The 53,781-nt window shown below is 64.6% G+C and carries 61 protein-coding genes and 1 other RNA gene (1 of these 62 running past the window's edge); 41 read left to right on the top strand and 21 right to left on the bottom strand.

Going from position 1 to position 53,781, the window contains the following annotated elements; all coding sequences use genetic code 11:
• The 7 genes from AC1RRT_RS04675 to AC1RRT_RS04645 all read left to right on the top strand — a co-directional run.
• On the top strand, positions 1 to 640 hold the 3' portion of the coding sequence (locus tag AC1RRT_RS04675) for a 3-deoxy-manno-octulosonate cytidylyltransferase (RefSeq protein WP_493012617.1). It extends 131 nt beyond the left edge of the window; the window shows 640 of its 771 coding nt (coding positions 132–771); its start codon lies off the left edge, out of view; it ends in the stop codon at positions 638 to 640.
• A 14-nt stretch (positions 641 to 654) separates the two neighbouring features.
• Positions 655 to 1,530, top strand: a complete 876-nt coding sequence (locus tag AC1RRT_RS04670; protein WP_493012615.1) for a prephenate dehydratase — start codon at positions 655 to 657, stop codon at positions 1,528 to 1,530.
• Positions 1,531 to 1,581: 51 nt separating this feature from the next.
• Entirely contained in the window at positions 1,582 to 2,181 is a 600-nt protein-coding gene (locus tag AC1RRT_RS04665) for a LysE family translocator (protein ID WP_493012613.1), read from the top strand.
• 128 nt (positions 2,182 to 2,309) lie between these two features.
• On the top strand, positions 2,310 to 3,650 hold the full coding sequence (locus AC1RRT_RS04660; RefSeq protein WP_493012611.1) for a flavin monoamine oxidase family protein: 1,341 nt from the start codon (positions 2,310 to 2,312) through the stop codon (positions 3,648 to 3,650).
• An 8-nt stretch (positions 3,651 to 3,658) separates the two neighbouring features.
• On the top strand, positions 3,659 to 4,174 hold the full coding sequence (locus AC1RRT_RS04655) for a hypothetical protein (protein ID WP_493012609.1): 516 nt from the start codon (positions 3,659 to 3,661) through the stop codon (positions 4,172 to 4,174).
• A gap of 120 nt (positions 4,175 to 4,294) precedes the next feature.
• Entirely contained in the window at positions 4,295 to 5,233 is a 939-nt protein-coding gene (locus AC1RRT_RS04650; protein WP_493012607.1) for an aldo/keto reductase, read from the top strand.
• 14 nt (positions 5,234 to 5,247) lie between these two features.
• Entirely contained in the window at positions 5,248 to 5,757 is a 510-nt protein-coding gene (locus AC1RRT_RS04645) for a hypothetical protein (RefSeq protein ID WP_493012605.1), read from the top strand.
• Here AC1RRT_RS04645 and AC1RRT_RS04640 read toward each other — a convergent pair.
• From AC1RRT_RS04640 to AC1RRT_RS04620, 5 genes are all read right to left on the bottom strand, one after another.
• Positions 5,754 to 7,061 (bottom strand): flavin-containing monooxygenase, encoded by a 1,308-nt coding sequence (locus tag AC1RRT_RS04640; RefSeq protein WP_493012603.1) that lies wholly within the window; start codon positions 7,059 to 7,061, stop codon positions 5,754 to 5,756. The genes AC1RRT_RS04645 and AC1RRT_RS04640 overlap by 4 nt on opposite strands.
• A 2-nt stretch (positions 7,062 to 7,063) precedes the next feature.
• Complete coding sequence (locus AC1RRT_RS04635; protein WP_493012601.1) at positions 7,064 to 8,065, bottom strand: NAD-dependent epimerase/dehydratase family protein; 1,002 nt, start codon at positions 8,063 to 8,065, stop codon at positions 7,064 to 7,066.
• 162 nt (positions 8,066 to 8,227) lie between these two features.
• The gene (locus AC1RRT_RS04630; RefSeq protein ID WP_493012599.1) at positions 8,228 to 9,187 is read right to left on the bottom strand and encodes a Bug family tripartite tricarboxylate transporter substrate binding protein; all 960 of its coding nucleotides are present in this window, start codon (positions 9,185 to 9,187) and stop codon (positions 8,228 to 8,230) included.
• 21 nt (positions 9,188 to 9,208) lie between these two features.
• Positions 9,209 to 9,580: an AtuA-related protein gene (locus AC1RRT_RS04625; RefSeq protein ID WP_493012598.1), complete on the bottom strand. Its 372-nt coding sequence runs from the start codon at positions 9,578 to 9,580 to the stop codon at positions 9,209 to 9,211.
• Positions 9,577 to 10,941: an acyclic terpene utilization AtuA family protein gene (locus AC1RRT_RS04620; protein ID WP_493012596.1), complete on the bottom strand. Its 1,365-nt coding sequence runs from the start codon at positions 10,939 to 10,941 to the stop codon at positions 9,577 to 9,579. The genes AC1RRT_RS04625 and AC1RRT_RS04620 overlap by 4 nt, the downstream gene beginning before the upstream one ends.
• 82 nt (positions 10,942 to 11,023) lie before the next feature.
• Between AC1RRT_RS04620 and AC1RRT_RS04615 the strand changes: the two genes are divergently transcribed.
• Entirely contained in the window at positions 11,024 to 11,935 is a 912-nt protein-coding gene (locus tag AC1RRT_RS04615) for a LysR family transcriptional regulator (protein ID WP_493012594.1), read from the top strand.
• Here the strand turns inward: AC1RRT_RS04615 and AC1RRT_RS04610 are convergent.
• The gene (locus AC1RRT_RS04610; protein WP_492982255.1) at positions 11,925 to 12,140 is read right to left on the bottom strand and encodes a YdcH family protein; all 216 of its coding nucleotides are present in this window, start codon (positions 12,138 to 12,140) and stop codon (positions 11,925 to 11,927) included. The genes AC1RRT_RS04615 and AC1RRT_RS04610 overlap by 11 nt on opposite strands.
• A gap of 52 nt (positions 12,141 to 12,192) precedes the next feature.
• Between AC1RRT_RS04610 and AC1RRT_RS04605 the strand changes: the two genes are divergently transcribed.
• On the top strand, positions 12,193 to 12,750 hold the full coding sequence (locus AC1RRT_RS04605) for a TIGR02444 family protein (protein WP_493012592.1): 558 nt from the start codon (positions 12,193 to 12,195) through the stop codon (positions 12,748 to 12,750).
• Here the strand turns inward: AC1RRT_RS04605 and AC1RRT_RS04600 are convergent.
• Positions 12,747 to 13,466, bottom strand: coding sequence for a UbiX family flavin prenyltransferase (locus AC1RRT_RS04600; RefSeq protein ID WP_493012590.1), 720 nt, complete (start codon positions 13,464 to 13,466; stop codon positions 12,747 to 12,749). The genes AC1RRT_RS04605 and AC1RRT_RS04600 overlap by 4 nt on opposite strands.
• 160 nt (positions 13,467 to 13,626) lie before the next feature.
• On the opposite strand from AC1RRT_RS04600, the gene AC1RRT_RS04595 reads away from it, so the two are divergent.
• Positions 13,627 to 13,791, top strand: a complete 165-nt coding sequence (locus tag AC1RRT_RS04595) for a YdcH family protein (protein WP_493012588.1) — start codon at positions 13,627 to 13,629, stop codon at positions 13,789 to 13,791.
• Between the two features lie 42 nt (positions 13,792 to 13,833).
• Here AC1RRT_RS04595 and AC1RRT_RS04590 read toward each other — a convergent pair whose 3' ends face one another.
• Together AC1RRT_RS04590 and AC1RRT_RS04585 are read right to left on the bottom strand one after the other, a co-directional pair.
• The gene (locus AC1RRT_RS04590) at positions 13,834 to 15,474 is read right to left on the bottom strand and encodes an acyl-CoA synthetase (protein ID WP_493012586.1); all 1,641 of its coding nucleotides are present in this window, start codon (positions 15,472 to 15,474) and stop codon (positions 13,834 to 13,836) included.
• Between the two features lie 94 nt (positions 15,475 to 15,568).
• On the bottom strand, positions 15,569 to 16,324 hold the full coding sequence (locus AC1RRT_RS04585) for a sulfite exporter TauE/SafE family protein (protein WP_493012584.1): 756 nt from the start codon (positions 16,322 to 16,324) through the stop codon (positions 15,569 to 15,571).
• A gap of 133 nt (positions 16,325 to 16,457) precedes the next feature.
• Between AC1RRT_RS04585 and AC1RRT_RS04580 the strand changes: the two genes are divergently transcribed.
• The 5 genes from AC1RRT_RS04580 (at position 16,458) to AC1RRT_RS04560 (ending at position 19,155) form a co-directional block, all read left to right on the top strand.
• Positions 16,458 to 17,138, top strand: coding sequence for a hypothetical protein (locus tag AC1RRT_RS04580; RefSeq protein ID WP_493012582.1), 681 nt, complete (start codon positions 16,458 to 16,460; stop codon positions 17,136 to 17,138).
• A gap of 10 nt (positions 17,139 to 17,148) precedes the next feature.
• Positions 17,149 to 17,484, top strand: a complete 336-nt coding sequence (locus AC1RRT_RS04575) for a cell division protein ZapA (RefSeq protein WP_493012580.1) — start codon at positions 17,149 to 17,151, stop codon at positions 17,482 to 17,484.
• A gap of 13 nt (positions 17,485 to 17,497) precedes the next feature.
• Positions 17,498 to 17,654: non-coding RNA, 6S RNA (ssrS, locus tag AC1RRT_RS04570), on the top strand.
• 33 nt (positions 17,655 to 17,687) lie between these two features.
• Positions 17,688 to 18,323 (top strand): 5-formyltetrahydrofolate cyclo-ligase, encoded by a 636-nt coding sequence (locus tag AC1RRT_RS04565; protein ID WP_493012578.1) that lies wholly within the window; start codon positions 17,688 to 17,690, stop codon positions 18,321 to 18,323.
• 16 nt (positions 18,324 to 18,339) lie between these two features.
• Positions 18,340 to 19,155: a TIGR00282 family metallophosphoesterase gene (locus AC1RRT_RS04560; protein ID WP_493012576.1), complete on the top strand. Its 816-nt coding sequence runs from the start codon at positions 18,340 to 18,342 to the stop codon at positions 19,153 to 19,155.
• Here AC1RRT_RS04560 and AC1RRT_RS04555 read toward each other — a convergent pair.
• The 3 genes from AC1RRT_RS04555 to AC1RRT_RS04545 all read right to left on the bottom strand — a co-directional run bounded on the left by AC1RRT_RS04555 (position 19,152) and on the right by AC1RRT_RS04545 (position 20,778).
• The gene (locus AC1RRT_RS04555; protein ID WP_493012574.1) at positions 19,152 to 19,649 is read right to left on the bottom strand and encodes a PAS domain-containing protein; all 498 of its coding nucleotides are present in this window, start codon (positions 19,647 to 19,649) and stop codon (positions 19,152 to 19,154) included. The two genes, AC1RRT_RS04560 and AC1RRT_RS04555, sit on opposite strands and share 4 nt — an antisense overlap.
• A gap of 78 nt (positions 19,650 to 19,727) precedes the next feature.
• Positions 19,728 to 20,195 (bottom strand): PAS domain-containing protein, encoded by a 468-nt coding sequence (locus AC1RRT_RS04550; protein WP_493012572.1) that lies wholly within the window; start codon positions 20,193 to 20,195, stop codon positions 19,728 to 19,730.
• Between the two features lie 31 nt (positions 20,196 to 20,226).
• Positions 20,227 to 20,778, bottom strand: a complete 552-nt coding sequence (locus tag AC1RRT_RS04545) for a PAS domain-containing protein (RefSeq protein WP_493012571.1) — start codon at positions 20,776 to 20,778, stop codon at positions 20,227 to 20,229.
• Between the two features lie 275 nt (positions 20,779 to 21,053).
• On the opposite strand from AC1RRT_RS04545, the gene AC1RRT_RS04540 reads away from it, so the two are divergent.
• The 14 genes from AC1RRT_RS04540 (at position 21,054) to ftsH (ending at position 34,408) form a co-directional block, all read left to right on the top strand.
• Positions 21,054 to 21,803: a YebC/PmpR family DNA-binding transcriptional regulator gene (locus AC1RRT_RS04540; RefSeq protein WP_493012569.1), complete on the top strand. Its 750-nt coding sequence runs from the start codon at positions 21,054 to 21,056 to the stop codon at positions 21,801 to 21,803.
• 21 nt (positions 21,804 to 21,824) lie between these two features.
• Positions 21,825 to 22,334 carry a crossover junction endodeoxyribonuclease RuvC gene (gene ruvC / locus AC1RRT_RS04535; RefSeq protein WP_493012567.1) on the top strand — a complete coding sequence of 170 codons (510 nt, stop codon included), beginning with the start codon at positions 21,825 to 21,827 and terminating at the stop codon, positions 22,332 to 22,334.
• Positions 22,331 to 22,969: a Holliday junction branch migration protein RuvA gene (gene ruvA, locus AC1RRT_RS04530; protein ID WP_493012565.1), complete on the top strand. Its 639-nt coding sequence runs from the start codon at positions 22,331 to 22,333 to the stop codon at positions 22,967 to 22,969. The genes ruvC and ruvA overlap by 4 nt, the downstream gene beginning before the upstream one ends.
• Positions 22,966 to 24,015 carry a Holliday junction branch migration DNA helicase RuvB gene (ruvB, locus tag AC1RRT_RS04525; protein ID WP_493012563.1) on the top strand — a complete coding sequence of 350 codons (1,050 nt, stop codon included), beginning with the start codon at positions 22,966 to 22,968 and terminating at the stop codon, positions 24,013 to 24,015. Before ruvA ends, ruvB begins: the two co-directional genes overlap by 4 nt.
• On the top strand, positions 24,008 to 24,451 hold the full coding sequence (locus AC1RRT_RS04520) for a YbgC/FadM family acyl-CoA thioesterase (protein WP_493012561.1): 444 nt from the start codon (positions 24,008 to 24,010) through the stop codon (positions 24,449 to 24,451). The genes ruvB and AC1RRT_RS04520 overlap by 8 nt, the downstream gene beginning before the upstream one ends.
• A 33-nt stretch (positions 24,452 to 24,484) precedes the next feature.
• Complete coding sequence (gene tolQ / locus AC1RRT_RS04515; protein ID WP_492982217.1) at positions 24,485 to 25,219, top strand: protein TolQ; 735 nt, start codon at positions 24,485 to 24,487, stop codon at positions 25,217 to 25,219.
• 1 nt (position 25,220) lies between these two features.
• Entirely contained in the window at positions 25,221 to 25,670 is a 450-nt protein-coding gene (gene tolR / locus AC1RRT_RS04510) for a protein TolR (RefSeq protein WP_493012559.1), read from the top strand.
• A 42-nt stretch (positions 25,671 to 25,712) separates the two neighbouring features.
• Positions 25,713 to 26,678: a TonB C-terminal domain-containing protein gene (locus AC1RRT_RS04505; RefSeq protein ID WP_493012557.1), complete on the top strand. Its 966-nt coding sequence runs from the start codon at positions 25,713 to 25,715 to the stop codon at positions 26,676 to 26,678.
• Positions 26,679 to 26,695: 17 nt separating this feature from the next.
• Positions 26,696 to 28,051 (top strand): Tol-Pal system beta propeller repeat protein TolB, encoded by a 1,356-nt coding sequence (gene tolB / locus AC1RRT_RS04500; RefSeq protein WP_493012555.1) that lies wholly within the window; start codon positions 26,696 to 26,698, stop codon positions 28,049 to 28,051.
• A 371-nt stretch (positions 28,052 to 28,422) separates the two neighbouring features.
• The gene (gene pal / locus AC1RRT_RS04495; protein WP_493012553.1) at positions 28,423 to 28,923 is read left to right on the top strand and encodes a peptidoglycan-associated lipoprotein Pal; all 501 of its coding nucleotides are present in this window, start codon (positions 28,423 to 28,425) and stop codon (positions 28,921 to 28,923) included.
• A gap of 288 nt (positions 28,924 to 29,211) precedes the next feature.
• Complete coding sequence (gene pal / locus AC1RRT_RS04490; protein WP_493012551.1) at positions 29,212 to 29,745, top strand: peptidoglycan-associated lipoprotein Pal; 534 nt, start codon at positions 29,212 to 29,214, stop codon at positions 29,743 to 29,745.
• Between the two features lie 222 nt (positions 29,746 to 29,967).
• Positions 29,968 to 30,984: a tol-pal system protein YbgF gene (ybgF, locus tag AC1RRT_RS04485; RefSeq protein ID WP_493012549.1), complete on the top strand. Its 1,017-nt coding sequence runs from the start codon at positions 29,968 to 29,970 to the stop codon at positions 30,982 to 30,984.
• A gap of 1 nt (position 30,985) precedes the next feature.
• Positions 30,986 to 32,326 carry a tRNA lysidine(34) synthetase TilS gene (gene tilS, locus AC1RRT_RS04480; protein ID WP_493012547.1) on the top strand — a complete coding sequence of 447 codons (1,341 nt, stop codon included), beginning with the start codon at positions 30,986 to 30,988 and terminating at the stop codon, positions 32,324 to 32,326.
• A 144-nt stretch (positions 32,327 to 32,470) separates the two neighbouring features.
• Positions 32,471 to 34,408: an ATP-dependent zinc metalloprotease FtsH gene (gene ftsH, locus AC1RRT_RS04475; protein WP_493012545.1), complete on the top strand. Its 1,938-nt coding sequence runs from the start codon at positions 32,471 to 32,473 to the stop codon at positions 34,406 to 34,408.
• Between the two features lie 265 nt (positions 34,409 to 34,673).
• Here ftsH and AC1RRT_RS04470 read toward each other — a convergent pair whose 3' ends face one another.
• From AC1RRT_RS04470 to AC1RRT_RS04455, 4 genes are all read right to left on the bottom strand, one after another.
• Entirely contained in the window at positions 34,674 to 35,351 is a 678-nt protein-coding gene (locus AC1RRT_RS04470; RefSeq protein ID WP_493015133.1) for a type 1 glutamine amidotransferase, read from the bottom strand.
• Positions 35,352 to 35,486: 135 nt separating this feature from the next.
• Complete coding sequence (locus AC1RRT_RS04465) at positions 35,487 to 36,074, bottom strand: Swt1 family HEPN domain-containing protein (RefSeq protein WP_493012543.1); 588 nt, start codon at positions 36,072 to 36,074, stop codon at positions 35,487 to 35,489.
• Between the two features lie 2 nt (positions 36,075 to 36,076).
• Positions 36,077 to 36,706: a DUF5343 domain-containing protein gene (locus tag AC1RRT_RS04460; protein WP_493012541.1), complete on the bottom strand. Its 630-nt coding sequence runs from the start codon at positions 36,704 to 36,706 to the stop codon at positions 36,077 to 36,079.
• A 125-nt stretch (positions 36,707 to 36,831) separates the two neighbouring features.
• Positions 36,832 to 37,446 (bottom strand): LysE family translocator, encoded by a 615-nt coding sequence (locus tag AC1RRT_RS04455; RefSeq protein ID WP_493012539.1) that lies wholly within the window; start codon positions 37,444 to 37,446, stop codon positions 36,832 to 36,834.
• 465 nt (positions 37,447 to 37,911) lie between these two features.
• Between AC1RRT_RS04455 and folP the strand changes: the two genes are divergently transcribed.
• The 3 genes from folP (at position 37,912) to thiD (ending at position 41,062) form a co-directional block, all read left to right on the top strand.
• Complete coding sequence (gene folP, locus AC1RRT_RS04450) at positions 37,912 to 38,751, top strand: dihydropteroate synthase (RefSeq protein WP_493012537.1); 840 nt, start codon at positions 37,912 to 37,914, stop codon at positions 38,749 to 38,751.
• Positions 38,752 to 38,882: 131 nt separating this feature from the next.
• On the top strand, positions 38,883 to 40,226 hold the full coding sequence (glmM, locus tag AC1RRT_RS04445; RefSeq protein ID WP_493012535.1) for a phosphoglucosamine mutase: 1,344 nt from the start codon (positions 38,883 to 38,885) through the stop codon (positions 40,224 to 40,226).
• Positions 40,223 to 41,062, top strand: coding sequence for a bifunctional hydroxymethylpyrimidine kinase/phosphomethylpyrimidine kinase (gene thiD / locus AC1RRT_RS04440; RefSeq protein WP_493012533.1), 840 nt, complete (start codon positions 40,223 to 40,225; stop codon positions 41,060 to 41,062). Before glmM ends, thiD begins: the two co-directional genes overlap by 4 nt.
• On the opposite strand, the gene AC1RRT_RS04435 is transcribed toward thiD, so the two are convergent.
• Together AC1RRT_RS04435 and AC1RRT_RS04430 are read right to left on the bottom strand one after the other, a co-directional pair.
• Complete coding sequence (locus tag AC1RRT_RS04435; protein WP_493012531.1) at positions 41,040 to 42,476, bottom strand: L-lactate permease; 1,437 nt, start codon at positions 42,474 to 42,476, stop codon at positions 41,040 to 41,042. The two genes, thiD and AC1RRT_RS04435, sit on opposite strands and share 23 nt — an antisense overlap.
• Positions 42,477 to 42,489: 13 nt before the next feature.
• Entirely contained in the window at positions 42,490 to 43,914 is a 1,425-nt protein-coding gene (locus AC1RRT_RS04430; protein WP_493012529.1) for an aminotransferase-like domain-containing protein, read from the bottom strand.
• Between the two features lie 105 nt (positions 43,915 to 44,019).
• Between AC1RRT_RS04430 and AC1RRT_RS04425 the strand changes: the two genes are divergently transcribed.
• From AC1RRT_RS04425 to AC1RRT_RS04390, 8 genes are all read left to right on the top strand, one after another.
• Complete coding sequence (locus tag AC1RRT_RS04425) at positions 44,020 to 44,286, top strand: DUF1127 domain-containing protein (protein WP_493012527.1); 267 nt, start codon at positions 44,020 to 44,022, stop codon at positions 44,284 to 44,286.
• 105 nt (positions 44,287 to 44,391) lie between these two features.
• Entirely contained in the window at positions 44,392 to 45,003 is a 612-nt protein-coding gene (locus AC1RRT_RS04420; RefSeq protein WP_493012525.1) for a LysE family translocator, read from the top strand.
• A 13-nt stretch (positions 45,004 to 45,016) separates the two neighbouring features.
• Complete coding sequence (locus tag AC1RRT_RS04415) at positions 45,017 to 45,826, top strand: PhzF family phenazine biosynthesis protein (RefSeq protein ID WP_493012523.1); 810 nt, start codon at positions 45,017 to 45,019, stop codon at positions 45,824 to 45,826.
• 121 nt (positions 45,827 to 45,947) lie between these two features.
• Positions 45,948 to 46,427, top strand: coding sequence for a GNAT family N-acetyltransferase (locus AC1RRT_RS04410; protein WP_493012521.1), 480 nt, complete (start codon positions 45,948 to 45,950; stop codon positions 46,425 to 46,427).
• Between the two features lie 58 nt (positions 46,428 to 46,485).
• A complete protein-coding gene (locus tag AC1RRT_RS04405; RefSeq protein WP_493012519.1) occupies positions 46,486 to 47,334 on the top strand; it encodes a crotonase/enoyl-CoA hydratase family protein in 849 nt (282 codons plus the stop codon).
• Positions 47,324 to 47,968 (top strand): TetR/AcrR family transcriptional regulator, encoded by a 645-nt coding sequence (locus AC1RRT_RS04400; protein WP_493012517.1) that lies wholly within the window; start codon positions 47,324 to 47,326, stop codon positions 47,966 to 47,968. Before AC1RRT_RS04405 ends, AC1RRT_RS04400 begins: the two co-directional genes overlap by 11 nt.
• Before the next feature lie 51 nt (positions 47,969 to 48,019).
• A complete protein-coding gene (locus AC1RRT_RS04395) occupies positions 48,020 to 49,384 on the top strand; it encodes an acyl-CoA thioesterase (RefSeq protein WP_493012515.1) in 1,365 nt (454 codons plus the stop codon).
• A gap of 13 nt (positions 49,385 to 49,397) precedes the next feature.
• Positions 49,398 to 50,336 (top strand): AEC family transporter, encoded by a 939-nt coding sequence (locus AC1RRT_RS04390; RefSeq protein ID WP_493012513.1) that lies wholly within the window; start codon positions 49,398 to 49,400, stop codon positions 50,334 to 50,336.
• Positions 50,337 to 50,344: 8 nt separating this feature from the next.
• Here AC1RRT_RS04390 and AC1RRT_RS04385 read toward each other — a convergent pair whose 3' ends face one another.
• Positions 50,345 to 50,746, bottom strand: coding sequence for a VOC family protein (locus tag AC1RRT_RS04385; RefSeq protein WP_493012511.1), 402 nt, complete (start codon positions 50,744 to 50,746; stop codon positions 50,345 to 50,347).
• A gap of 10 nt (positions 50,747 to 50,756) precedes the next feature.
• Positions 50,757 to 51,575, bottom strand: coding sequence for a tryptophan 2,3-dioxygenase (gene kynA / locus AC1RRT_RS04380; RefSeq protein ID WP_493012510.1), 819 nt, complete (start codon positions 51,573 to 51,575; stop codon positions 50,757 to 50,759).
• A 64-nt stretch (positions 51,576 to 51,639) separates the two neighbouring features.
• Here kynA and AC1RRT_RS04375 point away from each other — a divergent pair, with 64 nt between their 5' ends.
• Positions 51,640 to 52,785 (top strand): aminotransferase class V-fold PLP-dependent enzyme, encoded by a 1,146-nt coding sequence (locus tag AC1RRT_RS04375; protein ID WP_493012508.1) that lies wholly within the window; start codon positions 51,640 to 51,642, stop codon positions 52,783 to 52,785.
• A gap of 3 nt (positions 52,786 to 52,788) precedes the next feature.
• Here the strand turns inward: AC1RRT_RS04375 and AC1RRT_RS04370 are convergent, their stop codons facing one another.
• A complete protein-coding gene (locus AC1RRT_RS04370) occupies positions 52,789 to 53,574 on the bottom strand; it encodes a class II aldolase/adducin family protein (RefSeq protein WP_493012506.1) in 786 nt (261 codons plus the stop codon).
• Positions 53,575 to 53,781 lie beyond the last annotated feature (207 nt).

Here is a 53,781-nt window from a genome sequence, read left to right as displayed (position 1 = left end):
GCACCGGGCCCGGGAGGCTGGCTTCGGCCGGGTGGCTGTGGCCTGCGGCGACCAGGCCATCGCCGACGCCATCCAGGCCCATGGCGGCGAGGCCGTGATGACCGACCCGAACCACCCGTCGGGATCGGACCGGATTTTCGAGGCCCTGCGCCGGCTCGACCCCGAGGGGCGGCACGATGCGGTGGTGAATTTCCAGGGCGACCTGCCGGCCATCGACCCGAAGGTGGTGGCCGCCGCGCTCACGCCCCTGAACGACGCCGCCATCGACATCGCCACGCTCGCCACACCGATCACCGACGCGCATGAGGTCGACGATCCCAATGTGGTGAAGGCGGTGCTCAGCCTCGCACCCGGCCAGGCCGTCGGCCGTGCGCTGTATTTCAGCCGTCGCCCGGTGCCGTCGGGTGAGGGGCCGCTGTGGCATCATATCGGCATCTACGCCTATCGCCGCGCGGCGCTCGAACGCTTCGTCACGCTGAAGCCGTCGCCGCTGGAACTGCGCGAGAAGCTGGAGCAGCTGCGTGCGCTGGAAAACGGCATGGCCATTGCGGCGGCTGTCGTTGACACGCTTCCGCTCGGTGTCGATACTCCCGCCGATCTCGCGCGCATCCGCGCGGTGATGCAGCCCAAATCATCATAGAAACCGAGCCCGCCATGTCGCCTGTCGCCACCATTGCCACGGACGCCACCGATCCTGCCAAGGTCGTGGCTTTTCAGGGTGCGCCGGGCGCCTATTCGCATCTGGCCTGCCGCGAGGCGCTGCCCGATCTGGTGCCGCTGCCGTGCCCCAGCTTCGAGGATGCTTTCGCCGCCGTGCGCGAGGGCCGGGCGGCCTGTGGCCTGATCCCGATCGAGAATTCCACCGCCGGCCGCGTGGCCGATATCCACCAGCTGCTGCCCGAGGGCAACCTCTACATCACGGCCGAGCATTTCCTGCGCGTACGGCACCAGCTGCTGGCGCCCAAGGCCGCGTCGCTCAAGACCGTGAAGCGCGTCTACAGCCATGTGCAGGGCCTGTCACAGTGCCGCAAGGTGATCAAGGAGCTCGGCCTCGAGGCCGTGGTCGCCAGTGACACCGCCGGTTCGGCCAAGGATGTGTCGGAACGCAACAGTGTCGAGGAAGCTGCCATCGCCTCGACGATTGCCGGCGAACTCTATGGCCTGCAGGTGCTGCGTCCCGATATCGAGGACAACGCGACCAACACCACGCGCTTCATCAAGCTGGAGCGCCAGCGCCGCGATCCCGCCCCGAAGGCGGCCAACAGCCTGACCGCGATCATGTTCCGCGTGCGCAGCGTGCCGGCCGCGCTCTACAAGGCGCTGGGTGGGTTCGCCACCAACGGCGTCAACGTGGTGAAGCTGGAAAGCTACTTGTCCGACGGCTTCAAGGTGGCGGAATTCTATGCCGAGATCGAAGGCCATCCGGCGCAGAGGAGCGTCGATCTGGCCTTGCAGGAGCTCGAATATTTCAGCTCCTTCCTCAAGGTGATCGGCGTCTTCACCGCGCATCCCTTCCGGTCCCAGGACTGAAGCTGCACAAACCTTCCAGACCGGGCTGGGATTCGGTGTCCTCATGGCGGCATGAGCCTTGAGCAATCCGCTGCCTTTTTCCTGTTTTCCCTGATCGCCGCGATCACGCCCGGCCCCAGCAACGTGTTGCTGGTCGCGGCCGGTGCGCAGGCCGGCTTCTGGCGCGGGCTGCCCTGTCTGACCGGCGTCTCGGCCGGCATGGGGTCGATGATGTTTATCGCGGCCTACGGTCTGGGCAGCATCCTGCTGGCGCATCCGCAGGTTCTGCTGGCGGCGCGCATCGCCGGCGCGGCCTTCCTGCTCTGGCTCGCCTGGAAGATCGCCAGCGCGCCGCCCTCGCGCGACGATGCGGCAGCGCCGCGACCGGTGGGGTTCTTCGGCGCGGCGGCACTGCAATGGATCAATCCGAAAGCCTGGATGGTCAGCCTGGGTGCGGTTGCCACCTATCTGCCGGCAGAGGCGGGCGATGCCATGCTGCGCTCGCTCGGCTTCGCGCTGGTCTTCGTGGCAGCGGCGCTGCCCAGCGGCCTGGTCTGGCTGCTCTTCGGCGTGGCGGCCCAGCGCCTGCTGCGCGATGCGCGGCGGCAACGTATCTTCAACATCGCTATGGGTCTGGCGCTGGCCGCCTCGGTGACCATGATCCTGCGCTGATGTCACACCATCCCGCTTGCGAAAGCCCGAGGTCATGCAACCGCATCGCCCGCGCGGGCTGACATTTTTGTGTAGGGCGGCCCCTAAAATTTCATCCGGACTGCCGCGCTTCGCTGCATAATGTGGCCATGACGACGCTGACGCGACGACAGGCGCTTATGACGGCTGGCGCGGCCCTGCTGCTGCCGGCCGTTGCGCGTGCTGCTGTCATGCCGACGGAGGCCGATGTGGTGATCGTCGGCGCCGGCCTCGCCGGCCTGAGCGCCGCGCGGCTGCTGAAGGAGCGCAATCGCAGCGCCGTGGTGCTGGAGGCGCGTGAGCGCATCGGTGGCCGCATCCGTGCCGAGATGCTGGGCGCCGGCATCCAGGCCGATCTCGGTGCATCCATGCTGCGCTCTGCCGATATCAATCCGCTGGTCGCCGAGATGCGGCGCAACGATGCGCGCCTGCAGGCCGATGACGGCGACTTCTGGCTGTTTGACGGCAACAAGGATGCCGACGGCCATGACTATGACGCCCTCGGCTTCGTCTATGACAAGCTGGATGACGCGCTGCTGGATGCGCGCACGTTGCGCAGCGACGTCACGCTGGCGAGCCGCGTCAAGCTTGATGGAAAATGGGCCGATACGGCGCGCGCGCTGGCCGGGCCTTTGCATGTCGGCATCGAATATGGTGCCGTCTCGGCGCTGGATGCGCCACGGCTGTCGGGCACCGGCAACGACGCCTGGCTGAATGGCAGCTTCGGCGCCTGGGTGCAGCAGTATGGCCAGGGCCTGCCGGTTTTCACCGGCCGGCCGGTGGTGCGGATCGACTGGGGTGGCGACCATGTCACTGTCGCCACAGCCGATGGCGAGCTGCGCGCCGAGGCCTGCATCGTCACCGTGCCGCTCGGCCTGCTGGCGCGCGAGGGCATCGTCTTCCAGCCTGGGCTGCCGCAACCGCAGCGCGACGCGCTCGGCCGCACCGGCATGGGGCTGATCGACCGCATCGCGCTGCATTACGAACCCGGTAGCTTCGAGGCGCCGGCCAATACCCAGGCGCTGCCGCGCATCAGCGGCACGCGCGGCATGAGCTTCCGCATCAATGCACAGGGTCTGCCGCTGGCGGTCGCCACCGTAGGCGGCGACTATGCCCGCGAACTGGAGGCGCAGGGCGAGGCGGCAATGATCAGCGCGGCGCGCCTGCAGCTGAAAGCCATGTTCGGCGAGGCGCTGGATCGCCGTTTCCTCAAGGGCGCGGCCTCTGCCTGGGGGCGCGATGATTTCAGTCGCGGCGCCATCGCCACCGTGCGGCCGGGCTTCGCCACCGCACGTCGCAATGCCGGCCGCGCGCTCACCAGCGCCACCGGCCGGTCGAGGGTGCTGTTCGCTGGCGAGGCTTTTGCGCCGGTCGACTGGATCGGCACGGCCACCGGCGCCTGGCTCTCGGGCCGGCAGGCGGCCGCGGAAGCGCTCCGGTTGTTCGGCTGACGGGTCCGATGATCGAGAATTATCAGGGCTTCACCATCTATCAGGATGTGAATGGCGGCGCGTATATCGCCACCGGCCTTTGCATCATCCTGCTGGGAATATTCCTGGCGAACCGGCGTGCCATGATCGAACGCATGGGGGCCCGCAAATTCAACATCCTGATCGCGAGCATGACCGCGGCGATGCTCGGCTGTTTTGCACTGTCGGTGTGGGTATACCGTAATGGCCAGCCGACAGTGCTGGCCGTGGCCACGCCGCAGTATTTCTACTGTGCCGGAGCAGGCCAGAGCATCCGATGGTCCGATATTGAACATCTGACGCTCGATACGACGCGGAGTGGCCGGCGCAACACTCTGAACGGATATGTCATCAATGCGGTGCTGAGAAATGGCGGAACGGCAGCCGGCAGTGCTGGGGTTGAGCGCCGGGTTCAGTGCCGTCTGAGCAGTATGGGCGTTTCGGTCGATGATGTCGCTCGGGTGCATGCCTACTGGCTGCATTACCGGCAGGGAAGGCAGCCGTGACTCTATTGTAAAAACCCCGGACCAATTTGGTTCGGCTTGCCTGTCCGTGGTGCGCGGCCCGATACTGCACGCAATCCTTTCCCACTCAGAAACTCTCCCCGTCAGCAGAAAGTCCCGCCCGTGAAATTCCGCAATCTCGGTACCTCCGGCCTTCTGGTTTCCGAAGTCGGCCTCGGCTGCAACAATTTCGAGATGCGCCTTGACCTCGAAGCCTCGCGCAAGGTGATCCACAAGGCGCTCGACCTGGGCATCACGCTGTTCGATACCGCTGATATCTACGGTAACAAGGGCGGCTCCGAGACCCAGATGGGCAAGATCCTCGGCGCCCGCCGCAAGGACATCGTGCTGGCCACCAAGTTCGCCATGCCGATGGATGACGAGGGCAAGAAGGTCGGCGCTTCGCGCCGCTACATCATGAAGGCGGTGGAAGACAGCCTGACCCGCCTGCAGACCGATTACATCGATCTCTACCAGCAGCACCAGCCTGATCCGCGCACGCCCATCGACGAGACGCTGCGCGCACTGGATGACCTGATCCGCCAGGGCAAGGTGCGCTATATCGGCAATTCCAATTTCGCCAGCTGGCAGCTCGCCGATGCCGACTGGACCGCGAAGCAGCTCGGCACCCATCGCTTCGTTTCGGCCCAGGATGAACTCAGTCTGGTCTTCCGCAAGGCCGAAGCCGAGCAGCTGCCGGCCTGCGAACGCTTTGGGCTGGGGTTCCTGCCATTCTTCCCGCTCGCCAGCGGGTTGCTCACCGGCAAGCACAAGGCTGGCGCCGCCGCCGAAGGCTCGCGCCTGGCCAACACCCAGCGCCTGGCCGACCGCTACATGACGCCGGCCAATCTGGCTACCGTGGAGCGCCTGCGCGGCTGGTGCGACAAGCGCGGCATCGGCATGACCGAGCTGGCTTTTGCCTGGCTGCTGGCCAAGCCGCAGGTGTCCAGCGTGATCGCTGGCGCCACCAAGCCCGAACAGCTGGAGCAGAATGTGAAGGCGGGTGAGACGGTGCTGTCGGCTGACGATCTGGCCGAGATCACCAAGCTGCTGGAAGGCTGACACGACTCCGCGTCATGCTGCCATTACCTCCTGAGCCGTTTGTTTTTACCGACGACTATGGTTTTTCCACGACTGCGATTTTCCTCGTAGTGCTGGTCATCGGCGCAGTCGTTTGGGGCAAAGGACATCAGGTCATTGCCAAGCACGGGCCTTTCAAAGGAGGCCTGATCGTCAATGGTGGCAGGCTTGTTGCAGTTTTCTCGGTCGCTGCGGTGATCTGGAACCTCTTCATCGCAGAACCCTATCCGGTCCTTACTCTGGATGGAGACGGTCTGCGGTGCTCAAGCCACAAAAATTATACACTTTCATGGAGCGATGTGACGGCCGTCCAGGTCGAGTACGAAACCAGGAGACGCAGCGGCGTATATGAGGTGGGTATCACGTATATTGATCGTGCGGAGCGTGTGCCGCGTGAGTGGCAGACAACGTGCCAAATAAGGGCGGCGGGCATTCCGACCGAGGTGGCCGCTCACATCACAACGTACTGGCGAAACGCTGCGGCGCGCCTGAAATCTCCAACCTAATAGCCGGCCTTGCCGCTTTCCATGTCGGCGCGCATCTGCATGGCGTAGTCGCGGTAATCCACTTCCAGCGTATAGCGTGCGCTATCGACATAGCGCCGCTTCACGCCGCGCCAGTGTTCGTTCACTTCCGCCTGCATGGCATTGCGCGGCGGCAGGGCGATCTGACCTGCCAGCACGCCGGCCAGCCAACGCGACTGGATTTCGACCAGCGGAATGGTGGCGCCGATCGGCTGCACCAGCCCGGCGAAATACAGCCCTGGTTGCGTCACGGCCAGCATGCGGCGATATAGCTGCGGCGCCTCGTTGTCTTTCACGCTGAACAGCGCCGGATCGAGGAAGGGGAAGCTGGTCTTGTAGCCGGTGGCATAGATGATGGCATCGAAGTCGTCTTCGCTGCCATCGGCGAAGCGGATGCGTGCGCCCTTCAGTTCGGCCACATTCGGCTTCACCCTGATCCAACCATGGCCGATATACGGTAAAAGTTCCTGGCTGATGGTGGCGTGCTCGCGCCACATCGGATGCTTCGGCGTCGGCATGCCATAGCGGCGCTGGTCGCCCACGGTGAGGTACATCAGCTTGTTGACGATCATGCGGGCCAGCACGGTCGGCAGCTTAAGCTTGCGCGAGAAGAAAGCGCCCCAGCGGTCGGTCGGAATGCCCATGATGTATTTGGGCATGATCCAGGCGCCGCGTCGCGTCGACAGCGTCACGCTGCGGGCGCGGCGGCAGAGATCGACCGCGATATCGACGGCGGAGTTGCCGATGCCGACCACCAGCACACGTTTGTCGTCGAAAGGCTCGGCCGTCTTATAGGCATGCGAGTGGATCGCCATGCCATCGAACTGCCCGGGGAAATCCGGCAGGCGCGTATCCCACAGATGGCCGTTGGCGACGATCACGGCGGCAAAGCGCTTGGTTTCGCCGCTGTCGAGCGTCACATCCCAGGCGCCGTCACCGGCCGGCGTCACCGATGTTACGCTGGTGCGGAAGCGGATATGCGGCCGGATGCCGAAACGCTCGGCGTAATCGTCGAGGTATTTCATCACCTGCCAGTGCGAGGGGAAATCCGGCAGGTCGTCGGGCGTTGGGAAATCGGGGTATTGCAGGTTCTTGCGGCTAGTGTCGATATGCAGACTGCGATAGGCGGCTGAGACGCCGTTGTCGTTGTTGTAACGCCAGTTGCCGCCGATATCCGAGCCCTTCTCGAAACATTCGAAATCCAGGCCCTTGTCCTTCAGCGCCTTGGCGGCGGCGATGCCTGACGACCCGGCGCCGATGATGCAGATGGGATCACGGGCGGCCATGTTTACGCCGTCTCCCGTGCGGATTCCAGATAGGCGTCGATGATGGCGTCAAAACCGGCATCGGGCAGGATGCCGTGCTTGCGCGCCAGCTTTGAGTCGAACCGCTTGGGCCAGCCGTCGACAATCGCCTGCAGCGCCGGATCGTGCTTCCACTGCACCTGACCCAGCTTGCGTCCGTCGCTGTGGCGGCCGACGCTGTCGACCATATCGGCGACGCTGACACTGAGCGCGGGCAGGTTGAAGGCGCGGCTGGCGCCGAATGCGCTGGCCGGCAGGTCATGCACGCGGATCAGGCCACGCGCCACCGCCTGCACCGAGACCAGCGGCACCAGCGTATCGGCGCGCAACGGGCAGGCGACAATGCGGCCATGCAGCGGTTCGCGGGCGATGGCGGCCACGCGGTCGGAGACCGATTGTCCACCCCCCTGGTGATTGGTGGGCGGACGGATGACGACAATGGGCAGGCGCAGGCAACGGCCATCGATCACGCCATGGCGGCTGTGGTCGTTGATCAGCTGTTCGGCGATCACTTTATGCGTGCCATAGGACGTCTGCGGTGTCTGCGGCGTGCTGTCGTCCACGGTCTCGGGCAGGGCGCCGCCGAACGTGGCGATGGAACTGGCGAAGACAATTTTCGGCGCAGAGTCTTGTGTGCGGCAGAGGTCCAGCAAGCCGAGCAGGCTCAGCACGTTGGCCTCAATGCCCTGCGCGATGTCGCGCTCGGCATCGGTGGTGAGCGCCGCGGCCAGATGGAACAGGCTGTCGATGCCGCCGGCGAAAACCCGGCCGCGAAAAGCAGGATCGCGCAGATCGCCGGTCTCATGCCGCAGGGCGATGCCGTCGATCATGCCGGCCGGGGCGTCGAAGGGACTGCGGTCGACCAGCACCAGTTCGCTGATCGGGAGAAAGTCCTGTGCGGAATCGGCCAGCTGGCCGGTCTTGATCAATGCTGCGGTCAGTTCCCGGCCGATAAAGCCTGCTGCACCGGTGATGACAACGCGCATCACGTCTCCCGTTTGTTGGTCGTTTCTTTTTTATGGCGCATCATTAATCCGGAGCAGGATCAGTGACGCAACCAAAAAATCCGGAGGCGGAGGGTCGGAGCAAAGAAAGCGGGCGGGTCATGATGACCCGCCCGCAGGATACCGACTATTCGGTCTGTTTGGTTATTCGGCTTCGATGCCGGCGGCCTTCACAACCTTGGCCCATTTGTCGGTTTCGCTGACCACGAAATCGGCCAGTTCCTTGCGGCTGCTGGATTTCGGCTCGATGCCGGCGGCCATCAGCTTGTCCTGGATTTCCTTGTCCTTGATGGCGGTCGCCATCGCGGCCTGCAGCTTGTCGGCAATCGGCGCCGGCGTCTTGGCGGGCAGCCAGGCGGCGAACCAGGCCGTGATTTCATAGCCCGGTACGCCCTGGCTGGCGATGGTGGACAGGCCCGGCGCGACCGGCGAGGGGCCCTTGGTCGACACGCCCAGTGCCTTCACCTTGCCGGCATTTGCCTGCGGCAGGGTGGTGGACACGTCGGCGATCATCAGATGCACCTGGCCGCCCAGCAGATCGGTCACCGCCTGCGGATTGCTTTTGTAGGGCACATGCACGATGTCGGTCCCGGTCATGGTCTTGAACATCTCGACGCTGATGCGTGCCGAGCTGGAGCCGGCGCCGAAGCTGAGCTTGCCCGGATTGGCCTTCGCATAGGCGATCAGTTCCGGCACCGTGTTTACCGGCACTGACGGGCTGACCACCAGCGCCATCGGAATGGTGCCAAGCATGCTCACGGTCTCGAAATCCTTCACGGCATCATAAGGCAGCTTTTTCAGCATGCTCTGGTTGGCGGCATGTGTGGTGTTGGTCGAGATCAGCAGGGTGTAGCCGTCCGGCGCGGCGGTCGCCACCTTCTGCGCCGCGATCACGCCGTTGCCGCCCGCGAGGTTTTCCACCACCACCGACTGCTTCAGGTCGCGGGTGATGCGGTCGCCGACCACGCGGGCCACCGTGTCGGTGGCGCTGCCGGCGGCGAACGGCACGATGAACTTGATCGGCCGGTTGGGATAGTCGCTCTGGGGGAAAGCTGCGGCGGGTGCAAGCGCCAGCAGGATGGCGAGGGATGTCAGGATACGCATGGTTTTCCTCCGTGGTTTCTTTTAAGCGGTTCGGGATTGTGCGATCAGCGGCAGCAGGGCTGCCGGCAGGGTGATGTCGAGGGTAAGCAGACGGAAGGACAGCGTCTTGCCATGGCCATCCAGGCCGAGGCTGGCGTTGACGCCGCCGTCCAGGGCGCGGTCGAGCACGAAGTTGAAGGCCCAAAGCTTTGGCAGGTCGAAACGCTGGACGTGGCTGGGATTGCGGCTGGCGAACAGCGCGGCCACGCGATCGGGCGTCGCCTGCGCGGCCACCGTCTCGAAGAAATCCGGGCGATAGCAGATCAGCGCGATATTCAGCCGGTTGCCCTTGTCGCCCGAACGGGCGTGGGCCAGCAGATGCAGCGGCACGGACGAAGGGATAATGGCGGTCACAGCAGCACCGCCTGTTCCTGCAGCAGGCTGCGCTCAATCAAACAGCTGGCGCTCGCCAGCTGCGGCACCAGATGCCGCCGCACGCCGCCGCCGCCGGCCGGGCCGGCCACATACAGCGCCTCGACCTCATCCAGCAGGTGCTTCACGGCGGCCGGGTCGGCATGGCGCGCGGCGAACCGCACACGCAGATCATCGCTGCCGTCGGTGCTCGCGGCCAGATCGGCGCCGGCGCTGTCGCCGAAGCTGGAGACCAGTCCGATGATGTCGGCGCGGATGACCAGTCCGGGCTGCGCCTTCGCCATGCGAGCACGGATGATCTCGACCGCCAGCCGTGCGCGCGCTGTGGCATTCGGCCCGGCATAGGAAATCTCAGCCTCGCCGAACCAGCCATTCTCGAAACATACGGTGGCCTTCAGGGTCTCGGGCCGGGCATGGCCGCGTGCACCACGGATAGCCACGCGATCCTCGCCCTGCTGTTCGACCTCGACATCGGTCAGGTCGAGGATCACGTCCGGTGTCAGATAGGCGGCCGGATCATGGATCTCATACAGCATCTGTTCCTTCACGGTGCGCAGGTCGACCACGCCGCCGGTATGCGCGGGCTTGGTGATGACAGCGGTGCCGTCAGAACTGACTTCGGCGATGGGATAGCCGATGTCGATGAAGTCGGATGCGTCCTTGAAGCCGGGATCGGCAAAATAGCCGCCGCTGACCTGTGGGCCGCATTCCAGCAAATGGCCCACCAGCGTGCCGGCGGCAAGGCGGTCCCAATCCTGCCAGTCCCAACCGAAGGCATGCACCAGCGGGCCGAGCACCAGCGAGGGATCGGCGACGCGGCCGGTCACCACGATCTGCGCGCCACGATCCAGCGCATCGGCGATGGCGCGCGCGCCCAGATAGGCATTGGCGGCGACGATCCTGTCGCGTCCGGCCAGCAGGTTGCCGTCGCTCTCGCGTTGCGCCAGCTCCTGCGGGCTCATGCGTGCTGAAAGGTCATCGCCTTGCACCAGGGCGATCTTCGCCTGCGGATAGCCGGCCTCTGCGGCCATGGCGGCGATGCGTTTCGCGGCGGCTTGCGGATTGGCGGCGCCGAAATTGCTGACGATGCGGATGTTGTGCTTGAGGCATTGCGCCAGCACTGGCGCCAGCAGCGGCTCCAGCGCCGGGCTGTAGCCGCCATTGGCCGGGTCCTTCAGGCGCGCCAGTTGCGCCAGCGCCAGCGTGCGCTCGGCCAAGGTCTCGAAAATCAGGAAAGAGGGTGCGCGGCTTTTGATCAGCGCCTCGACCACCGCGACGGCGGCGCCAGCCCGGTCGCCGGCAAAGCCGGCTCCGCCACCGATATGGACTGTCTTGCTGGACATTCTCTGGCCCGTTTCCTCTGTGGCCAGTCTCCGCCCTGCGATGTATAACGTCCAATATATAAGAAATATGGACTTATAATCTGTGCCTATAAATCTCAGCCTTCGCCAGCTCGAAATCTTCACCGCCACCGCGCGACTGGAAAGCTTCAGTCTCGCCGCCGCCGAGCTGCGCATCTCGCAGCCGGCGCTCAGCGTGGCGATCCGCAAGATCGAGGCTGAGCTCGCTCTGCAGCTGTTCGACCGCAGCACCCGCAGCGTGACGCTGACCGCCGATGGCCGCCATCTCGCCGCCGTGGCCGAAGATCTGCTGCGAGACGTGAAGGTTGGGCTGCAGAGCGTGGCCTCCCGCGTCAGCGGTTTGCATGGGCGCCTGGCCATCGCCGTGCTGCCATCGGTCGCCACCTCGATCCTGCCGGCGGCGCTGGAGCGGCTGCAGCGCAAATATCCCGGCATCGACGTGGCGATCTACGACGTGATGCACGAGCGCGCCGTGAAGATGGTGAGCGACGGCATCGCCGATTTCGCCGTCACCACGCGCATCGCCGATACGGCGGCGCTGGCCTATGAGGAGCTCGGCGCCGACCGCATTCACCTCGTCTGCCGTGACGATCATCCGCTGAAGGGAAAAAGCCCGCTGCCCTGGAGCGCACTGGCCGGCCATCCTTATGTGGCGATGGCCGGCAGCACGTCGGTGCGCCGGCTGGCCGATGCCGTGCTGCTGCAGGCCGATTTCGCGCTGCAGCCGCGCTACGAGGTCGAGCAGATCGCCTCCTGCATCGCGCTGGTCGCGGCAGGCCTGGGCGTCACGGCCCTGCCGGCACTCACCTTCACGATGTTTTCGACTGACAAGCTTTGCATGCGGCCGCTGATCGGCCCGGCCTTGAGCCGGCAGCTCGGTTTCCTGCAACTGAAAGGCCGGGTGCTGTCGGCGCCGGCGCGCGCGCTGACCGGGGAAATCTCGGCCGCCTTCGCGGCGGCGCGCCCTAAGCGATGATGTCGGGGATCAGCAGGTTTTCGATGCGGGTGATCTGATCCTTCAGCGCCAGCTTGCGCTTTTTCATGCGCTGGATCTGGATCAGGTTGAGGCTCGGCTGCTCGGCCAGCGCGGCAATCGCGTCGTCGAGGTCGCGGTGCTCGGCGCGCAGATCGGCGACTTTGCGCTCCAATTCCTCGGTGTCGATGGGACCGGGAAAATTCATACCGTCACTCAAGCCTACCCTTGGGCCATAAAAGCCCGCTACCATAGCATGAATGACCGAGTCCGATAGCCGCCCAAAAACCCTTTCCGCCAGCGACGTTAAGGTTCCCGGTCTCTGGGCCTTCTCGCTGGAGCTCTACGGCCGCCCGGGCGTGGCCGAAGCCTGCCTGGCCCTGCAGGACCGTTTTGGTGCCGATGTGAATCTGCTGCTGCTCGGCTTCTGGCGCGCCGCCAAGGGCTATCCCGGCTGGGAAGCGGCCGAGCTTGACCATGCCGCGCATGCGGTCGCGCCGGTGAATGCCGTGCTGCAGCCGTTTCGCGAAGCCAGGCGCGCGCTGAAGGCCCTGATCGCCGATGAACCGGCAGCGGAATCCCTCTATGCCGATGCCAAGGCGCTGGAGCTGCGGCTGGAGCAGGTGGCGCAGGCCTGGCTGGCAGCGGTGAGTCGCATCAGCCCGGCCACCAAACGCCCGCTGCCATTGTCGCGCGCCGATCATGTGGAGGCGGCGGCGACGCATCTGTCGCAGTATCTGGATCAGATAGCGGGCGGCAATGCGGAGGCGATGCAGCTGGCTGCCGATCTGCTCGGCGCGGCGCTCTCTGAGTCTTAAGGCCGGCCGCTCCAGCGCTTCACCAGGCCGCTGTCGAGCCCGAAGAGATCGAGCACGCGGCCGACCGTGTGATCGACCAGGTCCTCCAGCGTCTGCGGCATGGCATAGAAAGCCGGCATCGGCGGCGCGATGATCGCGCCCATCTCGGTCACCGCCGTCATGTTGCGCAGGTGGCCCAGATGCAGCGGCGTCTCGCGCGGCACCAGCACCAGCCGGCGGCGCTCTTTCAGCGTCACATCGGCGGCGCGGCTGAGCAATGTGCTGGTCACGCCGGTGGCGACCTCGGCCAGTGTCTTCATCGAGCAGGGCAGGATAACCATGCCCAGCGTCTGGAACGAGCCCGACGAGATCGCCGCGCCGATATCGCCAACGGCGTATACTTTGGTCGCCAGCGCCTTCACATCCTTCGCATCCCGAGTCGTTTCGTATGCGATGGTCATCTCGGCGGCCCGGCTCATGACCAGATGGGATTCGATGCCGCTGTTTTTGAGCGCTTCCAGCAAACGGATGCCATAGGTCACGCCCGAGGCGCCGGTGATGCCTACAACCAGGCGCCGCTGCGCCGGGTGTCGGATCGCCGGGATAATTTTTCCTGCACTGATCGCAGCTTGGCTGCGCTTCCTGATTTCAGGCCGCGCTTCGCCGCCCACGCGCGCGGTTTTGCCCGCTGCTCGCTTGGAGGGCGTTTTGTCAGAGGTTTTCCGTGTGCGGCGCATACAAAATTTCGCTTCTGTGAGAATTTACCAATTCGGGGCTGACAAAGCGCGAGACGAGTGCTTAGCTAACTGAAGGCGCGGACCGATGCGGTCGTGCCTCGCAGGGCGACCGCAGCTTTTGGCCGGTTGACGCGCTCCGAACCGAAAGGAGGAGCCCGCGATGAACAATTTGGCGCATCTCGACACTCTCATCGAAAAACATCACAGCCTGCAAGCGGCGATCGATGACGAGATCCACCGCCCGATGCCCGATCAGACCCGCCTCACCCAGCTCAAACGCGAAAAGCTGAAGCTGAAAGAGGCCATCTCCCGATATACCCAGTAACTGGCGTCAGCCGGGCTTCAAGTGAGCGGAGCGTAAGGCTCCTCACTTGATCGCCTTGGCTTTCTCGCGCAGTTCAAACTTCTGAATCTTGCCCGTCGAGGTTTTCGGCAGCTCGCCGAACACCACGGTTTTGGGCACCTTGAACCGTGCCAGCCGCTCCTTGCAGAAGGCGATGATGGCGTCGCCGCCTGCCTTGTCGGCGGTCGTCTGCGCGCCATTGCGCAGGGTGACGAAGGCGCAGGGCGTCTCGCCCCAATGCTCGTCCGGGCGCGCGACCACCGCGGCCTCGACGATATCGGGGTGCATGTAGAGCACGCCTTCCACCTCGATGGTGGAGATATTCTCGCCACCTGAAATGATGATGTCCTTCGAGCGGTCCTTGATCTGCATGTAGCCGCCCGGATAGAGCACGCCCAGATCGCCGGAATGGAACCAGCCGCCGGCAAAGGCCTCCTGCGTGGCCTTCGGGTTTTTCAGATAGCCCTTCATCACGATATTGCCGCGGAACATGATCTCGCCCATGGTCTCGCCGTCTTCCGGCACGCGTTCCATGGTTTCAGGATTAAGGACGGTGACGTCTTCCTCGACGTGATAGCGCACGCCCTGGCGCGCCTTCATCGCCGCCTTCTCGGGCAACGGCAGGCTGTCCCATTCTTCATGCCAGTCGCAGACCACGGCCGGGCCATAGACTTCGGTCAGGCCATAAACATGGGTGACGTCGAAGCCCATCTTTTCCATCGCAGCCAGCACCGCGGCCGGCGGGGCCGCGCCGGCCGTCATGCATTTGACACCGGGCTTCAGCTTGGCCTTCACGTCATCGGGCGCGTTGATCAGCATGGTCAGCACGGTGGGCGCGCCGCAGAAATGCGTCACGCCGTGATTCAGGAAGCTGTCGAAGACCAGCGCCGGATCCACCTTGCGCAGGCAGACATGCACGCCCGCCAGCATGGTGATGGTCCAGGGGAAGCACCAGCCGTCGCAGTGGAACATCGGCAGGGTCCACAGATAGCGCGGGTGCTTGGGCAGGTTCCAGGTCACCGCGTTGCCGACGGCATTCAGGTAGGCGCCGCGATGATGCGTCACCACGCCCTTCGGGTTGCCGGTGGTGCCCGAGGTGTAGCCCAGCGAGACCGCATCCCATTCATCGCTGACGCCGCGCCACTCCCAATCAGGATCGCCGCTTGCCAGAAATTCCTCATACTCCATTTCGCCGAACAGCTCGCCGGTGGTGCAGAGGTGATCGTCGATATCAATGACGATGGGCTTGCTGCTCGAGATATGCACCGCCTGTTTCACGACGGCGCTGTATTCGCGGTCGGTGAACAGGATTTTGGCCTCGCCATGCTCCAGGATGAAGGCAATGGCGGCGGCATCAAGCCGTGTGTTGATCGCGTTGATCACCGCGCCGGTGACGGGGATGCCGAAATGCGCTTCCAGATGGGCAGGCGTGTTGGGCGCAATGATCGCCACCGTGTCGCCGCGCTTGATGCCGCGCTTTTCCAGCGCCGAGGCCAGCCGGCGGCAGCGCTGATACAGTTCGATATAGGAATAGCGCAGCTTGCCGTGGATCACGGCCTGGTGGTTGGGAAAGACCTCGGCCGTGCGGCGCAGGAAACTCATGGGCGACAGGGCCTCGTAATTGGCCCGGTTCTGGTCGAGATCGCGGTCGTAAATCGTGGTCATTGTCCGGCAGCCCCCCTGATGGATGCCAAGCTAGAGCAAACTGTGCATCTGCGGCAACCGCCCCCGGAATATCCCTGTTTGTTGGCCAGTTTTCTTATGGGAAATGCAGGCCGAAGCCGTCTGCCAGCAGCTTCAGGCCGCAGAGGAAGACGAAGCCGTAGACAATGCGGAAGAACAGCGCGTCGCTCATCTTGTGGTGCAGGTACATCCCGAGATACACGCCGCCGACCGCCACCGGCACCAGCACGGCGCCGGTCGCCAGGTTGCCCGGGGTGAACTGGCCCAGCCACCAGTAGGGCACCAGCTTCACGTAATTCACCATGGCGAAGAAGATCACGGTGGTGGCGACGAACTTGGTCTTGTCCATCTGCTGCGGCAGCAGATAGACCTGCAGCGGCGGACCGCCCGCATGGGCTATGAAGCTGGTGAAGCCCGAACAGGCGCTCCAGAATATACCCTTGGCCATATTGGGCCGCGCCGGTTCGACCGGACCGCGCTTCAGCCATTTCTGCAGGGCGAAGACCACGGCCACGCTACCGACGATGATCTCGACGCCGCTGTTGCTGACATACCCCGCCGTCAGCGTCCCGATGGCAATGCCGATCAGGGCGCCGGGCAGGATGATCTTCATGTTTTCCTTGTCCCAGCGGCCGCGGAAGCCCCACAGGCCGGCCAGGTCCATGGCGCAGAGCACCGGCAACATGATGGCGGCGGCCTGCAGCGGCGGCAGCACCAGGCTCAGCAGCGGCAGGGCGATCAGGCTGGTGCCGGGGCCGAATCCGCCCTTGCTCATCCCCACGATCAGGACCGCCGGGAAGGCGGCCGCATAGAACCAGGGATCTGCGATCATTGGAAAATCGGTCATGGGCGGTCAGGTAGAATGTGGCGGGAAGACGGCAAGCGGTTTGGTTGCGCGGAGCGGTCGCGAAGTTTATCTTCCATATCAAGTTTACCGCCCAACACCAATGAACTGAAGCAAACCAATGCAAACCGGTGTCTCTGCAGCGGTGGCCGCCATGGAGCAGGCCGTGCGCCGGCTGGATACCGCCCTGGCGCAGCGCGGGGCGGCATTCCGGTCGCTGGCCGAACAGCATGGCCTGGTGGCATCCGAGCTCAAAACCCTGCGCGACGAGGTGCAGGCCGCGCGCGACGAGGCCGCATCCCTGCGCGAACGCGCTGCCCTGGTCGATGCCCTGCGCGCCGAACTGGCGCAATTGCAGCAGGACGAAGCGGCCGTGGTGCAGGATGACAGCGCACTGCGCGAAACGCTCGGTGCGCGTGAGGCTGAGATCGCGGCGCTGAAGCAGACCGTCGACGAGTTGCGCGCCAAGTTGGCTGCCGCGGTGGATGCCAAGGTGGAGTTGCAGGCACGCGACGCCGAGGCCACGGCGCTGCGCAAGGAGACGGAAGACCTGCGCGGCCGGCTGGCTGCTGCGGTTGACGCCAAGGTGGCATTGCAGGAACAGGTGACGCAGCAGACGGCAGCACCTGCCGCGGCCACGAATGGCGCAGGTCACGGCGAAGTCGCGGCGCTGAAGGCTGAACTGGCAGCGGCGCGCGCGGCCCATACCGAGATGCAGGCCTTCCAGTCGGGTGTCGCGGCGCGGCTGGAGGCGACGATGGCGCGCCTGCGCCAGGCGCTGGATGCAGAAGTGCGGATGTAAGGAGGCTGCGATGGCTGAGATCAATGTCACCGTCAACAATCGCCTCTATCCGATCGGCTGCGACGACGGCGAGGAGGATCAGGTCCGCCGCCTGTCCGGGCTGGTCGATGTGCGGGTGAAGGAACTGGCGGCGCTGGTTGGCCAGGTGGGCGAGGCGCGCCTCCTGCTGATGACGGCGCTCACCCTGGCCGACGACCTGGAGCAGGCCCAGCGCGACGTGGCCGCCATGCGGCAAGAGGTTAATGCGCTCTCTGAAGAGCAGAAAACGGCCGCTGGCGGCGCCGATGCCCTGCTGGGGCTGGCAAAACGGCTGGAAGACATTGCCGCAAGGCTGGAGACCACCTAAATAAGGCCTTGGACGGGTGCTGCCCGGTGCGTTGGTGTTCATAACCCTGGGGCCAATGCTCATCTCTAGGGAGCTGTCCCTGGCCGGAGCCCTGGTTCCGATCATACGGCGCCCACCTGGTACGCCAGGCCACAGAGGTTAGTTCATGCTAACGGCCATGGCGGGCCCGTCCACTTCCGCTCCCTTCAATTGATCAGGCCGGCTTGGCTTCGCGAAACGACTCCCCTGGCGATCCCGCACTCGACCAACGCTCCGGTCTTGATCAGCGTAAGGCGAGCCTGCGCGCCAAGCTGAAGCTGCGCCGCGCCGAAGCCGCGCAAACGAATGGCGCGGCGATTGCCGCGCTGGCGGCCGAGCGTTTTCTTGCCGCCATTCCCGTATCCGCTGGCCAGGTGGTTGCCGGCTACTGGCCGATGGGCGACGAGCTCGATCCGTTGCCGCTGCTGTTGGCCTTGCAGCGCCAGGGCGCGCGGATCGTGCTGCCCGCCGTGCAGAAGGGGTCGCGCCTGCTGCAGTTCCGCCTGTGCGAAGACCTTGCCAATCCGCCGCCGGGCGGCGCCTATGGCATTCCGGCACCGGGCGAGGGCGCGGCCATGCTGCCGCCCGATATCCTGCTGGTGCCGCTGATCGGGTTCGATACGGCCGGCCGGCGGCTCGGCATGGGTGGCGGCTATTACGACGCGACGCTGCAGGCTCTGCGGGCCTCAGGTAAAAAGATTGTAGCTGTCGGCTATGCCTTCGCGGTACAGCAGGTGGCGGAGTTGCCTCACGGGACGCATGACGAAATACTGGACTGGGCGGTGACCGAACGCGGCGCTGTGCGGTTTGCCAAGGACTGAGTAGACAGGACCAGCAATGAAACTTCTGTATTGCGGCGATATTGTCGGCCGCTCGGGCCGCGACGCGGTGGTCTCGCGCATCCCGGAGCTGCGCAAGACGCTTGGCCTCGATTTCGTGCTGGTCAACGGCGAGAACGCGGCTGCCGGCTTCGGCATCACCGGGAAAATCTGCGAAGAGTTCTATGCCGCCGGCATTGATGTGATCGTGCTTGGCAACCATGCCTGGGACCAGCGCGAGACCCTCAGCTACATCAACTCCGATCCGAAACTGCTGCGGCCGCTGAATTACCCCAAGGGCACGCCTGGCAAGGGTGCGGCGCTATACACGCTGCAAAGCGGCAAGAAGGTGCTGGTGATCCAGGTGATGGGCCGCATCTTCATGGATCCGCTGGACGATCCCTTCGCCGCTGTCGACGGCGAGCTGCAGAAATACCGTCTGGGTGCTGGCGCGGGCGCCGATGCGATCATTGTCGACATCCATGGCGAGGCGACCTCGGAAAAGATGGCGATGGGCCATTTCTGCGATGGCCGCGCCTCACTGGTCTGCGGCACGCACAGCCATATTCCCACGGCTGATGCGCAGATCCTGCCCGGCGGTACGGCCTACCAGACCGATGCCGGCATGTGCGGCGACTACAATTCGGTGATCGGCATGGACAAGACCGAGCCGCTGAACCGCTTCACCCGCAAGGTGCCGAACGGACGCTTCGAGCCGGCCAATGGCGAGGGCACGCTCTGCGCCGTCTATGTCGAGACGGATGATCGCACCGGCCTGGCCACGCGGATTTCGCCGATCAGGCTGGGCGGCCGGCTCGCCCAGGCAACGCTCTAGAGGTCGGGATCGCGGATCAGGAAGTCGACGATGCAGAACAGCATGTCGACGCGCACGCCGTCCGATGCCATCGGCATCACGATATCCACCACCGTCAGGAAATCCTTGTGCGGGCCGACATAGGGCACGCGGTTGATCCGCGGCGTCTTGGCTTCGGTCACGGTCGACAGGCTGGTCCAGATGCGGCTTGGCGGCTTCTGGTGCGGCAGGTCGCTCATGCACTGGCCGGTGTAGCGCGCATTCATCTGGGCATCCACCTGGGTGCCGAGCAGGCGATAGCGGAAATCCAGCGGCCAGCCCGGCTTGGAGTCGTACAGCACATCCATCAGGATGACATGCGGCAGCAGGGAAACGATTTCGGTGGGCTCGATATCGGCGCGCGCCGGCATGAGGCGGGCGCCGCGCTTGGCGCGCCAGTAGTCGTAACCGCGCAGCAGCAGCGGCGTCGCGCCGCTTAAATCGAGATCAGGCGATGCCTGGGCCGGGCCGTTCATCGGGGAAAGGGTGGCATGAAAGCCCCGGCCATGCACGTCCTAAGTAGGCGCGGCCTATGCACGGGCGCGTGAAGCCGGTCAGTTCATCCCGCGTGGGATGAAATCCACCACCGACATCAGCATGGTGACCGTGTCGTCATCGGGCGACAGCGGCAGGATCAGGTCCATCACGGTCAGGAAATCCTTGTGCGGGCCGACATAGGGCACGTGGTTAAGTTGCGGCCGCTTCTCTGTCACCACATGCTCGAAGTTGCGCCAGAGCTGACTGTCCGGCTGCTGGTGCGCCACCTCGCTCATCTGCACGCCGGTGAAACGGCGCGACATATGCGAATCCACCACGGTGCCCATCACGCGGTAGCGGAAGTCGAGCGGCCAACCCGGTTTGGACTCGCGCAGCACATCGATCAGCACGATGTTGGGCAGCAGGTTGCCCATTTCGATGGGGTCGATGTCAGCGCGGGATGGCATCAGGCGGGCGCCGCGCTTGGCGTTCCAGTAGTCATATCCACGCAGCAGGACTGGCGTGGCATGGCGGCTCATCAGCATGTCGCGCATGCTTGACAATGGCTGGCCTGCGCTAGCCCAGCTGCGTGAAGGGATCGGTGCCATCCTGCAGGCGCACGGCCTGGTGCAGGTCGACGCAGACCAGCACATGGTCGACGGTTTCGCCGTCATCGGCCAGCGGCATGACGATATGGAAGATGCTGCTGATCTCGCGGCTGCGGCCCACATAGGGCAGCACGCCCTTCACCGGCGCGCGGCAGTCGACGGCGGCGGTGAGGTGGTCCCACACCATGCTGGGCGCGCGCTGGTGCGCGATCTCGCTCAGGCGCTTGCCGGAATAATCGCCGTTGCTCAGCGCCTGCATGCGGCTGCCGATCATCACATAGCGGAAGTCATGCGGGTCGCGCTCGAGCGCCATCAGGATCAGCTGCGGGCGCAGCGGCTCCAGGCCCGGATGCTCCAGCATGCCACGATGGGGCATCTCGGCCGCGCCGCGGGCCGCCAGCCACAGGCCATGGGCATAGGTCAGCAGCACCGACTGCGGATAGCCCGGCAGGCCGCTGGAGGGTCTGGCCCCTCCGCCCGGCACGGCTACCAGCTGCATGATGTCGCTCGCGCTGCTCATAAGTTATTGTATAGGTTGTATTATTTTTGTCAGACGTGAGGCGGGGTGGGTCCCCGGTCGGCCAAAACACTAGCGGCCCGCGTGATTCGGCGCAACGAAACACTCACCCCGAAGGATCAGCCGGTATCCCGCGGCATCCTTGCTTTTGCGGGGCGCCGGCTTTATCGCGCTGGCGGTCGGCCGCAACCTGGTGGGGCCGGGCAGATAAACGGACCGAAATGTGGTAAACATGCCCGATTCGGTCGCTTTTTCACGATTTAGCCGCAGGTTCCGTCATGGCTGGCCATTCCCAGTTTAAAAACATCATGCATCGCAAGGGCGCGCAGGATGCCAAGCGCGCCAAGATTTTCACCAAGCTGATCCGCGAACTGACCACCGCGGCCCGCACCGGCCAGCCCGATCCGGCCGCCAACCCCCGGCTGCGCGCCGCCATCCAGGCCGCCCGCGTCGCCAATATGTCGAAGGACACGCTGGAGCGCGCGATCAAGCGCGGCGCCGGCGGCGATGCCACCGAGAATTACGAAGAGGTGCGCTACGAGGGCTACGGCCCCGGCGGCGTCGCCGTGATCGTCGAGGCGCTGACCGACAATCGCAACCGCACGGCTGGTGAAGTCCGCGCGGCGTTTTCGAAGAACGGCGGGGCGCTCGGCGAGACCAATTCGGTCGCCTTCATGTTCGACCGCGTCGGCGAGATCGTCTTCCCCGTCGCCGCCGCCAGCGCCGAAGCGCTGTTCGAGGGCGCGCTGGAAGCCGGCGCCGAGGATGTGCAGTCCGATGAGGAAGGCCACAGCGTCACCTGCGCGCAGGATGACTTCGCCGCCGTGCGCGAGGCGCTGGAAAAGCGGTTCGGCGAGCCCAAGTCGGCCAAGCTGGTCTGGAAGCCCAAGACCACCACGCCGGTCGAGGGCGAGAAGGCCGAGACGCTGTTCAGGATGATCGAGGTCCTCGAGGACAGCGACGACGTGCAGACGGTCTACGCCAATTTCGATATTTCCGACGACGAGCTGAAGAAGCTCGCGAGCTGAAGAGGCGGCTGAAAGAGTCAGATGCGCATCATTGGTCTCGATCCGGGCCTGCGCGCCACCGGCTGGGGAGTGATCTCCGCCGAGGGCAACCGGTTGAGCCATGTGGCGCATGGCACCATCCGCACCAACCCGGACGACGAACTCGCCTATCGCCTGCGCACCGTGCATGACGCGCTGGCGGAAATCCTTAGCCAGTGGCAGCCGCAGGCGGCCGCCGTGGAAGAGACCTTTGTGAACAAGAATCCGTCCTCGACCTTGAAGCTCGGCCAGGTGCGCGGGGTGGTACTGCTGGCGCCGGCCCTGCTGGGGCTGGCCGTCGGCGAATATGCGCCGACCGTGATCAAGAAGGCCGTGGTCGGCACCGGCGCGGCCGAGAAGGACCAGGTCCATGCCATGGTGAAGCGCCTGCTGCCGGGCTGCAATGTGACGGGCGCAGACGCTGCCGATGCTCTGGCCGTCGCCATCTGCCATTCGCATCATGCCGCCACCGCGCGCCGCGTGATGACGGCGGAAGTGCGGGTCCCCCGATGATCGCCAAGCTCAGCGGGCTGCTCGACAGCGTGTCGGAGACCGCCTGCATCCTCGATGTCGGCGGCGTCGGCTATCAGGTCTACTGCTCGGCCCGCACGCTGCGCAGCCTGCCACGTCCGGGCGAGGCGGTGCGCCTGCATATCGAGACCCATGTGCGCGAAGATCACATTCATTTGTTCGGCTTTCTCTCCGAAGCCGAGCGCGGCTGGTTCAACCTGCTGCAGACCGTGCAGGGCGTCGGCGCCAAGGTCGCGCTCGGCATCCAGTCGACGCTGGCGCCGGACGAGCTGTTCCGCGCCATTGCGTCTGCCGACAAGACCACGCTCAACCGCTGCGACGGCGTCGGGCCGAAGCTGGCCGTGCGCCTGATCACCGAGCTGAAGGACAAGGTCGGCGGCATCGCGCTGGGGTCATCTGTTGCTGCGGCCGCGCCGGGTGAGATCGCGGCAGTCGAGGAAAAGACCGGTGGCCCGGTCGCTGATGCGCTCTCGGCCCTGGTCAACTTGGGCTACAAGCGCGCCGATGCCTTTGGCGCCGTCACCACCGCCGCCCGCAATCTCGGCGACAAGGCGCCCGGTAAACCAATAGATGTGCAGCAGCTCATTCCGGCAGCCCTCAAGGAGCTGGCGCGATGAGTGAAGCCCCTCGTATCGTGTCCAGCGCGAAAGCCGAAGGCGACGACTTCGAGCGCCATCTGCGCCCACAGGTGCTCGGCGATTTCATCGGCCAGCAGCGCGCCCGCGAGAATCTCAGCATCTTCATCCATGCCGCCAAGGAGCGCGGCGAGGCGCTGGACCATGTGCTGCTGCACGGGCCGCCGGGCCTGGGCAAGACCACCATGGCGCAGATCGTGGCGCGCGAGCTGGGCGCCGGCTTCAAGGCCACGTCCGGCCCGGTGATCGCCAAGGCCGGCGATCTCGCCGCGCTGCTGACCAATCTGGAAGCGCGCGACGTGCTGTTCATCGACGAGATCCATCGCCTCAATCCGGCGGTGGAGGAAATCCTCTATCCGGCGATGGAGGACTTCCAGCTCGACCTGATCATCGGCGAGGGGCCGTCGGCGCGCAGCGTGCGCATCGACCTGCCGCCCTTCACCCTGGTCGGCGCCACCACGCGGTCGGGCCTGCTCACCACGCCGCTGCGCGAGCGTTTCGGCATTCCGCTGCGCCTGAACTTCTATGAAGTCGAGGAGCTGGAACTGATCGTGCGGCGCGGCGCCCGTATCCTGGATCTCGAACTCGACGCCTCAGGCGCCAGAGAAATCGCCCGCCGCGCCCGTGGCACGCCGCGCGTGGCCGGCCGCCTGCTGCGCCGCGTGCGCGATTTCGCCGTCTATGCCAAGGCCAAGGTGGTGGATGCCGCCACCGCCGACGCGGCGTTGCTGCGGCTGGAAGTGGATGCGCGCGGCCTGGATGCCATGGATCGCCGCTATCTGACCGTGATCGCCCGCGACTTCCAGGGCGGCCCGGTCGGCGTCGAAACCATCGCCGCCGCGCTGTCGGAACCGCGCGACGCGCTGGAAGACATCATCGAGCCCTATCTCATTCAGCAGGGCTTCCTGCAGCGCACCCCGCGCGGTCGCCTGCTCACGGCCGCCGCCTTCGCCCATCTCGGTCTCAACGCTCCGGCGTCCTTAAGCACCGCCGGCCAGCTCGACCTGCTGGGAGATGATGATGCCTGAATCCTTGCATCGCTATCCGCCCCATAAATATTCTCTGCGGGTGCAGTGGGAAGACACCGATGCCGCCGGCATCGTCTATTACGCTAATTATCTGCGCTTCATCGAGCGCGGCCGCTCCGACCTGCTGCTGCAAAAGGGCATCAGCCAGCGCGCTGTCATGGCCGATGCGGCGCAGGGTGTGGCCTTCGCCGTCCGGGCCTGCAATATCGAATACCTGAAACCGGCCAGGTTGCATGAGGATCTGACCGTTACGACCGCCATTACCGAGCTGCGGGGCGCCAGCCTGACTGCCCGCCAGGATGTCTGGCGCGGCGAGGAATTGCTGGCCCGGGCAGAGGTTAGGTTGGCCTGCATCGACCAGGCTGGCCGGCCCAGACGCGTTCCGGCCCCGATTGCGGCGGTTTTCGCCACACTTTCACCAAATTTGTCGCATTGATCTGCTAACTCGTAACGAAAAGGATTCGAACTTATGGACAGGACCGTTAGCGCCGCGCAGCTCGGGGGCTCATCCGCCGCCGCCGATCTCTCGCTCTGGGCGCTCTTCATCCAGGCCGACTGGATCGTCAAGGCCGTCATGCTGATGCTGATCCTGGCCTCCTTCTGGTCCTGGGCGATCATCTTCGACAAGCTGATCAAGATCCGCCGCACCGTGATCGACACCGACAAGTTCGAGAACGACTTCTGGTCGGGTGGTTCGCTCGATGCGCTCTACGACCGGCTCTCGATGGCCGGCCCGCAGCATCCGATGGCCGTGCTGTTCGTCGCCGCCATGCGCGAATGGCGCCGCTCCACCGAGCGCGGCCTGGTGCGCGGCAAGCAGGGGCTGGGGTCGCTGCAGGTCCGCATCAACCAGGTCATGCGCGTGTCGATCGACCGCGAGATGGAGCGCCTGGAGCGCTACCTCGGCTTCCTCGCCTCGGTCGGTTCGGTCTCGCCCTTCGTCGGCCTGTTTGGCACGGTCTGGGGCATCATGAACTCATTCCACGCGATTGCGTCCTCCAAGAACACCTCGCTGGCCGTCGTGGCGCCCGGCATCGCCGAGGCGCTGTTCGCCACCGCGCTGGGCCTGCTGGCCGCCATTCCGGCCGTCATGGCCTACAACAAGTTCTCCAACGACCTTGGCCGCCTGAACGTGCGGCTCGAAGGCTTCGCCGGTGAATTCTCCGCGCTGATGTCGCGTCAGCTCGACGAAGAGGCAGCCTGATATGGGTATGCAGATGGGCGGCGGCTCCACCCGCGGCGGTCGCCGCATGCGGGCGCCGATGTCGGAAATCAACGTGACGCCGCTGGTCGACGTCATGCTGGTGCTGCTGATTGTGTTCATGGTCGCGGCCCCGCTGCTCACCGTCGGCGTGCAGGTCGATCTGCCCAAGACGCAGGCAGCGGCGATCCAGGGCCAGGACGAGCCGCTGAGCGTCACCATCGATTCCAAGGGCGCCGTTTACCTGCAGGAAACGGTGGTCGAGCTAGACCAGCTTGTTCCGCGCCTGCAGGCGATTGCCGGCAATGCGCCTGACCGCCGCATCTTCGTGCGTGGCGACCAGGCGATCAATTACGGCAAGGTGCTGGAAGTGATGGGAATGATCAATTCCGGCGGCTTCACCAAGGTCGCGCTGGTGGGCAATCCGCCGGCCGGTCCGGCCCCGAAGCGCTAAGACGCTGGTTAAGTCAGTAATGGGCAGAGGGTTGGGTTAAGAGTGCAGCGCAAGTCCTACATATTCTCGGCAAGTCTGCATGGCGGCATCGTTGCCTTCGCCGTGTTCGGGCTGCCGCATCTGTTCGATACGCCGCGCGAGCCTGAGCCGATGGTGGTGCTGGCCGAATTCGCGCCGATCGCCGAGAAGACCAACGTGCCCAAGGTCCAGCCCAAGGTAGTCGAGACCAAGGCACCGCCGAAGGAAGAGCCGCTGCCCGAGGCCAAGCCCGAGCCGAAGCCGGAGCCGCCCAAGCCCGCGCCGCAGGCCGTGGCGCCCCCGCCGCCCCCTCCGCCGCCGCCGACCCCTGAGCCGCCCAAGCAGGTCGAAGCGCCAAAGCCGGCGCCGATGCCCGAGCCGACACCGGCTCCCAAGCCGATCCCGAAGCCGGAGAAGGTGGTCGAGGCGCCCGAGCCGCCGAAGGTGACCGAGAAGCCGAAGCCGGAATCCAAGCCGACGCCGCCCAAGCCGGCGCAGCGCACGGAAGAGAAGAGCAAGACGCCCGACTTCGCCGATGTCGCCGCCCTGGTCAACAAGATGAAGACCGCGCCGGCGCCGCAGCCTAATCCGGCACCGCAGACGGCCACGCGCTCGCCGCCGCCGGCTGCCTCGCCGCGCATGGAAGGCCCGTCCAATCCGAACCTGCCTGTCTCGATGAGCGAGAAGGACTTCATTCGCAAGCAGATTGAAGACAAGTGGCAGTTCGACGTTGGCGCCCGCGATGCGAACAACCTGATTGTGCGCATCAAATTCAGCCTCAACGCCGATGGGTCGCTGCGTACGCAGCCCGAGATCGTCGACCAGGCCCGCATGTACATGCCGGGCCAGGAATCCTATCGCTCCGCGGCTGAATCGGCGCGTCGCGCCGTGCTCAAGGCCGCGCCCTTCCAGTTGCCGCCCGGCGACAAGGACAAGTGGAGCCAGGAGATCATTCTGAACTTTGACCCGCGTATGATGTTGGGTGGGTAATGGATAAGGAGACAAGGATGAATCGGATGGCAATTTTGCCCACGATGCGGGCCGGCGCGCTGGCGCTGATGGCAATGGTCTTCATTGCCGCTTCAGCCCATGCCGCCGTCGAAATCGACATCACCAAGGGCAACTTCAGGCCGGTGCCGATCGCCATTTCGGATTTCGATGCCGATAATCCGCAGGCCACCAAGATCGGCGCCGATGTCGCCCGCGTCATCCGTGCCGACCTCGAGCGCTCAGGTCTGTTCAAGCCCGCCGATCCGCGCGCCCATATCCAGACCCCGGCGCAGTTGCGCGTGCAGCCGCGCTTTGGCGACTGGCGCGTCATCAATGTTGATGCGCTGGTCAGCGGCCGCCTCGAGGTGCAGCCCGATGGCCGCCTGCGCGGCGAATTCCGCCTCTGGGACGTGGCCGCCGAGAATCAGATGACCGGCCTGGCGTTGTTCACCACGCCCGACAACTGGCGTCGCCTAGCGCATCTGATCGCCGATGCGATCTACAAGCGCGTCACCGGCGAGGATGGCTATTTCGACACCCGCATCGTCTACGTCGCCGAAAGCGGCCCGCCGGACAAGCGCATCAAGCGTCTGGCGATTATGGACCAGGACGGCGAGAACCATCGCTTCCTGACCGACGGCCGCTACCTGGTGCTGACCCCGCGCTTCAGCCCGAGCCAGCAGGAAATCACCTACCTGTCGTATTTCAACGACAAGCCGCGCGTGTACCTGTTCAACATCGATACCGGGCAGCAGGAGCTGGTCGGCGACTTCCCGGGCATGACCTTTGCTCCGCGCTTCTCGCCGGATGGCAATCGCGTGATCATGTCGCTTGCCGCGGATGGCAACTCGGATGTCTACATGATGGATCTGCGCACGCGGCAGCGTTCGCGCCTGACGCAGGACCCGGGCATCGATACCTCGCCGTCCTTTGCGCCTGACGGTCGCCGTATCACCTTCAATTCGGATCGCGGCGGCACCAAGCAGATCTATGTCATGAATTCCGATGGGTCTGACCAGAAGCGCGTCAGCTTCGGTCAGGGCCGCTATTCCACGCCGGTCTGGTCGCCGCGTGGCGATCTGATCGCCTTCACCAAGGAATACCAGGGCCAGTTCTCGATCGGCGTGATGCGCCCCGATGGGTCTGGCGAGCGCATCCTGTCGTCGAACAGCGTGGTGCAGGAAGCGCCGACCTGGGCGCCGAACGGCCGTGTCCTGATGTTCTATCGCGAGACGCCCTGGAATTCGTCGGGGCGTGGCCAGCGCGTGCGTCTGGTCTCGATCGATCTCACCGGCGTCAACGAACGCGAGATTCCCACCCCGATCGACGCCTCCGACCCGGCCTGGTCGCCGCTTTCCCCCCTGGTTCGCTAAAAGGGGATATCCACAGGACGCAACCTGTGGATAACTAAAGTTATCCCGCCCTCTGTTGCAGAAATGCCGCAGGGGGCGGTTTAGTATTTACAAGCCCTTACCCCTATTGATTCAGCAAAAACCGGTGGATATAGTCCACCGTGACGTAATGGCTTGAACTGAGGGTTCCGGCAACGTTTGCTGCGGGTGCGGTCCCTGGGACTGAGAACCTGCCCCGAACGTCTGTTTTAACCTCCGGTTTGTCAGACGGTTCGTCCTGAGAGCGAAAAAAACTCGACCCACGGGATGGAACGCAAGTTTTGGTCTCAAGTTTTGTCTGTAGTTCTCAGGTTCTGACTCACTCAATCGAAACCCTTGGAGGGATAATAAAAATGCGCCTCAACACCTTCGGCTCCAAGTTCCTGGCCGTGGCTGCCGTTGGCCTGCTGCTCGCTGCCTGCTCGTCTGATCCGGCCCCGACCGCTGGCACCACCGGCACCGGCACCGCGAGCACCACCACCACCAGCATCGCGCCGGGCACCGTGCAGGACTTCCAGGTCAACGTCGGCGACCGCGTCTTCTTCGACTATGACAAGTTCGAAGTGAAGCCGGCTGGCAAGGCCACCCTCGACAAGCAGGCTGCTTGGCTGAAGCGTTACGGCCAGTGGAAGGTCGTCGTGGAAGGTCATGCTGACGAGCGCGGCACTCGCGAATACAACCTGGCGCTCGGCGATCGTCGCGCCAACGCCGTCAAGTCCTACCTGGTCAATCAGGGCATCCCGGCGAACCGCGTCACCATCATCTCCTACGGTAAGGAGCGTCCGGTGGCTCTCGGTTCGAACGAGGCCGCCTGGGCCCAGAACCGTCGCGGTGTGACGGTCCTGTCGAACTAATATCCCTTCCGGTGGCTTAAGGCCGCCGGACAGAGATGGTTCTCTGAGACGCCCGCCTGTCGCAAGACAGGCGGGTGTTTCTTTTTTGGCCGGATGTTTTTTCTCGCCGTGCGTTTCTTTTTAGCCCGCATCTCACGGCGGTCACACACTTCGTCAATAAACTCGTGCCATGGTCTCACCGTGGCGGGGCTTGTCATTTGCCCAAGTTCCGCCGCAATGCGCGCGCGTTTCCGCCATGAAGCGCAGGCTTCCTAACACTCAGGCAGAGCAAGAAAAGGGACTACCCCAATGAAAATGAGTCAGATGATGATGCGGTCGATGTTTGCAGCCGCGCTGGTGCTGGGCCTGGCGGCCTGCGAAAGCGCGCCGCAGCCGGTCAGCTCCACCGGTGGCGGTGGCAGCGGCGGCCCCTCGATGCAGGGCAGCGGCAACCGCAACGTCGGCGTCGGCACCGGCAGCCTGGAAGAGCAGCAGCGCCAGTTCGCCGCCAATGTCGGCGACCGCGTCTTCTTCGACTATGACTCCTTCGCCCTGAAGCCGGCCGGCCAGCAGACGCTGGACCGCCAGACCGCCTTCCTGCGCCAGAACGGCCAGTTCCGCGTCGTCATCGAAGGCCACAGCGATGAACGCGGTACCCGCGAATACAATCTGGCGCTCAGCGAGCGCCGCGCCACCACGGTGCGCAATTACCTGGTCAACCAGGGCATCCCGGCCGCCCGCGTCACCATTGTCGCCTATGGCAAGGAGCGCCCGGTGGCGCTCGGCGGCAACGAGGCCTCCTGGGCCGAGAACCGCCGCGGCGTGACCGTGCTGGCCAACTGAGCCGCCGGACCGCACAAGACTGATGACAGGCCCCGTCTTTCCGGCGGGGCCTGTTTTCTTGGTCACGTAATTGTAGCGGCCAGGCCTGCCCTGGCGTTGCGCGACGCCATGCTTTTGACGTAAACCGCGATAAAATCGATAAACTCGGTTTTCCGTCCGATTCGCTTTTCAGCCATCGGCCTACCGTTGGGGTTTGCCATGTCCGCGTCTTCGATGCTTCGTATGTCCGCTGTCGTCCTGCTGCTTGCCGGTGCCTCTGCTCCGGTCGTCGCGCAGGACGCCGCCGAACGCCTCAACCGTCTGGAAAACGACCTGCGCACCCTGCAGCGCCAGGTCTATCGCGGCACGCCGCCCGGTGCGGGCGGCGGCAGCTCGGCCGGCCTCACCGATGCCGGCAGCGACGGCTCCAGCCCGGCCAACCGCCTGAACGCGCGCATCGACGATCTGGAAAACCAGATCCGCCAGCTCACCGGGCGCTTCGAGGAGGTGGAATTCACCGCCAGCCAGGCCAATCGCCGCATGGACAAGCTGACCGAGGATGTCGACTTCCGTCTCAACCAGCTCGAGCGTGGCGGCGCCACAGCGGGCGCGGGCCAGCAGACCGGCAGCGTCGAGCAGGTGAAGCCGACGCCGGCCCAGCAGGGCGTGGCCGCGCCGGGGACTCCCGTGGTGCGCGGCTCGACCTCGTCGACGCCGGGCCAGGCGCCGACCAGGGAAGGCAATCTCGGTTCGATGCCGGTCGATGCGCAGGGCCGTCCGATTCAGGGTGGCGGCAACCAGCAGACCGCTGCAGCCCCGCCGGCCGCCGCCGGCAATCCGGCCAGCGGCAAGGGCAAGCTGCCCAACGGCACGCCGCAGGAGCGCTACAACTACGCCTACAAGCTGCTGGTGCAGAGCGACTATGCCGATGCCGAAGCCGCCTTCCGCGAATTCCTCTCCGCGCATCCCAAGGATGCGCTGGCCGGCAACGCGCAATACTGGCTGGGCGAGACCTATTACGTGCGCGGCCAGTATGAACCCGCCAGCCAGGCCTTCCTGCAGGGCTATCAGGGCTACAAGGGCAACAGCCGCGGCAAGGCACCCGACAGCCTGCTGAAGCTGGGCATGTCGCTGGCGGCGATGAAAAAGACGCCCGAGGCCTGCGCCGCATTGGGCCAGCTCGGCAAGGATTTCCCCGACGCGCTGCCGCATGTGAAGGATGCCGCGGTGCGCGAGCGCTCCAAGCTGAGCTGCCGCTAGGATGACGGCAGCGGGGGCAGTGGGCGCGGCCGAATTCGGCCGGCTGCTGCAGCCGCTGCTGCCACGCCCGGCTCAGGATAATCGCGTCAAGCACATCGCCATCGCGGTGTCGGGCGGCGCCGACAGCATGGCGCTGGCGCTGCTCAGCCATGACTGGGCCAAAGCCAAGCGCGTCAAACTCACCGCCTTCATTGTCGATCACGGCCTGCGCAAGGAGAGCGCGGCTGAATCGCAGCAGGTGCTGGGCTGGCTGAAAAAAGCCGGCATCAAGGCCGAGCGCCTGGTCTGGCGCGGCGCCAAGCCGACCGCCAACAAGCAGGCGGCGGCGCGGGCCGCGCGCTACCGCCTGCTGGAAGCGGCCTGCGCCAAGGCGGGGATTGCCCATCTGCTGCTCGGCCAGCATCGCGACGACCAGGCCGAAACGCTGCTGCTGCGCAGCCTGCGCGGCTCCGGCGTCGACGGCCTGGCGGCGATGGCGCCGGTGCGCGCCTTCAACGACCATCTCACCGTGCTGCGGCCGCTGCTCGATATCCCGAAGGCGCGGCTCATCGCGACGCTGGAGAAGCGCCGGCATCCCTGGGTGGAGGACCCCTCCAACGCCGATCCGGGCTACATGCGCGCCCGGCTGCGGCGCGCGCTGGATGTCTTGAGCGACAACGATGCCGGCAGCCGCGCCGAGATGGTGGCGCATCTGGCGCAGACCGCGCGCAACTTCGCCCGCACCCGCGCGCTGCTGGACGAGAGCGCCTATGACCTGCTGCACCGGAGCGTGCGGCTGCATCCGGCCGGCATCGCCTGGCTCGACCGCGCGCTGCTCGCCGACGCCCATGACGAGATCGCGCTGCGCAGCCTCAGTCGATTGCTGAGCGCCATCGGCGGCGACCCGCTGCCGCCGCGCCTCGACCGGCTGGAGCGCCTGCTCGACAGCCTGCGCGCCAAAACCGTCACGCCGCAGACCCTGCATCGCTGCGCGCTGCGCCCGATCAGGGACCGCATCCTGGTCTGCCGCGAGGCGCGCCACCTGCCGGCGCCCGAACCCCTGCGGCCAGGCCCCGGAATGACCATGCTCTGGGACGGCCGCTTCCGTGTCACAATCGGCAAAATCCCGCCAAAGCGTCTGGGCGGCCTGACAATCGGGCCGCTTGGCAGTCACAAACCGGCGGATGTCGATCATACCGCAGTGCCAAAAGTGGCCTGGCCGGCGCTGCCGGCGCTCTGGAAGGGCGGGGCGCTGCTCGCCGTTCCGGCTTTGGGCTGGGGAACGCTGCCCGCCGGGCTGCAGATCGCCTTCCGGCCCAGCCTGCTGCCGCCCGCCGAGACGCTTCTGGCGGAAATTCCCTGAGACCTTCCATAAAAACGACGACGTAACTGCTTGTTTAGCCCTGCCGCGGTCATATCTATGGTCTGGGCCGGCTGAAATCGGCTAGAATTTTTCCACCGGTGTGGAACCCTTTCCCCCGGCGGTTTTGATGAGGAAAGAGCTTCCGTGAACATGTTCGGTCGTAATCTGGCCCTGTGGGTGATCATCGCGCTTCTGGTGGTTGCTCTGTTCAACCTGTTCCAGGGACCCAGCGTCCGCGGCGGCAGCCAGTCGCTCGCCTATTCCGACTTCCTCAACGACGTGTCCAACGGCCAGGTCACCGACGTGACCATCCAGGGCGGCAACACCGTCACCGGTCACTTCCGCGACGGCCGCAGCTTCTCCACCTACACGCCCAATGACCCGACGCTGGTGAGCAAGCTCACCGAGCGCGGCGTGCGCGTCACGGCCGCCCCGCCGGAAGAGGGCAACACGCTGGTGCAGATCCTGATCAGCTGGTTCCCCATGCTGCTGCTGATCGGCGTGTGGATTTTCTTCATGCGCCAGATGCAGTCGGGCGGCGGCAAGGCCATGGGCTTCGGCAAATCCAAGGCCCGCCTGCTCACCGAACGCCATGGCCGCGTCACCTTCGAGGACGTCGCCGGCATCGAGGAAGCGAAGAGCGAACTGGAAGAGATCGTCGACTTCCTGCGCGACCCGCAGAAATTCCAGCGCCTCGGCGGCAAGATCCCCAAGGGCTGCCTGCTCGTCGGCCCGCCGGGCACCGGTAAGACGCTGCTCGCCCGCGCCATCGCCGGCGAAGCCAACGTGCCGTTCTTCACCATCTCGGGGTCCGACTTCGTCGAAATGTTCGTCGGCGTCGGCGCCAGCCGCGTGCGCGACATGTTCGAGCAGGCCAAGAAGAACGCGCCCTGCATCATCTTCATCGACGAAATCGACGCCGTCGGCCGCCATCGTGGCGCTGGCCTGGGCGGCGGCAATGACGAACGCGAGCAGACGCTGAACCAGCTGCTGGTCGAGATGGACGGTTTCGAGGCGACCGAAGGCGTGATCCTGATCGCCGCCACCAACCGCCCCGACGTGCTCGATCCGGCGCTGCTGCGTCCGGGCCGTTTCGACCGCCAGATCGTGGTGCCGAACCCCGACATCATCGGCCGCGAGCACATCCTGCGCGTCCATATGCGGAAAGTCCCGCTGGCGCCCGACGTGGAACCCAAGATCATTGCCCGCGGCACGCCCGGTTTCTCCGGCGCCGATCTGGCCAACCTGGTGAACGAGGCAGCCCTTCTCGCGGCCCGCCGCAACAAGCGCGTCGTCACCATGGCCGATTTCGAGCATGCCAAGGACAAGGTGATGATGGGCGCCGAGCGCCGCTCGATGGTGATGGGCGAAGAGGAAAAGCGCCTCACCGCCTTCCACGAGGCGGGCCATGCGCTGGTCGGCCTGAACGTGCCCAAGCATGATCCGCTGCACAAGGTGACGATCATCCCGCGCGGTCGCGCGCTGGGCGTCACCATGTCGCTGCCCGAGAAGGACCGCCTGTCGATGTCGACGCTGGAACTGGAATCGCGTCTGGCGATGATGTTCGGCGGCCGCATGGCGGAAGAACTGGTCTTCGGCAAGGAAAACATCACCACCGGCGCCTCCAACGACATCCAGCAGGCGACAGGCCTGGCCCGTCGCATGGTGACCGAATGGGGCATGAGCGACCTGCTCGGCCGCCTGCGCTATTCCGACAACGAGGAAGAGGTCTTCCTCGGCCACTCGGTCACGCAACGCAAGAACGTCTCGGATGCCACCGCGAAGCTGATCGACGAGGAAGTGCGTCGCATCATCGATACCGCCGAAGGCACCGCGCGCCGCATCCTCACCGACCATCGCGCCGACCTCGACAAGATCGCGCTGGCGCTGCTGGAATACGAAACCCTGTCGGGCGACGAGGTGCGCGCGCTGCTGCGTGGCGAACCGATCATCCGCACCGACGACCGCACGCCCACCCCGGGCAGCGACAGCGGCCCGCGCTCGGCGGTGCCGACGTCATCTCGTGGTGGCGGCACTGGTGGCAAGCCCGGCTTCGAGCCGGAGCCGCAGCCAGGTGCATAAGCATCGCTTATGCACCTGATCCTCGGGCTTGACCCGAGGACCTCAGGGTGAGCATCAGAATTGAAAACGCCCGGTGGAAACACCGGGCGTTTTTCTTTGCCGCTCTCGCTCATCTACACAGACTGTCATCCCGGCCGAAGCGCAGCGCAGAGCCGGGATCCCATTTTCTGTTTCTCTGTCCCACGATAAAAATGGGACCCCGGCCAATCTTCTAATTAAGACTGGGCCCGGGGTGACGGTCTGTGAGTGAGGGACGATCTTTGAACTACCGTCCGGCCAGAAACCCGGCGATCCATCGCATGCCGGTATCGTCCGTCGCGGCAGTGTCTGTCGGCCGGCCCGGCTTTGCCGCCTGCTGCGACAGGCAGTCGATCAGGTCGGCCAGATAGGCCTGGCTGAATTCCGGATGGAACTGCACCGACAGGATCGGAGCATGGGTATAGCGCAGGGCTGCATAGTGGCAGGCCGCGCTCTGCGCCACGATCTCTGTATCGGGCGGCTGCACCACGATCTGGTCCTGGTGGAAGGCCGGCATCGTCACGCTGCGGCTGTCGCCATCGATGCTGGTGGCATAGCGCTCCATGCCGATGCGCCAGCCTTGGGACGCTTTCTCCACCTTGCCGCCCAGTGCCTCGGCGATGATCTGGTGCCCGAAACAGACGCCCACCATCGGGCGCTTCTGCGCCGCCGCCTCGCGGATGAAATCCTTCAGGCTGGCGATCCACGGCAGGTCGTCATAGACGCCGTGGCGCGAGCCGGTCAGCAGCCAGGCATCCTGCGCGTCGACGGCGGGCAGCGTCTCGCCATGCACCACCGAGATGGTCGAGAAGCTGGCTGCAGGCAGCAGGGTTCTGAGCTGCGCCGCGAACATCGCGGGATAGCTGACATGGCGGCCGCGCAACGCCTCGGGCACCGGCCCGCATTCTATGATGCCAATTTTCATCGTCACGCTACCCAATCTGGTCCTTCCGGCAGACTATACCGGACCCACGCAGATCGTCACCCTTGGGCTTGATCCGAGAATTTCATGGCGATGAATACGAAAACGCCCGCTGGAGGCAGGGGCGTTTTTATTATTCTATTCCATCAAACGGAACCAGTCCCGCACTGTAAGTTGAAGGCGTAGAACTTCGTCCTCGGCGAGGGGGCTGCAATGTGCGATCGGACCACGGAGAGAGTTGAGATTTGCCATAACTTTCTCCACGGCTTTTCTGCTGTCGAATAGTGCCCCGAAAATGTCCCAGTTAGACGTGATGATGACTGAAAGTTCGCCAAAGGTGGTGTAATCGAGCTCATTGCTAGAGCGACGGGTCATGCCAGAATCGAGCTCTTTCTGAATTCGGCCGGTGACTTCGGTTTTTATTGAGGCTGGTACACGTGATGAATTCCACCAGTTGGCATTCTTTTCGGCAGCTTCAAGGGTTTCGGCGACGAGCTCTCGAATTGACTTTTCTAAACAATAGAATGTTTCGTAATGCTTGCTCATGGACGCAGCTTCTGCGCGGACAGTGCTGTCAAATTGAGGATAATAAATATCTTCAACTTGGGTAACTATGGGCACGTGTCCTAGATCAACAGCGTATAGATTCCCTATGCGCTGCAAATCTTCATTAATCATATGGTTGGTCATTCCAAATGATTTAATTCTTTGCAGAGGGGCCGCCATAATTACTGATCCTCCGAAAACAGATGTTCTTTTAGGCTTCTAAAAATTGCATTGAAAACAGCTTGATCGGAAGTTGCTGGTAGATTGAGGTTTATGGTGTACGAAAGGTTCATGCCTGAATGAATTTTCCGCACAGCTTTGACAGCATCAGAGCTATCAATCGGAGTTACTTTCACCGGGGGTGAGGCTTCTTCGGAATCACTCGCGTCAAAATTTGCATAGCCCTTAAGGGCCTTTAAAGTTGAGAAAGTCAATTTCGCTACTGCATTATCCTTCTCGGCCCCGGTCACTTGCACGATTAAATCTAAGAGTTCTTTGTCGCCAAGGTCATAAAAATACTCATTCACCTGAGCTAAGGGGCTGTATCCAAATTTTATGGCATCAGCTACTGCTCCGCCTCCAGTAGAGGGATTTCGGAAGCGCTTGTATAAATCGGTAGGTGACCCGTCGGCGGCTACAAAGCCAATTTTTTTGAGAAATGGCGTTATTGCCGCGCCAGTCCCTCCTTTGATTTGCAGCTTTGTTGTTATGAAATCGCCATTGACCCGAGGCGGCGTTGCTGCGGCCCGAATTTTCTCAAAGGCAGTTTTTACTGTGCCTGGTGACACCAGATACGGAAGAACACTAGCCATTTAATTCCCCTATGCTTGCCTGGGGGATGAGAGCTTTTCGGTTTTTCTGAATCAAGTCCTGATGTTAAAATCTTTAGATTGAGTAACATGGTAATCACATTAAGTGATTGCACGACAATTAATCTTCACCGCTCCGTCAGCGCCAGCTTGGCCCCCAGCGCCACAAAGGCCGCCGCGAAACTCCGGCGCATCCACAGCAGCACGGTCGGCCGGCTCAGCACATGGTCGCGCACTGCTGATGCAAAGAGTCCGTAGATTGCAAAGACAACAAAGGTCATCGCCATGAACACGCCGCTCATCTCCAGCATGCGCGGCAGCACGGCCGGTTCGTCACTGGCGATGAACTGCGGCAGGAAGGCGAAGAAGAAGATCGAGAGTTTTGGATTCAGCAGGTTGATCACGATGGCTTCCACCGTCACCTGGATGAAGCTCTGCTTCTGCGGCCCCTTGCCGGTGAGGCTCAAACTGCCCCGGTCATGCCAGGTCTGCCAGGCCATCCACAGCAGATAGGCGACGCCGGCATATTTCACGGCGTCGAACATCACAGCACTCGTGTGCAGCAGCGCGGCCAGGCCGGTGATCGCGGCCACCATGTGCGGCACGATCCCGAGCGTGCAGCCAAAGGCCGCCACCACACTGGCCTTGGCGCCGCGCGTCAGCCCGGCGGCCACGGTGTAGATCATGCCGGTGCCCGGCGTGGCGACGACGATCAGCGCGATGATCAGGAATTCGAGGGTCATACGATGGTATTCCGTGCTGGAGGGTGGTCAGGATGGCCGGTTATCGCCGCCCAATATCCTTATCGGGAGGCGCACTGGAAAGTCCGAAAATCTTGCATTGTGGATGAGAACATGATAGGAACATATTGTCCCGACCGCTAGGCCGGATTCAGGTGCAGCTTGCCCGGAATCTCGCTTTGGCGGGCGAAAGCCGTTAACACGGCTGGGACGGACTATCGCGGCGGTCTCTGGTGGGCACCAACGGGCTCCAGTGGGCACCAGCGGGACGCAGCCGACCGCAGTCGACCGTAACCGGCGCCAGTGGGCCCCAGTGGGCCGTAACGAACCTTAGTGGGCCGGACTGGACCCGAACGGGATCGAACGAAAACGAAGCCGAACGAACCAAAACGAACGCAAACGAAGCCGAACGAACTGAAACGAAGCCAAACGAATGCAAACGAACGCAAACGAAGCGGTATTGAATTCGTGACGGCACATGCACCCATATGCGGCCTCGACTGGTCGCGCCCCCATGTGATGGGCATCGTCAATGTCACCGACGACAGCTTCTCGGGCGACGGATTGAAGGCGGATGCCGCAGCCGCCATCGCCCAGGCCCGTGCGCAGGTCGCCGCTGGCGCCGACCTGATCGATCTCGGCGCTGAATCGACGCGGCCGGGTGCTGCCGTGGTCACGCCGGAGCAGGAGATCGCGCGGCTGCTGCCGGTGCTGGAGGGTTTGCGCGATATCGGCGTGCCGATCTCAGTGGATACGCGCAACGCCGCCACCATGCGCGCCGTGGCCAAAGCGGGCGCCGCCATCATCAACGACATCTCGGCGCTGGAAGGCCCGGGCAGCCTGGCCGCCGCCGCCGAGACCGGCCTGCCGGTGGTGCTGATGCATATGCAGGGCGAACCCGGCACCATGCAGCAGGCGCCGACATACCATGACGTCGTCGCCGATGTGCATGCCTATCTCAGCCAGCGGATTGCCGCCTGCATCAAGGCCGGCATCGCGCGCGCGAAGATCATCGTCGATCCCGGCATCGGCTTCGGCAAGACGGTCGAGCATAATCTCGCGCTGCTGCGCCATCTCGATCGCTTCGCCGACCTCGGCTGCCCGCTGCTGATCGGCGTGTCGCGCAAGAGCTTCATCGGCGCGCTGACCGGTGAGCGCGATCCGGCGCAGCGCGTGCCCGGCTCCATCACGGCCGGATTATGGGCCGTGGAAAAGGGCGGGGCGCATATCCTGCGGGTGCATGATGTGGCCAAGACCGTGCAGGCGCTGCGCACCTGGCGCGCCATCGCCAGACCGCCGGCGCTGTAGGGCCTCTTCCGAGGCCGGAATTGTAACGAGACGTAACAGCGCCGCCTGCGGATTGACCGCGTAAAGCCTGCCGTTTTCGCAGGTTCTGTGGCATAGTCCGCGCCGTTACAAAGCAACGGGACCCGAGTCGCATGACCCGCACCTTCTTCGGCACCGACGGCATCCGCGGCCTCGCCAATACCGAACCGATGACCGCCGCCACGGCGCTGCGCGTCGGCATGGCGGCCGGCGCCTATTTCACCCGCGGCGACCATCGCCATCGCGTGCTGATCGGCAAGGACACGCGGTTGTCCGGCTACATGCTGGAGCCGGCGCTGGTGGCCGGCTTCACCGCCGTCGGCATGGACGTCTTCCAGGTCGGCCCGATGCCGACGCCGGCCGTCGCCATGCTGACGCGCGCGTTGCGCTGCGATCTCGGCGTGATGATCTCGGCCTCGCATAATCCGTTCCACGACAACGGCATCAAGCTGTTCGGCCCTGATGGCTACAAGCTGTCGGATGCGGCCGAGGCCGAGATCGAGGCCATGATCCTGGGCGAGACCGAGCCGGCACTGGCCGATGCGGCCAGGCTCGGCCGCGCCCGCCGTCTGGATGACGCCGATGGCCGCTATATCGAATTCGCCAAGGCGACGCTGCCCAAGGGGCAGATGCTCGCCGGTCTGAAGGTGGTGGTCGACTGCGCCAACGGCGCCGCCTACAAGGTCGCGCCCGCCGTGCTGTGGGAGCTGGAGGCCGAGGTGGTGACGCTGGGCGTCAAGCCCGACGGCTTCAACATCAACCGCGACTGCGGCTCGACGCATCCGCGCGCCCTGCAGGAAGCCGTGGTGGCGCATGGCGCCCATATCGGCATCGCGCTGGATGGCGATGCCGACCGCCTGGTGATGGTGGACGAGCGCGGCCAGGTGATCGACGGCGACCAGCTGATGGCGGTGATCGCCGAAAGCTGGCTGCGGCAGGGCCGGCTGGCCAAGAACGGCCTGGTCGCCACCGTGATGTCCAATCTCGGCCTCGAACGCTTCGTGCAGGGCATCGGCGTCGATCTGATCCGCACCAAGGTCGGCGACCGCTATGTGCTCGAGGCCATGCGCAACGAGGGCTACAATCTGGGCGGCGAACAGTCGGGCCATATCATCCTGTCCGATTTCGCCACCACCGGCGACGGCATTGTCGCCGCCCTGCAGGTGCTGTCGGCGCTGCGCGAGTCCGGCAAGACGGCGAGCCAGTTCTGCCGCCGCTTCACGCCCTATCCGCAACTGCTGCGCAACGTGCGCCACAGCGGCGGCCAGCCGCTGGAGCTGCCCAAGGTCAAGTCGGCCATCGATGCCGGCGAAAAGCGCCTGGGCAAGACCGGTCGCCTGGTGATCCGCGCCAGCGGCACCGAGCCGCTGATCCGCGTGATGGCGGAAGGCGAGGACGAGACGCTGGTGAAAACCGTGGTCGACGACATCATCACCGCGCTGGAGCAGGCGGCGTGACGGCAGAGTCTGCCGCCGCCGCCGCGAAGAAAGGCCGGGTTCTCATCATCGCCGGCTCGGATTCGGGCGGCGGCGCCGGCATCCAGGCCGATATCAAGACGGTGACGGCGCTGGGCGGCTATGCCATGACCGCCATCACCGCGCTGACCGCCCAGGATACCCGCACGGTGCACGACATCTTTGATGTGCCGGCCTCGTTCATCGCGCTGCAGCTCAAGGTCGTGCTGCAGGATATCGGCGCCGATGCGATCAAGACCGGCATGCTGCACCGGGCCGACATCATCGACGCCGTGGTCGAGGCGCTCGATCGGTATGCGCCCGGCGTGCCGCTGGTGGTCGATCCGGTGATGGTGGCCAAGGGCGGCGCCTCGCTGCTGCAGCCGGCCGCCGCCGAGGCCCTGCGCACCAAACTGATTCCGCGCGCCACCGTGATCACGCCCAACCTGCCCGAGGCCGCCGTGCTCTCGGCGCTGAAAGTCGAGGCAGAATCCGACATGGCGGTGGCGGCCGATGCGTTGCTGCGGCTCGGGCCGCGCGCCGTGCTGCTGAAAGGTGGCCATCTGCCGGGCGATCGGCTGGTCGATCTGCTGCGCGACGATGCCGGCGAGACCCGCTTTGTGGATACCAGGCTCGATACGCGTTCAACGCATGGCACCGGCTGCACGCTGGCTTCGGCCATCGCGACAGGTCTGGCTTTTGGGTTGTCGCTCAAGGATGCCGTGACCCAGGCGCGCGCCTATGTGCGCACCGCCATCGAGACCGCGCCGGGCTTCGGCCATGGCCACGGCCCGCTCAACCACGCGCACACAGTGACTAAAGCAGCGCTGCGAGGATGAGCGCGACCAGCAGCAGCAGCGGCACCAGCGGCAGGATCAGCCGATAGCTCTGGCGTTCGCTGCCGCTGCAGCCGGCAAAGGCGCAAGCCATCGCCACCTTGCCCGGGAAGAAGGGCGTGAACAGGCTGCCGGTCACGTTTTGTAAAGCGCTGACCCATAAGACGCTTGCACCGGCCGATCCGGCGAGGGCTGCCTGCAGCGGCAGCATCAGGCTGTTCGAGGCCGTGTTGCTCCCCGTCAGGCCGCCGGCCACCGCCGCGAAGATGGGTGTTGCCAGCAGCGCCTGTGCGCCGGCCACCGATTGCCAGGCTGTCGCGAGCTCTGCAGGGATGCCGCTGGCCGCCATCAGCCGCGCCATCACCAGGAAGATCAAGGTCGTGGCGATCGCCACGCGTCCGGCCTGCCAGGTTTGCGTGAGGATCGGCAGGGCCTGCCCGGGCTTCAGCATCATGGCGCCATAGATCGCCGCCGTGACGGTCAGCATCACGCCGGCCTGATAGGCAAACGGAAACGCCGGCATGTCGGCAAAGGGTTGCGCCACCAGGATGCTGTTCAGCGCTTCGGTCACCGGCCTGATCAGCCGCGTCGACAGCAGCAGCGCGATCAGCAGCAGATAGGGTAGCGCGATGCGCAGCATGGCTTTCAGCGCCGGCCGCCGCGGGTTCAGGAGTTGCGACAGCGCCAGCAGCGGCGCGGTTGCGATCAGTCCCGCCGTGTCGACCGAGGCATAGAGATTGCCCAGATACAGCAGGCCAAGCATGGCGATGGTCCAGGCCAGGTCGATCGCCATGTTCTGCAGGCTGAGGCCCAGCCCCAGTTTATGCGACCACCACCAGAACCAGCCCAGCAGCAGCAGGACAAACGGCAGGATCATCACCGCGCTGTAGAGGCTGAAGTCCTGCAGCGGCAGATGGCCGAGCGCCGCGCCGATCACCGTGCCGATGCCCAGCCCGCCCCAGACCACCAGCATCTGGCTGAGCAATCCCACCGCGATGGCGGCCAGCGGGGCCACGCCCAGCCGCAGCATGCCGTGGATCGCCAGCGCATAGCCGACGCCGAAGCCGACCGCGCATTCGATCAGGCCGCCGGCGATGAAGCTGACGAAATAGGCCTGACGGTGGCGCGACACCGGCGGTGCGTCTGAGTCTGCAGGGGGCGGGGCGGCTGCGCTGATCACATGATGCACCAGCAGGCCGGCGAAGATCACGGCAATGGCATGCCAGGCGAGCCAGGCGCCCTTCAGGCTTTCGATCAGCAGGAACTCGGTAAAGCCGCGCTGGCCATGCAATCCCACGGCCGCGGCGGGGAGAGTCGCGATCAGGCCGGCGAGGCCGGCCTTGATCAGCGAGACGCGGCCGGTGGCCACCAGGCCGATCACCAGGATGATCGGCGCCAGATAGATCAGGATGGTCACGGCAGCAGGCGTGTCAGACGATGGACTGGCGGGCTTCCGGGCCGCGCTCGATCAGGTTGCGCAGGCGGCGCAGCGCCTCGCTCACTTCGTTGCGGTCGGGTGAGGGGGCCAGCGAGATGCGCACCCACGGCGGCGGATTGGGCCGGGTGTCGAGCAGGAAGCTGGTGCAGCTGGCGATGCGCACGCCCTGGCCCAGTGCCTGGTTGGTGAACTCGTTCGGTTTCCAGGGCGCGGGCAGTTCCAGATAGCAGTGCAGGCTGGCCGGATGGCTGCGCATGGTCAGGCCGTCGAAGGTTTCGGTCGCCATGATGTTGCGGATCTCGGCCTCGTCGCGCAGGCGTTCGACCAGCGCGGCGGCCGTGCCGTCCTCGATCCACTGCCGCACGATTTCCTGGTTGAGCCGCGGATTATTGACCGCGACCGCATGCAGGGCATCGGCGAAGCGCTCGACCAGCACCGGCGGCGAGGCGATCCAGCCCACGCGCAGGCCCGGCGCCATGCATTTCGAGGCGCTGGCGATATAGATCGTGCGTTCCGGCGCCAGCGCCGCCAGCGGCAGCGGCCGTTCGCGGATCAGGAAGCCGTAGACGTCGTCCTCGATGATGGTGAGGTCGTATTTGCGTGCCACAGCCACGATGGCGGCGCGGCGCTCGGCCGACATCGTCACCGTCGTCGGATTGTGGATGGTCGGCTGGATCAGCACCAGCCGGCTGCCGGTACGGCGCGCGGCCTCGGCCAGCGCGTCCGGCATCATGCCTTCCTCATCCATCGCCACGCCTTCGAGGCGGACCGGGCGCTGTCGGGCATTCTCATGCACGCCGCCATAGGTCAGCGCTTCCACCAGCATGATCTCGTTGGGCATGGTCATCGCGGTGATGACGATGGCGAGCGCCTGCTGCGCACCGGCGGTGGCCAGCACCTGCTCCGGCGCGACCGTGAGGCCGACGCGCGAAATCCACTTGGCGGCGGCGGCGCGATGCGCCGGGTCACCCAGCGTGCGGCTGTAGCCCAGCAGGTTCTGCAGGCCGCGCTTGGACGCCAGCCGCTGCAGCGAGCGGCGCATGATGTCCTCGAAGTCGGGCAGGCTCGGCTCGTTGCGCGACATCTCGATCACGCCCGGCGTGTTGAGCCGCGGAATCTCCATCTGGTCGGGCGCGAGAATCTCGCTGCTGCCGATGATTGGCGTGCCGTCTTCCGAAGGCTTCACAAAGGTGCCGCGTCCCACCTCGCCCGACAGCAGGCCCTTCTGCTCGGCCAGCATGTAGCCGCGGCTCACCGTGCCGACGGTGACGCCGAGCTTCCAGGCCAGGTTGCGCTGGGGCGGCAGCTTGGCGCCCACCGGCAGTTCACCGGTCTGGATGGCGGTCTCGATGGCCGAGGCCAGCGCCTGGTAGCGCGGGCCGGGGAAGTGTTCGAGTTTCGGGATCCACATTGTCATGGTGACAATACTCGCATTGACTCGATCAAAGAGTCAATCAATTATCTCAATTGCCCGAATTGATCGGGTTCAATCTTAGAATATATCCAAAATTGGAGGGATATCATGTCAAATTGGATCGGTACAATCGATCGGCCTTCTGGTATCGGCCCGGTCGAACGCGTGGGCAGCACGATCGGCCGGGTTATCGACCGCACTGTGACTGTCAGCGCCAGGAGCGCGACGTCGATGGTGCTGGTGCTGCTCGACTGGCAGCGTCAGGCCCGGGAACGGAGCGAACTGGCATCTCTGCCGCCTGAAATTCTCAAGGATGTCGGGCTGAGCAAAGCCGATGTCCATGGCGAGGTGGTCAAGCCGGTGTGGCTTCGATAACCCGCGCATCTACGTTTAGCCTTCCGGCTGTTTAGCCCCCCGGCTGCCGGCGTCGCACGGTGCCATCACTATCGTCCGCGACGCCGGTTCTACCGAAAGCCATCCATGTCCGCCGTTCCGCCTGATTCCGTGTTCCTGCTGGTGCCGCTGGCGATCTTCGCCACGGTGACCTCGATCACGCCAGGCCCGAACAACATTCTCCTCACTGCCTCGGGTGCCAATTTCGGCTTCCGCCTCACCGTGCCGCATATGCTGGGCATCAGCGCCGGTTTCATGTCGCTGATCCTGGTCTGCGGCCTGGGCGTCGGCGCCGTGGTCGCCACCACGCCCTGGCTGCATGGGGCGCTGAAGATCGTCGGCGCCGCCTATCTGGTCTGGCTCGCCTGGCAACTGGCGCGCGCCGGCAGCATCCAGAGCATGAGCAAGGCGCGGCCGATGCGGTTTCATGAAGCCGCGCTGTTCCAGTATGTGAATCCCAAGGCCTGGATGATGGCCGTCGGTGCTATCGCTGCCTTCACCACGCCGGGTGGCGATTATGCTGTTGAACTGGCGCTGATCGCCGTCATCTTCACCATCATCAACCTGCCTTGCGTGTCGCTCTGGGCGCTGTTCGGTGTCGGCATCGGCCGTTTCCTCACCGATGCGCGCGCCAAGCTGACCTTCAATCTCGTCATGGCGGGTCTGACCGTGCTGTCCGCCCTGCTGCTGTTCATCTGAGGAGCGCCCGAACATGACGCGCCTGCCGATCTATCAGGTCGATGCCTTTGCCGATGCGGCGTTCAAGGGCAATCCAGCCGCCGTGATGCCGCTGGACAACTGGCTACCTGACGACGTGATGCAGCGCATCGCCATGGAGAACAACCTGTCGGAGACGGCTTTCTTCGTGGCACAGAAGGGCGGGCTGAACGAGGATGGCTTCGCGCTGCGCTGGTTCACGCCGGCGAATGAAGTGAAGCTTTGCGGCCATGCCACGCTGGCCTCAGCCTGGGTGATCTTCAACCGGCTGGAGCCGGCGCGTCGGCGCATTGATTTCTTCACCAAGAGCGGCACGCTGACCGTGCGCCAGGATGGCGAGACCGGCCGGCTGTCGATGGATTTCCCGGCCCAGCCGGCCAGTGACTGCACGCCCTGCGCCGGCCTGATCGAAGCGCTGGGCGTAGCGCCGGCCAAGGTGATGGGGTCGACCAAATACATGCTGGTTTATGAAACGGCCGAGCAGGTGCGGAAGATGAAGCCGGACATGAACGGCCTCATGGAGCTGGATCGTGATGGCGTGATCGTCACAGCGCCGAGCGATCTGCCTGGCGTGGATTGCGTTTCGCGGTATTTCGTGCCGGCTGCAGGCGTTCCCGAAGATCCGGTCACCGGTTCGGCGCATTGCATCGTCGTGCCGTACTGGGCCAAGCGGTTGGGCAAGCAGGATATTGTCGCCTACCAGGCATCGGCGCGCGGCGGCACGCTGTACTGCCGCGATGAGGGTGAGCGCGTGCGTATCGCAGGCTCGGCGGTGCCGTTCATGGAAGGCACGGTCACGCTGTAGGGGCGGCGGAGGACTTTGTTTTCGGCGGTTGCCCCGATAACTGCCGAAAAGCCGGTGCAAGCCGGTGGGCGCGGTGCACTCCCCTGTTGTGTGCCGCGCCCTTTTCTTTTCTGATGAAGCCATGACCGACTCAGCCGTGACCATCCAGCCCGCCGTAACCGCTGACGATCTCGCAGCGGTGCGCCGCCTGTTCACCGCCTATGCGCAATCCCTGGATTTCAGCCTGGACTTCCAGGGTTTCGATACGGAGCTGGCTAGTCTGCCGGGCAAGTATGCGCCGGCGGAGAAGGGCGCCCTGCTGCTGGGCCGGGTGGGTGAGAGGATCGTCGGCGTGGTGGGCCTGCGCAATCTGGGAAACGGCATCGCCGAGATGAAGCGGCTCTATATCGAGCCCGAGGGCCGCGGCCATAACCTGGGCCGCCGACTCACGGATGCGGTGCTGTCTGAGGCCCGCCGGCAGGGCTACAGCGCCATCCGGCTGGATACCTTCCCCTCCATGGTGGCGGCCAACCGCATCTATGACGCCCTGAATTTCACTGATATTCCAGCATATTATGACAATCCTCTGCCGGGCGCGCGCTATCGCGAGCTAAAATTATGAACATTGTTCATTTTTATGAACAATGATATTCTATCCTTCAGAAAATCTGGAGGACATCATGCCCGAACCCATCGTCCTGTATGAACGTGACGGCCGCATCGCCCGCATCACGCTGAACCGGCCCGACCATCTGAACGCCATCCATGAAACGACACCCGACCTGCTGCGGGCGGCCGTCGAGCGCGCCAACCAGGACGACGATGTGCATGTGATCGCCCTGACCGGAGCCGGCCGCGCCTTCTGCGCCGGCTATGACCTCAAGGAATACGCCGAGAAGCCGCGTCCGGTGAAAGGCAGCCAGGACATGCCTTGGGACCCGCTGGTCGACTATCAGTGGATGCGGCATTCGACCGACTGCTTCTTCAGCCTCTGGCGCTCCCTGAAACCGGTGGTGGCCAAGATCCGCGGTTTCGCGGTGGCGGGCGGCAGCGACATTGCATTGTGCTGCGACCTGGTGGTGATGGCCGAGGATGCCAAGATCGGCTATCCGCCGGCGCGCATCTGGGGTTGCCCCACCACGGCGATGTGGGTCTATCGCCTGGGCGCCGAGAAGGCCAAGCGCATGCTGCTGACCGGTGATCTCATTGATGGCAGGACAGCCAAGGAATACGGCCTGGTGATCGACACAGTGCCCGATGCCGATCTGGATGATCATGTCGAGGCGCTGCTGGCACGCATTGCCAGCGTGCCGAAAAACCAGCTGATGATGCAGAAAATGATGGTCAACCAGGCCTACGACAATATGGGCCTGAACTCGACGCAGACCCTGGCGACATTGTTCGACGGCATCACGCGGCATTCGCCGGAAGGCGTGGCCTTCAAGGCGCGCTGTGAACAGGTCGGCTTCAAGGCCGCCGTGAAAGAACGCGATGGCGGCGATCCGCTGGCCTGGAAAAATGCCCGCTGAAACTTCACTGATCGAAAAAAAGAAGACGGGCAGGCGTGATGCCGTTCGTGCCTTCAAGCGCGACGCCATCCTGCAGGCGGCGCGTACCCTCTTCGGCCGCGACGGGCTGGATGGCACGACGCTGCGCGCGATTGCTGCCGAGGCCGGCGTCGCGGTTGGCACGGTCTATCTGCATTATCCCAGCAAGGAGGCGCTCTATGCCGACATGCTGGCCGTGTCGCTGGCCGACCTGCAGAAGCATCTGCGCGATGCCGTCGCAAAAGCCGCGCCCAGGGACCAGTTGATGTCCGGTGCGCTGGCTTTCTATGATTTCTACCGTAAGCGGCCCGATGACCTTTATCTCGGCCTCTATCTGGGGCAAGGCTTCCGCCCCACCAGCCTGACGCCGGAGCTGGATCGCCTGCTCAACGGCCGGATGATTCAGGGCTATACCGTGCTGGGAGATGCCATGCGGCAGCTGGCGCCGCTGGAGCCGGAGGCCATGCGGGCGGAAACCGTGTCGCTGGTGGCCGCTGTCGGCGGCGCCCTGATGTTGGAAACCACCGGCCGCCTCAAGGTGCTGGGCGACAGCGGCGAGGCTGTGGTGCGCCGCCATGTGGAAGCGCTCATTGGGCGGTTGCGTGCCGCTCTTTAAGCGGCGAACATAGAGGCCCGCCTTATCTCCTTTCACTGCCGAGAGTTTGCCGTGACCAATTTCCGCGAAACCTACCGCGGTTCCGTTGCCGCCTGGGAATGCGACCAGTATGGCCATATGAACGTGCAGTTCTATACCGCCCGGATCAGCGATGCGGCGGCCAGCGTGATGCTGGCGGCCGGTTTCGGGCAGGAAGCCTTCAAGACGCGCAAGCTGGGCATTGCCGCGGTGAATGCTGAAACCCGCTTCATATCCGAACTGCACGCCGGCGACCCGATCCGCATGGAAAGCGGCGTGACGCTGGCGGAAGGCAAGAAGATCAAGTTCCATCATCGCGTCTACAACGCCGAGACCGGCGCGCTCAGTATGCAGGCCGATGTGCTGGCCCTGTGCTTCGACCTGCAGGCGCGCAAGGCCGTGACGCTGCCGGCTGACCTGGAAGACGGCTTCAAGCGCGTGCGGGTGGATGTCGATACGCCAGCCGGGCCGGTTGCGGTGCCGCCGACCGAAGACGGTTTCCTGCCGACGGGACGCGCCCCGGTGCAGCCCTGGGAATGCGACCAGTACGGCCATATGAACGTGCAGTTCTATCTGGCGCGCTTCGCCGAGGCCGAGAAACAGGTGCTACTGGCATTGGGCTATGGTCCGAAGCGTCGCCGTGAGGACAAGGTGGCGGTGCGGCCGACACGTCATCGCATCCAGTTCAGGCGCGAGAACCATGAAGGGGCGGTGCTGCGCCTGCGGACCGGCATCCGCAAAGTGGAGGCCGACCGGCTGCATCTCTGCCACGAGCTTTATGAAGACGAAACCGGCACGCTGTCGGCAGCCTGCGAAGCCGTGGTGATCATCGACCGGCTGGATGGCAGCGGTCCCTCGGCGTTGCCCGCCGATGTGCGGCAGGCGGGCGAGGTGCTGGCCCGGCAGTTGCGTGCGCCCGACATACCGCAGCCGCAGGGCGGTCCAGCCGCGCCGGCTGCGCCGGTGGAGGGCATGTATGAAACCTGCCGCGGCATGGTGGATCGCTGGCAGGCCGAGGAAACCGGCCGCATGGCCACGCGCTTCTACATGGCGCGTTTCTCTGAAGCCGCGGCCCACACATTGGCCGGCGTCGAGATGACCGCGGAAGCGATGCGGGCCCAGGGTGTGGGCGCGGCGGCACTGGATTATACCATCGACTATTTCCGCCATCTGACGATTGGCGACATCTATCACACCCGGACCGCCATCCTGGAATTGCGCGAAAAGACCTGGCGCTTTTGCCATTTCCTGCTCGACAGCAAGACGGAGCAGCCGCTGGCGCGGGCCGAGATCGTCGCCGTGATGTTCGATACCAAGGCGCGCAAGTCGATTCCGCTGCCCGATCATATCCGGGCTGCCTTCACCAAGCGGCTATTGACGCCGCAGCCGGCGGAATAGGGCGGACCGGGCAATGGGAACCCTGTTGAATGTCTCGCTGCCCTTTTTCGGCTTGATCTTTGTCGGCTATGCCGCCGGCTATACGCGTATCATCACCGCGCAGGCCTATCTCGGCCTCAATGCCTTCGTGATCTGGTTCGCGCTGCCGGCGATGCTGTTCACCAAGATGGCTGCCGCGCCGGTGTTCGAGGCTTTCGACTGGAAATTCGTCGCCGCCTATAGCGGCGGCGGCCTGATCGCTTATGCCTTCACGGTGGGCCTCAGCCGCCTGCTGTTTTCCGTCACCTGGGGCGAGCGCGCCATGCAGGGCATGGGCGCGTCGTTTGGCAATGTCGGCTTCATGGGGTTGCCGATCCTGGTGACGCTGTTCGGCGACGCCGCCGTGCTGCCGGCAGTGCTGATCATCGTCTTCGACCATATTCTCCTGATCCCGCTGACCACGGCGCTGATCGAGGGCTCGAATGGCGGCAATGCCTCACTCGGCGCGATCTTCCGCCGCGTCGCCATCGGCATGTCGCGCAATCCGCTGATCATCTCCACCTTCGCCGGCCTGCTCTGGGGCCTGACCGGCCTGAGCCTGGCCACACCCGTCGAGACGCTGCTCAACCTGCTGGCCAATGCCTCGGCACCCTGCGCGCTATTCGCGCTGGGCCTGACGCTGGTGGGACGGCCGATCGCCGAGGGGCTGGAGCAGATTTCGCTTACCGCCATCGGCAAGCTGGCGGTACATCCGCTGGTGGTCTGGATGCTCTCGGCCTTCGTGCTGAAACTCGATCCGTTCCTCACCGCCGTGGCGGTGATCCAGGCTTCGATGCCGACCGCGGCGAATGTCTATATCCTTGCCACCCAGCAGAACACCTATGTGCAGCGCTCATCGTCCACCATCCTGGTGACGACGCTGATCGCCACCGTGACGGTGTCGGCCTTCATGGTGCTGTTCACGGCCTATTGAAGGCCGGGTCAGATCTCGGCGTAGATTTCCAGCAGGTTGCCATCCGGATCGCGGAAAAACAGCGTGCGATGCCCGAAGGGGCGGTCAGTGGGCGGCGACAGGATGGCGATGCCCTGCCGGGTAAGCTCCTCGGCGCAGCGGTCGACGATTCCCGGCGCCACCCGGAAGGCGAGTTGCAAGGCCGCGGTGCCAACGGGCACGGGTGCATCGCCCTTGGTCCAGCCCGGCAGCGACAGCGCCAGGATGTTGCTGCCCACGCGGTATTCAATCCAGCTATCTGAAAGCTCGCGCTGCAGCGGGAAACAAAGGACCTCTTCGTAGAAGCGGCGCATCGCCGCCATGTCGCGCACGATGATGACGCTATAGTCAATGCTCTGGATGGCCCGGAAAGGCGATGTCTGGTCTGTCATGGCATTCAGTCTACAACTTCGTCCGCACTGACCATAGTTCGGAAAAGAAACTGCGCTCCAGCGCCTGCCGCAGATAGGCCACGCCGGCGCTGCCACCGGTGCCCTGGCGCATGCCGATGATGCGCTCCACCGTCTTCATGTGGCGGAAGCGCCATTGCTGAAAGCTGTCCTCCACATCGACCAGTTCCTCGGCCAGCTCATACAGATCGAAATGGGTCTCGGATTCGCGATAGACGGTCTCCCAGACTGCCTCGACGCGTGGGTCCGGCACATGCGGCTTGGTCACATCGCGCTCCAGCACATCCTTGGGCACGGGCAGGCCACGGCGCGCCAGCAGGCGCAACGCCTCGTCATAGAGGCTGGGTGCGGTGAAGGCGGTCTCCAGCGGGCCATGGATGTCGGGGCGATGCGCATGGGGCTTGAGCATCAGCGGATTCTTGGCGCCCAGCTTGAATTCGATCTGGCGATACTGCCAGGACTGGAAGCCCGAAGACGAACCCAGCACCGGGCGGAAACGCAGGTAATCGGCTGGCGTCATGGTCGCCAGCACGTCCCAGGCCTGGATCAGCTGCATCTGGATGCGCGAGACGCGGGCCAGGCATTTGAAGCTGGGCGGCAGCGCATCGGCGCGGATATGCGCCATGGCATTGTCGAGCTCGCTGTTCAGCAGCTTCATCCACAATTCCTGCACCTGATGGATGGTGATGAACAGCAGTTCGTCCGGCTCAGAGGAGAGCGGTTTCTGCGCCGACAGCAGGGTGTCGAGATGCAGATAGTCGCCATAGCTCATACGGCCGGAGAAGTCGGTTTCGATGCCGTCCATCGTCATGGGTCTTGCTCCTGAAAACTCTTTAAACCTAAAATATCATGACCGGCCCGGAAGAGGAAACGGCATGGCCTCCCTCGATTTGAAACGGCATTTCTCGCGATTCCTCGGCGACAAGCCGGGACTGCATTTCACCGCGCACAGCCATCATCCCTGGCCCGATGTCAGCCGCGACGCGCAGCTGCTGGCCTGGGACACGGCAGCGCAGCTGATCGACCGCAAATGGGAAACCGTGCTGGGGCCTGTCATGCAGGCGGTGCAGGGCCATATCGCGCGCCAGCTCAATCTGCCGGATCCTGGCAGCATCGTGTTCGCGCCCAACACGCATGAGCTGGTGGTGCGGTTGCTATCCTGCTTCCCAGCCAACCGCGCCATCCGCATCCTGACCAGCGATTCCGAATTCCACTCTTTCGGGCGCCAGATCGCGCGCATGGAGGAAGACGGCCTGGTGCGGGTGCAGCGCGTCGCCACTGAACCTTTTGAGAGTTTTGCTGAACGCTTCGCCGAAGCCGCGCTGATCGGCCATGACTTGGTCTTTGTCAGCGAGGTGTTCTTCAATTCCGGCTTCGCGCTCGACCAGTTCGACCAGATCATGGCATCCGCCGGCGAGGCCATGGTGGTGGTCGATGGCTATCACGGTTTCATGGCGCGGCCGCTCGACTGGTCGCCCTATGCCGGGCGGGCCTTCTACATGGCGGGCGGCTACAAATACGCGATGTCGGGCGAGGGCGCGGCCTTCATGCACTGTCCGCCGGGCTGGGCGGCGCGGCCACGCGATACCGGCTGGTATGCCTCCTTCGGCACGCTGAGCAACAGTGACGGCAGCGTCGGCTATACGGCGGATGGCTGGCGCTTCATGGGCGCCACCTTCGATCCATCAGGCCTGTTCCGTTTCCGCGCCGTGCAGGACTGGCTGCAGACCGAGGGCGTGACGGTGGCTATGATCCACGATCACGCGCGCAGCCTGCAGCACCGGCTGATCGCCGGCCTGCCGAAAGGCCCGCTGGCGACGAAAGACCTGCTGTTGCCGGTGCAACTGCCGCATGGCAATTTTCTCAGCTTCGATCTCGATAATGCCGAGGAGGTGCGCCAGCGCCTGTTCCGCGCCGGCGTCACCACGGATTTCCGCGGCCGCCGCCTGCGCATCGGCTTTGGCATCTGCCATACCGAGGCCGATGTGGATGCGCTGCTGGCGCGGCTTCGGGACCTGTAGGACTCAGTTCTTGTAACTGGTGTCCTTCGCATCCAGCATGCGCAGCAGCCCGCCCCAGGCCAGGCCACTGACATCGATCTTCATGCCGCGCACCTGATTCTTCACCAGCTCCTGCACATCGGTCTTGGGCTTGTGCAGGGCACCGCCGCCGCTCATGGCGCGGATCTGCGCCTGACAGGCGCGTTCCAGCACATGCATGTTGAGGAAGGCCTGGGCCACGGTGCGGCCGCAGGTCAACGTGCCGTGGTTGCGCAGGATCATCATGTTGCTCTGGCCCAGATCGGCGACCAGGCGCTCGCGTTCCCCCAGATCAAGCGCGATGCCCTCGAACTCGTGATAGGTGAGGCCGGCCAGCGCGATCATCGCGGTCTGGCTCAAGGGCAGCAGGCCCTCGGCCATGGCGGAGACGGCGATGCCGTCGCTGGTATGCAGATGCAGCACGCAGCCGACATCATGGCGGGCTGCATGCACGGCGGAATGGATGGTGAAGCCGGCCGGATTGATGATATGGCCGGTCGACGAGACGATGTTGCCGTCCAGGTCGACCTTGACCAGGGACGAAGCCGTCATCTCGTGGAACATCCAGCCGTAAGGGTTGATCAGGAAATGCTCCTCCGGTCCCGGCACCCGGGCGGAGATATGCGTGAAGATGAGGTCGTCCCAGCCGTAATGCGCGACTAGGCGATAGGCGGCGGCGAGATCGACGCGGGTCTGCCATTCTTCAGGACTCACCTGGGCGCGGATATCGGCCGGGGATTTCAGGACGGCGGCGGAAGCGGGCGGGGTCATCGGTTTCCTCCAGTGTCTTTTATGATTGGCACCAGTCTGGGCGATTGTCCGGGGAAGTCAATTTCACTGCATCCCATAAGACTCTGCGACGCATCACGAGTCGGCCAGAGCGACCTTACGGAAGATCGCCGCTTCAGCGGTTGAACGGGTTGCGATCACATAACCTTGATGACGGCGTTAGGCCAAATTTCTTCGACTTTAGTCGAA

Source organism: Ferrovibrio sp. GW821-FHT12B10, assembly GCF_058807515.1.
Note: the sequence above shows the minus strand (reverse complement) of the source record. Positions and strands in the feature narration are given on the sequence as shown.

What these genes read in the sequence shown, in the direction of transcription:
- AC1RRT_RS04575 (WP_493012580.1), top strand. Translation starts at nt 17,149, where the DNA reads ATGGCTGAGATCAATGTCACCGTCAACAATCGCCTCTATCCGATCGGC.
- AC1RRT_RS04660 (WP_493012611.1), top strand. Translation starts at nt 2,310, where the DNA reads ATGACGACGCTGACGCGACGACAGGCGCTTATGACGGCTGGCGCGGCC.
- AC1RRT_RS04400 (WP_493012517.1), top strand. Translation starts at nt 47,324, where the DNA reads ATGCCCGCTGAAACTTCACTGATCGAAAAAAAGAAGACGGGCAGGCGT.
- ybgF (WP_493012549.1), top strand. Translation starts at nt 29,968, where the DNA reads ATGTCCGCTGTCGTCCTGCTGCTTGCCGGTGCCTCTGCTCCGGTCGTC.
- AC1RRT_RS04520 (WP_493012561.1), top strand. Translation starts at nt 24,008, where the DNA reads ATGCCTGAATCCTTGCATCGCTATCCGCCCCATAAATATTCTCTGCGG.
- AC1RRT_RS04460 (WP_493012541.1), bottom strand. Translation starts at nt 36,706, where the DNA reads ATGGCTAGTGTTCTTCCGTATCTGGTGTCACCAGGCACAGTAAAAACT.
- tilS (WP_493012547.1), top strand. Translation starts at nt 30,986, where the DNA reads ATGACGGCAGCGGGGGCAGTGGGCGCGGCCGAATTCGGCCGGCTGCTG.
- AC1RRT_RS04455 (WP_493012539.1), bottom strand. Translation starts at nt 37,446, where the DNA reads ATGACCCTCGAATTCCTGATCATCGCGCTGATCGTCGTCGCCACGCCG.
- ruvC (WP_493012567.1), top strand. Translation starts at nt 21,825, where the DNA reads ATGCGCATCATTGGTCTCGATCCGGGCCTGCGCGCCACCGGCTGGGGA.
- AC1RRT_RS04425 (WP_493012527.1), top strand. Translation starts at nt 44,020, where the DNA reads ATGTCAAATTGGATCGGTACAATCGATCGGCCTTCTGGTATCGGCCCG.
- AC1RRT_RS04620 (WP_493012596.1), bottom strand. Translation starts at nt 10,941, where the DNA reads ATGTCCAGCAAGACAGTCCATATCGGTGGCGGAGCCGGCTTTGCCGGC.
- AC1RRT_RS04550 (WP_493012572.1), bottom strand. Translation starts at nt 20,195, where the DNA reads ATGCTGATGAGCCGCCATGCCACGCCAGTCCTGCTGCGTGGATATGAC.
- AC1RRT_RS04605 (WP_493012592.1), top strand. Translation starts at nt 12,193, where the DNA reads ATGACCGAGTCCGATAGCCGCCCAAAAACCCTTTCCGCCAGCGACGTT.
- AC1RRT_RS04635 (WP_493012601.1), bottom strand. Translation starts at nt 8,065, where the DNA reads ATGCGCGTTGTCATCACCGGTGCAGCAGGCTTTATCGGCCGGGAACTG.
- AC1RRT_RS04370 (WP_493012506.1), bottom strand. Translation starts at nt 53,574, where the DNA reads ATGACCCCGCCCGCTTCCGCCGCCGTCCTGAAATCCCCGGCCGATATC.
- AC1RRT_RS04590 (WP_493012586.1), bottom strand. Translation starts at nt 15,474, where the DNA reads ATGACCACGATTTACGACCGCGATCTCGACCAGAACCGGGCCAATTAC.
- AC1RRT_RS04375 (WP_493012508.1), top strand. Translation starts at nt 51,640, where the DNA reads ATGGCCTCCCTCGATTTGAAACGGCATTTCTCGCGATTCCTCGGCGAC.
- AC1RRT_RS04540 (WP_493012569.1), top strand. Translation starts at nt 21,054, where the DNA reads ATGGCTGGCCATTCCCAGTTTAAAAACATCATGCATCGCAAGGGCGCG.
- AC1RRT_RS04470 (WP_493015133.1), bottom strand. Translation starts at nt 35,351, where the DNA reads ATGAAAATTGGCATCATAGAATGCGGGCCGGTGCCCGAGGCGTTGCGC.
- AC1RRT_RS04390 (WP_493012513.1), top strand. Translation starts at nt 49,398, where the DNA reads ATGGGAACCCTGTTGAATGTCTCGCTGCCCTTTTTCGGCTTGATCTTT.
- AC1RRT_RS04610 (WP_492982255.1), bottom strand. Translation starts at nt 12,140, where the DNA reads ATGAATTTTCCCGGTCCCATCGACACCGAGGAATTGGAGCGCAAAGTC.
- AC1RRT_RS04545 (WP_493012571.1), bottom strand. Translation starts at nt 20,778, where the DNA reads ATGAGCAGCGCGAGCGACATCATGCAGCTGGTAGCCGTGCCGGGCGGA.
- pal (WP_493012551.1), top strand. Translation starts at nt 29,212, where the DNA reads ATGAAAATGAGTCAGATGATGATGCGGTCGATGTTTGCAGCCGCGCTG.
- AC1RRT_RS04670 (WP_493012615.1), top strand. Translation starts at nt 655, where the DNA reads ATGTCGCCTGTCGCCACCATTGCCACGGACGCCACCGATCCTGCCAAG.
- AC1RRT_RS04665 (WP_493012613.1), top strand. Translation starts at nt 1,582, where the DNA reads ATGAGCCTTGAGCAATCCGCTGCCTTTTTCCTGTTTTCCCTGATCGCC.
- kynA (WP_493012510.1), bottom strand. Translation starts at nt 51,575, where the DNA reads ATGACGATGGACGGCATCGAAACCGACTTCTCCGGCCGTATGAGCTAT.
- AC1RRT_RS04405 (WP_493012519.1), top strand. Translation starts at nt 46,486, where the DNA reads ATGCCCGAACCCATCGTCCTGTATGAACGTGACGGCCGCATCGCCCGC.
- AC1RRT_RS04385 (WP_493012511.1), bottom strand. Translation starts at nt 50,746, where the DNA reads ATGACAGACCAGACATCGCCTTTCCGGGCCATCCAGAGCATTGACTAT.
- tolQ (WP_492982217.1), top strand. Translation starts at nt 24,485, where the DNA reads ATGGACAGGACCGTTAGCGCCGCGCAGCTCGGGGGCTCATCCGCCGCC.
- AC1RRT_RS04410 (WP_493012521.1), top strand. Translation starts at nt 45,948, where the DNA reads ATGACCGACTCAGCCGTGACCATCCAGCCCGCCGTAACCGCTGACGAT.
- AC1RRT_RS04560 (WP_493012576.1), top strand. Translation starts at nt 18,340, where the DNA reads ATGAAACTTCTGTATTGCGGCGATATTGTCGGCCGCTCGGGCCGCGAC.
- AC1RRT_RS04415 (WP_493012523.1), top strand. Translation starts at nt 45,017, where the DNA reads ATGACGCGCCTGCCGATCTATCAGGTCGATGCCTTTGCCGATGCGGCG.
- glmM (WP_493012535.1), top strand. Translation starts at nt 38,883, where the DNA reads ATGACCCGCACCTTCTTCGGCACCGACGGCATCCGCGGCCTCGCCAAT.
- AC1RRT_RS04465 (WP_493012543.1), bottom strand. Translation starts at nt 36,074, where the DNA reads ATGGCGGCCCCTCTGCAAAGAATTAAATCATTTGGAATGACCAACCAT.
- AC1RRT_RS04595 (WP_493012588.1), top strand. Translation starts at nt 13,627, where the DNA reads ATGAACAATTTGGCGCATCTCGACACTCTCATCGAAAAACATCACAGC.
- ruvA (WP_493012565.1), top strand. Translation starts at nt 22,331, where the DNA reads ATGATCGCCAAGCTCAGCGGGCTGCTCGACAGCGTGTCGGAGACCGCC.
- tolB (WP_493012555.1), top strand. Translation starts at nt 26,696, where the DNA reads ATGAATCGGATGGCAATTTTGCCCACGATGCGGGCCGGCGCGCTGGCG.
- AC1RRT_RS04640 (WP_493012603.1), bottom strand. Translation starts at nt 7,061, where the DNA reads ATGGCCGCCCGTGATCCCATCTGCATCATCGGCGCCGGGTCGTCAGGC.
- ruvB (WP_493012563.1), top strand. Translation starts at nt 22,966, where the DNA reads ATGAGTGAAGCCCCTCGTATCGTGTCCAGCGCGAAAGCCGAAGGCGAC.
- AC1RRT_RS04630 (WP_493012599.1), bottom strand. Translation starts at nt 9,187, where the DNA reads ATGCGTATCCTGACATCCCTCGCCATCCTGCTGGCGCTTGCACCCGCC.
- AC1RRT_RS04645 (WP_493012605.1), top strand. Translation starts at nt 5,248, where the DNA reads ATGCTGCCATTACCTCCTGAGCCGTTTGTTTTTACCGACGACTATGGT.
- AC1RRT_RS04585 (WP_493012584.1), bottom strand. Translation starts at nt 16,324, where the DNA reads ATGATCGCAGATCCCTGGTTCTATGCGGCCGCCTTCCCGGCGGTCCTG.
- AC1RRT_RS04600 (WP_493012590.1), bottom strand. Translation starts at nt 13,466, where the DNA reads ATGCGCCGCACACGGAAAACCTCTGACAAAACGCCCTCCAAGCGAGCA.
- AC1RRT_RS04655 (WP_493012609.1), top strand. Translation starts at nt 3,659, where the DNA reads ATGATCGAGAATTATCAGGGCTTCACCATCTATCAGGATGTGAATGGC.
- AC1RRT_RS04580 (WP_493012582.1), top strand. Translation starts at nt 16,458, where the DNA reads ATGCAAACCGGTGTCTCTGCAGCGGTGGCCGCCATGGAGCAGGCCGTG.
- AC1RRT_RS04430 (WP_493012529.1), bottom strand. Translation starts at nt 43,914, where the DNA reads ATGACAATGTGGATCCCGAAACTCGAACACTTCCCCGGCCCGCGCTAC.
- AC1RRT_RS04555 (WP_493012574.1), bottom strand. Translation starts at nt 19,649, where the DNA reads ATGAACGGCCCGGCCCAGGCATCGCCTGATCTCGATTTAAGCGGCGCG.
- AC1RRT_RS04420 (WP_493012525.1), top strand. Translation starts at nt 44,392, where the DNA reads ATGTCCGCCGTTCCGCCTGATTCCGTGTTCCTGCTGGTGCCGCTGGCG.
- tolR (WP_493012559.1), top strand. Translation starts at nt 25,221, where the DNA reads ATGGGTATGCAGATGGGCGGCGGCTCCACCCGCGGCGGTCGCCGCATG.
- pal (WP_493012553.1), top strand. Translation starts at nt 28,423, where the DNA reads ATGCGCCTCAACACCTTCGGCTCCAAGTTCCTGGCCGTGGCTGCCGTT.